This is a genomic window from Natrinema pallidum, assembly GCF_005890195.1.
GTDB lineage: Archaea > Halobacteriota > Halobacteria > Halobacteriales > Natrialbaceae > Natrinema > Natrinema pallidum.
Map to the genome: position 1 here is coordinate 3,082,570 of NZ_CP040637.1, position 55,483 is coordinate 3,138,052.

At 62.9% G+C, this 55,483-nt stretch carries 54 protein-coding genes, 7 tRNA genes, 4 rRNA genes, 1 other RNA gene and 2 pseudogenes (1 of these 68 cut by a window edge); 25 read left to right on the forward strand and 43 right to left on the reverse strand.

The features are described from left to right. The 3 genes in view from FGF80_RS15295 to FGF80_RS15305 are tightly spaced (at most 14 nt apart) and all read right to left on the reverse strand, a layout consistent with a single transcriptional unit that may run on beyond the window. On the reverse strand, positions 1-2,413 hold the 5' portion of the coding sequence (locus FGF80_RS15295; RefSeq protein WP_138654971.1) for a heavy metal translocating P-type ATPase. It extends 35 nt beyond the left edge of the window; 2,413 of the gene's 2,448 nt are visible here — the first part of the coding sequence; the start codon lies at positions 2,411-2,413; the stop codon falls past the left edge of the window. A 1-nt stretch (position 2,414) separates the two neighbouring features. Beyond that, positions 2,415-3,263 (reverse strand): sulfite exporter TauE/SafE family protein, encoded by an 849-nt coding sequence (locus FGF80_RS15300; RefSeq protein WP_138654973.1) that lies wholly within the window; start codon positions 3,261-3,263, stop codon positions 2,415-2,417. 14 nt (positions 3,264-3,277) lie between these two features. Beyond that, a complete protein-coding gene (locus FGF80_RS15305; protein WP_006187216.1) occupies positions 3,278-3,493 on the reverse strand; it encodes a hypothetical protein in 216 nt (71 codons plus the stop codon). Between the two features lie 100 nt (positions 3,494-3,593). On the opposite strand from FGF80_RS15305, the gene FGF80_RS15310 reads away from it, so the two are divergent. Genes FGF80_RS15310 through FGF80_RS15325 form a run of 4 tightly spaced genes read left to right on the forward strand, consistent with a single transcriptional unit; the run spans position 3,594 to position 6,533 of the window. Next, entirely contained in the window at positions 3,594-3,797 is a 204-nt protein-coding gene (locus FGF80_RS15310) for a hypothetical protein (RefSeq protein ID WP_006187215.1), read from the forward strand. Beyond that, on the forward strand, positions 3,794-4,585 hold the full coding sequence (locus FGF80_RS15315) for a cytochrome c oxidase subunit II (protein ID WP_006187214.1): 792 nt from the start codon (positions 3,794-3,796) through the stop codon (positions 4,583-4,585). The genes FGF80_RS15310 and FGF80_RS15315 overlap by 4 nt, the downstream gene beginning before the upstream one ends. Beyond that, positions 4,578-6,323, forward strand: coding sequence for a b(o/a)3-type cytochrome-c oxidase subunit 1 (locus FGF80_RS15320; protein WP_138654975.1), 1,746 nt, complete (start codon positions 4,578-4,580; stop codon positions 6,321-6,323). Before FGF80_RS15315 ends, FGF80_RS15320 begins: the two co-directional genes overlap by 8 nt. Beyond that, a complete protein-coding gene (locus FGF80_RS15325; protein ID WP_006187212.1) occupies positions 6,324-6,533 on the forward strand; it encodes a hypothetical protein in 210 nt (69 codons plus the stop codon). Between the two features lie 89 nt (positions 6,534-6,622). On the opposite strand, the gene FGF80_RS15330 is transcribed toward FGF80_RS15325, so the two are convergent. Next, positions 6,623-6,934, reverse strand: coding sequence for a DUF7091 family protein (locus FGF80_RS15330; protein WP_006187211.1), 312 nt, complete (start codon positions 6,932-6,934; stop codon positions 6,623-6,625). Positions 6,935-7,185: 251 nt separating this feature from the next. Here FGF80_RS15330 and FGF80_RS15335 point away from each other — a divergent pair, with 251 nt between their 5' ends. The 3 genes from FGF80_RS15335 (at position 7,186) to FGF80_RS15345 (ending at position 9,322) form a co-directional block, all read left to right on the forward strand. Continuing rightward, on the forward strand, positions 7,186-8,115 hold the full coding sequence (locus FGF80_RS15335) for a hypothetical protein (protein WP_006187210.1): 930 nt from the start codon (positions 7,186-7,188) through the stop codon (positions 8,113-8,115). A 1-nt stretch (position 8,116) separates the two neighbouring features. Then, entirely contained in the window at positions 8,117-8,767 is a 651-nt protein-coding gene (locus FGF80_RS15340) for an RPA family protein (RefSeq protein ID WP_006187209.1), read from the forward strand. Between the two features lie 141 nt (positions 8,768-8,908). After that, complete coding sequence (locus FGF80_RS15345) at positions 8,909-9,322, forward strand: ribbon-helix-helix protein, CopG family (protein ID WP_006187208.1); 414 nt, start codon at positions 8,909-8,911, stop codon at positions 9,320-9,322. Positions 9,323-9,657: 335 nt separating this feature from the next. On the opposite strand, the gene FGF80_RS15355 is transcribed toward FGF80_RS15345, so the two are convergent. Further along, the gene (locus tag FGF80_RS15355; protein ID WP_006187206.1) at positions 9,658-10,113 is read right to left on the reverse strand and encodes a DUF5814 domain-containing protein; all 456 of its coding nucleotides are present in this window, start codon (positions 10,111-10,113) and stop codon (positions 9,658-9,660) included. A 177-nt stretch (positions 10,114-10,290) separates the two neighbouring features. On the opposite strand from FGF80_RS15355, the gene FGF80_RS15360 reads away from it, so the two are divergent. After that, positions 10,291-10,362, forward strand: a tRNA-His gene (locus FGF80_RS15360). A gap of 207 nt (positions 10,363-10,569) precedes the next feature. Continuing rightward, the gene (locus tag FGF80_RS15365; protein ID WP_006187205.1) at positions 10,570-10,923 is read left to right on the forward strand and encodes a hypothetical protein; all 354 of its coding nucleotides are present in this window, start codon (positions 10,570-10,572) and stop codon (positions 10,921-10,923) included. 32 nt (positions 10,924-10,955) lie between these two features. On the opposite strand, the pseudogene FGF80_RS15370 reads toward FGF80_RS15365, so the two are convergent. Further along, positions 10,956-11,803 (reverse strand): annotated as a pseudogene (locus FGF80_RS15370) (alpha/beta fold hydrolase). 207 nt (positions 11,804-12,010) lie between these two features. Here FGF80_RS15370 and FGF80_RS15375 point away from each other — a divergent pair. After that, the gene (locus FGF80_RS15375; protein WP_138654979.1) at positions 12,011-13,294 is read left to right on the forward strand and encodes a hypothetical protein; all 1,284 of its coding nucleotides are present in this window, start codon (positions 12,011-12,013) and stop codon (positions 13,292-13,294) included. Between the two features lie 36 nt (positions 13,295-13,330). On the opposite strand, the gene FGF80_RS15380 is transcribed toward FGF80_RS15375, so the two are convergent. The 6 genes from FGF80_RS15380 to FGF80_RS15405 form a co-directional block, all read right to left on the reverse strand. Beyond that, positions 13,331-14,191 (reverse strand): aldo/keto reductase, encoded by an 861-nt coding sequence (locus tag FGF80_RS15380; protein ID WP_138654982.1) that lies wholly within the window; start codon positions 14,189-14,191, stop codon positions 13,331-13,333. 150 nt (positions 14,192-14,341) lie between these two features. Beyond that, positions 14,342-15,322, reverse strand: coding sequence for an aldo/keto reductase (locus FGF80_RS15385; protein ID WP_138654984.1), 981 nt, complete (start codon positions 15,320-15,322; stop codon positions 14,342-14,344). A 116-nt stretch (positions 15,323-15,438) separates the two neighbouring features. Next, positions 15,439-16,122: a helix-turn-helix domain-containing protein gene (locus tag FGF80_RS15390; RefSeq protein WP_138654986.1), complete on the reverse strand. Its 684-nt coding sequence runs from the start codon at positions 16,120-16,122 to the stop codon at positions 15,439-15,441. A gap of 208 nt (positions 16,123-16,330) precedes the next feature. Beyond that, entirely contained in the window at positions 16,331-17,095 is a 765-nt protein-coding gene (locus FGF80_RS15395) for an SDR family oxidoreductase (RefSeq protein ID WP_138654988.1), read from the reverse strand. Positions 17,096-17,332: 237 nt separating this feature from the next. After that, complete coding sequence (locus FGF80_RS15400) at positions 17,333-18,010, reverse strand: helix-turn-helix domain-containing protein (protein WP_175417045.1); 678 nt, start codon at positions 18,008-18,010, stop codon at positions 17,333-17,335. Positions 18,011-18,223: 213 nt separating this feature from the next. Continuing rightward, a tRNA-Phe gene (locus FGF80_RS15405) sits at positions 18,224-18,297 on the reverse strand. 220 nt (positions 18,298-18,517) lie between these two features. Between FGF80_RS15405 and FGF80_RS15410 the strand changes: the two genes are divergently transcribed. Next, positions 18,518-18,964 carry a DUF7344 domain-containing protein gene (locus FGF80_RS15410; RefSeq protein WP_006187195.1) on the forward strand — a complete coding sequence of 149 codons (447 nt, stop codon included), beginning with the start codon at positions 18,518-18,520 and terminating at the stop codon, positions 18,962-18,964. Positions 18,965-19,157: 193 nt separating this feature from the next. Here the strand turns inward: FGF80_RS15410 and FGF80_RS15415 are convergent. Next, positions 19,158-19,231, reverse strand: a tRNA-Val gene (locus FGF80_RS15415). Positions 19,232-19,293: 62 nt separating this feature from the next. Between FGF80_RS15415 and FGF80_RS15420 the strand changes: the two genes are divergently transcribed. Next, complete coding sequence (locus tag FGF80_RS15420) at positions 19,294-19,938, forward strand: DUF192 domain-containing protein (protein WP_138654990.1); 645 nt, start codon at positions 19,294-19,296, stop codon at positions 19,936-19,938. Positions 19,939-19,970: 32 nt separating this feature from the next. Continuing rightward, a complete protein-coding gene (locus FGF80_RS15425) occupies positions 19,971-21,968 on the forward strand; it encodes an ABC transporter ATP-binding protein (RefSeq protein WP_138654992.1) in 1,998 nt (665 codons plus the stop codon). Between the two features lie 45 nt (positions 21,969-22,013). On the opposite strand, the gene FGF80_RS15430 is transcribed toward FGF80_RS15425, so the two are convergent. Together FGF80_RS15430 and FGF80_RS15435 are read right to left on the reverse strand one after the other, a co-directional pair. Further along, positions 22,014-22,358, reverse strand: a complete 345-nt coding sequence (locus FGF80_RS15430) for a DUF5789 family protein (RefSeq protein WP_006187192.1) — start codon at positions 22,356-22,358, stop codon at positions 22,014-22,016. Then, positions 22,345-23,367 (reverse strand): phosphatase PAP2 family protein, encoded by a 1,023-nt coding sequence (locus FGF80_RS15435; protein WP_138654994.1) that lies wholly within the window; start codon positions 23,365-23,367, stop codon positions 22,345-22,347. Before FGF80_RS15435 ends, FGF80_RS15430 begins: the two co-directional genes overlap by 14 nt. Positions 23,368-23,497: 130 nt before the next feature. Between FGF80_RS15435 and FGF80_RS15440 the strand changes: the two genes are divergently transcribed. Continuing rightward, on the forward strand, positions 23,498-24,235 hold the full coding sequence (locus FGF80_RS15440; RefSeq protein ID WP_006187190.1) for a creatininase family protein: 738 nt from the start codon (positions 23,498-23,500) through the stop codon (positions 24,233-24,235). 38 nt (positions 24,236-24,273) lie between these two features. Here FGF80_RS15440 and FGF80_RS15445 read toward each other — a convergent pair whose 3' ends face one another. The 7 genes from FGF80_RS15445 to FGF80_RS15475 form a co-directional block, all read right to left on the reverse strand. Continuing rightward, the gene (locus FGF80_RS15445; RefSeq protein WP_006187189.1) at positions 24,274-24,726 is read right to left on the reverse strand and encodes a DUF5790 family protein; all 453 of its coding nucleotides are present in this window, start codon (positions 24,724-24,726) and stop codon (positions 24,274-24,276) included. A gap of 349 nt (positions 24,727-25,075) precedes the next feature. Beyond that, positions 25,076-25,441, reverse strand: coding sequence for a dihydroneopterin aldolase family protein (locus tag FGF80_RS15450; RefSeq protein WP_006187188.1), 366 nt, complete (start codon positions 25,439-25,441; stop codon positions 25,076-25,078). Positions 25,442-25,557: 116 nt separating this feature from the next. Beyond that, positions 25,558-26,529: an aldo/keto reductase gene (locus tag FGF80_RS15455; protein WP_138654996.1), complete on the reverse strand. Its 972-nt coding sequence runs from the start codon at positions 26,527-26,529 to the stop codon at positions 25,558-25,560. Positions 26,530-26,628: 99 nt separating this feature from the next. Beyond that, positions 26,629-27,402 (reverse strand): NAD-dependent glucose-6-phosphate dehydrogenase Azf, encoded by a 774-nt coding sequence (gene azf / locus FGF80_RS15460; protein ID WP_138654998.1) that lies wholly within the window; start codon positions 27,400-27,402, stop codon positions 26,629-26,631. 97 nt (positions 27,403-27,499) lie between these two features. Next, positions 27,500-28,114, reverse strand: coding sequence for a DUF309 domain-containing protein (locus tag FGF80_RS15465; RefSeq protein WP_049908260.1), 615 nt, complete (start codon positions 28,112-28,114; stop codon positions 27,500-27,502). Between the two features lie 160 nt (positions 28,115-28,274). Beyond that, positions 28,275-29,372: an aminopeptidase gene (locus FGF80_RS15470; RefSeq protein WP_006187184.1), complete on the reverse strand. Its 1,098-nt coding sequence runs from the start codon at positions 29,370-29,372 to the stop codon at positions 28,275-28,277. Positions 29,373-29,465: 93 nt separating this feature from the next. Continuing rightward, positions 29,466-30,191 (reverse strand): queuosine precursor transporter, encoded by a 726-nt coding sequence (locus FGF80_RS15475; RefSeq protein WP_006187183.1) that lies wholly within the window; start codon positions 30,189-30,191, stop codon positions 29,466-29,468. A 431-nt stretch (positions 30,192-30,622) separates the two neighbouring features. On the opposite strand from FGF80_RS15475, the gene FGF80_RS15480 reads away from it, so the two are divergent. From FGF80_RS15480 to FGF80_RS15490, 3 genes are all read left to right on the forward strand, one after another. Next, the gene (locus tag FGF80_RS15480) at positions 30,623-30,817 is read left to right on the forward strand and encodes a cold-shock protein (protein ID WP_006187181.1); all 195 of its coding nucleotides are present in this window, start codon (positions 30,623-30,625) and stop codon (positions 30,815-30,817) included. A 445-nt stretch (positions 30,818-31,262) separates the two neighbouring features. Then, entirely contained in the window at positions 31,263-31,538 is a 276-nt protein-coding gene (locus FGF80_RS15485) for a helix-turn-helix transcriptional regulator (protein WP_006187179.1), read from the forward strand. Positions 31,539-32,077: 539 nt separating this feature from the next. Further along, complete coding sequence (locus tag FGF80_RS15490) at positions 32,078-33,424, forward strand: RNase J family beta-CASP ribonuclease (RefSeq protein ID WP_006187178.1); 1,347 nt, start codon at positions 32,078-32,080, stop codon at positions 33,422-33,424. A gap of 114 nt (positions 33,425-33,538) precedes the next feature. Here the strand turns inward: FGF80_RS15490 and rrf (FGF80_RS15495) are convergent. The 8 genes and pseudogenes from rrf (FGF80_RS15495) to FGF80_RS15530 form a co-directional block, all read right to left on the reverse strand. After that, positions 33,539-33,660: ribosomal RNA gene (gene rrf, locus FGF80_RS15495) — 5S ribosomal RNA — on the reverse strand. A 71-nt stretch (positions 33,661-33,731) separates the two neighbouring features. Beyond that, a 5S ribosomal RNA gene (rrf, locus tag FGF80_RS15500) occupies positions 33,732-33,853 on the reverse strand. 130 nt (positions 33,854-33,983) lie between these two features. Further along, positions 33,984-36,904 (reverse strand): 23S ribosomal RNA (locus tag FGF80_RS15505). Between the two features lie 228 nt (positions 36,905-37,132). Next, a tRNA-Ala gene (locus FGF80_RS15510) sits at positions 37,133-37,204 on the reverse strand. 135 nt (positions 37,205-37,339) lie between these two features. Beyond that, positions 37,340-38,813 (reverse strand): 16S ribosomal RNA (locus FGF80_RS15515). Together the 16S, 23S and 5S rRNA genes with 1 tRNA gene alongside form the textbook arrangement of a ribosomal RNA operon. 625 nt (positions 38,814-39,438) lie before the next feature. Next, positions 39,439-40,476, reverse strand: a pseudogene (locus tag FGF80_RS15520) (tyrosine-type recombinase/integrase). Further along, positions 40,469-40,807, reverse strand: coding sequence for a hypothetical protein (locus tag FGF80_RS15525; protein WP_138655000.1), 339 nt, complete (start codon positions 40,805-40,807; stop codon positions 40,469-40,471). Before FGF80_RS15525 ends, FGF80_RS15520 begins: the two are co-directional and overlap by 8 nt. Next, on the reverse strand, positions 40,797-41,150 hold the full coding sequence (locus tag FGF80_RS15530; protein ID WP_138655001.1) for a PadR family transcriptional regulator: 354 nt from the start codon (positions 41,148-41,150) through the stop codon (positions 40,797-40,799). The genes FGF80_RS15525 and FGF80_RS15530 overlap by 11 nt, the downstream gene beginning before the upstream one ends. 309 nt (positions 41,151-41,459) lie before the next feature. On the opposite strand from FGF80_RS15530, the gene FGF80_RS15535 reads away from it, so the two are divergent. From FGF80_RS15535 to FGF80_RS15545, 3 genes are all read left to right on the forward strand, one after another. Continuing rightward, positions 41,460-41,726, forward strand: a complete 267-nt coding sequence (locus tag FGF80_RS15535) for a winged helix-turn-helix domain-containing protein (protein WP_138655003.1) — start codon at positions 41,460-41,462, stop codon at positions 41,724-41,726. Between the two features lie 66 nt (positions 41,727-41,792). Beyond that, a complete protein-coding gene (locus tag FGF80_RS15540; RefSeq protein ID WP_138655005.1) occupies positions 41,793-42,050 on the forward strand; it encodes a type II toxin-antitoxin system HicB family antitoxin in 258 nt (85 codons plus the stop codon). Further along, entirely contained in the window at positions 42,051-42,302 is a 252-nt protein-coding gene (locus tag FGF80_RS15545) for a type II toxin-antitoxin system HicA family toxin (protein WP_138655007.1), read from the forward strand. Between the two features lie 2 nt (positions 42,303-42,304). Here the strand turns inward: FGF80_RS15545 and FGF80_RS15550 are convergent, their stop codons facing one another. The 5 genes from FGF80_RS15550 to FGF80_RS15570 all read right to left on the reverse strand — a co-directional run bounded on the left by FGF80_RS15550 (position 42,305) and on the right by FGF80_RS15570 (position 45,453). After that, entirely contained in the window at positions 42,305-42,544 is a 240-nt protein-coding gene (locus FGF80_RS15550) for a hypothetical protein (protein WP_138655009.1), read from the reverse strand. Between the two features lie 287 nt (positions 42,545-42,831). After that, positions 42,832-43,356: a hypothetical protein gene (locus FGF80_RS15555; RefSeq protein WP_138655011.1), complete on the reverse strand. Its 525-nt coding sequence runs from the start codon at positions 43,354-43,356 to the stop codon at positions 42,832-42,834. Further along, on the reverse strand, positions 43,356-44,756 hold the full coding sequence (locus FGF80_RS15560; RefSeq protein WP_138655013.1) for a hypothetical protein: 1,401 nt from the start codon (positions 44,754-44,756) through the stop codon (positions 43,356-43,358). Before FGF80_RS15560 ends, FGF80_RS15555 begins: the two co-directional genes overlap by 1 nt. Before the next feature lie 273 nt (positions 44,757-45,029). Further along, a complete protein-coding gene (locus FGF80_RS19650; protein ID WP_238705303.1) occupies positions 45,030-45,236 on the reverse strand; it encodes a hypothetical protein in 207 nt (68 codons plus the stop codon). A 110-nt stretch (positions 45,237-45,346) separates the two neighbouring features. Then, a tRNA-Ile gene (locus FGF80_RS15570) sits at positions 45,347-45,453 on the reverse strand. Positions 45,454-45,773: 320 nt separating this feature from the next. Between FGF80_RS15570 and FGF80_RS15575 the strand changes: the two genes are divergently transcribed. Next, entirely contained in the window at positions 45,774-46,061 is a 288-nt protein-coding gene (locus FGF80_RS15575) for a hypothetical protein (RefSeq protein ID WP_138655015.1), read from the forward strand. 231 nt (positions 46,062-46,292) lie between these two features. Here FGF80_RS15575 and FGF80_RS15580 read toward each other — a convergent pair whose 3' ends face one another. Together FGF80_RS15580 and FGF80_RS15585 are read right to left on the reverse strand one after the other, a co-directional pair. Then, positions 46,293-46,880: a MogA/MoaB family molybdenum cofactor biosynthesis protein gene (locus FGF80_RS15580; protein WP_138655017.1), complete on the reverse strand. Its 588-nt coding sequence runs from the start codon at positions 46,878-46,880 to the stop codon at positions 46,293-46,295. A 142-nt stretch (positions 46,881-47,022) separates the two neighbouring features. Continuing rightward, positions 47,023-47,095 (reverse strand) — tRNA-Asn (locus FGF80_RS15585). A 95-nt stretch (positions 47,096-47,190) separates the two neighbouring features. Here FGF80_RS15585 and cca point away from each other — a divergent pair. Then, positions 47,191-48,636 carry a CCA tRNA nucleotidyltransferase gene (gene cca, locus FGF80_RS15590; RefSeq protein WP_138655019.1) on the forward strand — a complete coding sequence of 482 codons (1,446 nt, stop codon included), beginning with the start codon at positions 47,191-47,193 and terminating at the stop codon, positions 48,634-48,636. Positions 48,637-48,642: 6 nt separating this feature from the next. Here the strand turns inward: cca and FGF80_RS15595 are convergent, their stop codons facing one another. The 3 genes from FGF80_RS15595 to FGF80_RS15605 form a co-directional block, all read right to left on the reverse strand. After that, positions 48,643-49,674, reverse strand: coding sequence for a histone deacetylase family protein (locus tag FGF80_RS15595; protein WP_006183664.1), 1,032 nt, complete (start codon positions 49,672-49,674; stop codon positions 48,643-48,645). Between the two features lie 4 nt (positions 49,675-49,678). Continuing rightward, the gene (locus FGF80_RS15600; RefSeq protein ID WP_138655021.1) at positions 49,679-50,110 is read right to left on the reverse strand and encodes a histone; all 432 of its coding nucleotides are present in this window, start codon (positions 50,108-50,110) and stop codon (positions 49,679-49,681) included. 66 nt (positions 50,111-50,176) lie between these two features. Continuing rightward, positions 50,177-51,643, reverse strand: coding sequence for a single-stranded DNA binding protein (locus FGF80_RS15605; protein ID WP_138655023.1), 1,467 nt, complete (start codon positions 51,641-51,643; stop codon positions 50,177-50,179). A gap of 461 nt (positions 51,644-52,104) precedes the next feature. Here FGF80_RS15605 and FGF80_RS15610 point away from each other — a divergent pair. Next, a tRNA-Arg gene (locus FGF80_RS15610) sits at positions 52,105-52,177 on the forward strand. 222 nt (positions 52,178-52,399) lie between these two features. Here the strand turns inward: FGF80_RS15610 and FGF80_RS15615 are convergent. Then, positions 52,400-52,795: a hypothetical protein gene (locus tag FGF80_RS15615; protein WP_006183661.1), complete on the reverse strand. Its 396-nt coding sequence runs from the start codon at positions 52,793-52,795 to the stop codon at positions 52,400-52,402. Positions 52,796-52,879: 84 nt separating this feature from the next. Then, an RNA gene (rnpB, locus tag FGF80_RS15620) (RNase P RNA component) lies at positions 52,880-53,351 on the reverse strand. Positions 53,352-53,604: 253 nt separating this feature from the next. On the opposite strand from rnpB, the gene FGF80_RS15625 reads away from it, so the two are divergent. After that, positions 53,605-54,393 carry an esterase/lipase family protein gene (locus FGF80_RS15625; RefSeq protein ID WP_238705304.1) on the forward strand — a complete coding sequence of 263 codons (789 nt, stop codon included), beginning with the start codon at positions 53,605-53,607 and terminating at the stop codon, positions 54,391-54,393. 139 nt (positions 54,394-54,532) lie between these two features. Continuing rightward, entirely contained in the window at positions 54,533-55,132 is a 600-nt protein-coding gene (locus FGF80_RS15630) for a TIGR00296 family protein (protein WP_006183876.1), read from the forward strand. Positions 55,133-55,202: 70 nt separating this feature from the next. Here the strand turns inward: FGF80_RS15630 and FGF80_RS15635 are convergent, their stop codons facing one another. Then, positions 55,203-55,463: a hypothetical protein gene (locus FGF80_RS15635; RefSeq protein ID WP_138655027.1), complete on the reverse strand. Its 261-nt coding sequence runs from the start codon at positions 55,461-55,463 to the stop codon at positions 55,203-55,205. Between the last annotated feature and the right edge of the window lie 20 nt (positions 55,464-55,483).

Sequence of the window (55,483 nt, forward strand, 5' to 3'; positions counted from 1 at the left end):
CGCTGCTCGCTGCCATCGCGACGGCGGCGAACAGCGGGTTCAGCAGCCCGGCGACCGCGAGCGGAATCGCGACCGCGTTGTAGGCGAACGCCCAGCCGAGGTTCTGTCGGATCCGTCGATGCGTCCGCGTCGCGACGGTGAACGTCTCGGCGACGGCCTCGAGATCGTCGTCGACGATCACCGCGTCGGCCGCGTCGGTCGCGAGTTTCGTCCCGCCGCCCATCGCGATCCCCACATCGGCGGCGGCCAACGCGGGCGCGTCGTTGCTCCCGTCGCCGACCATCGCGACCGTCCCGCGTCCCCGGAGCCGATCGACGGTTTCGGCCTTCGCTTCCGGCGGGACGCCGGCGAAGACCTCGTCGACGCCGTCCAACTCGCGGAGCCCCGCCGCCGCCGGCCCCTCGTCGCCGGTGAGGACGACGACCTCACGACCCGCGGCGACCGCCTCGAGCGCGTCGTCCAGTTCCGCACGCGGCGAGTCGCCGACGGCGATCACACCGCGGACCCGGCCATCCCAGCCGACGGCGACGGGCACGTGGCCGACTTCGCGAGCGTCGGTGACGCGCGACGCGAGCACATCGGGGATGTCTAGGCCGCGCTCGCGGAGGAACTCGGGATGGCCGACCGTGATGTGCTCGCCCTCGACACGCCCGGCGACGCCGCGGTCCGCCCGCTCGAACGCCGCGACCGCGTCCCCGGCAGTGGCGTCGCCGGTCGCGGCGTTCGGTGCGGCGTCGGCGACGGCGGCGGCGATCGGGTGTTCGGAAAGCGCCTCGAGCGTCCCGGCGCGCCGGAGCAGGTCGTCCGGCGCGATCGAGTCGGCGGTGTGGACCCGTTCGACTGTCATCGTGCCGGTCGTGAGCGTGCCCGTCTTATCGAGGACGACGACATCGACGGCCGGAGCGTCCTCGAAGATCGTCTCCGTGGCGACGACGATGCCGCGCTCGGCGGCGGCTTGAACGCCCGCGGCGATTGCGAGCGGCGTCGCGAGCCCGAGCGCGCACGGGCAGGAGACGATCACGACGGTAAGCCCGAGCAACAACGCCTCCGACGGGCTCGAGCCGGTCGCGAGCGAGATGACCGCCGCACCGACGGCGAGGACGACGACCAGCGGGACGAAGATCGTCGCGAGTTTATCCGCGAGCCGCTGGACGCCCGGCCGGGCGCTCTGAATCGACCAGAGCAGGGAAACGAGTCGATCGAGCGTGCTTTCGGCCTCGTCGCCGACCGTGAGGACGATCGGCGCGTCCGTGACCACCGTCCCGCCGCGGACGAAATCCCCTGGCGCTTTTTCGACGGGCAGGGACTCGCCGGTCACCAGCGACTCGTCGATCGCGGCGGTTCCAGACGCGATCTCGCCGTCCAGTGGTACACGCTCGCCCGGCCGGACGAGAAGACGGTCGCCGGGCTCGACGGCCTCGAGCGGCACCGTCTCGCCGCTCTCGAGGCGAGCGTCGTCGACCTGGCGTTCGGTCAGTTCGGAGAGGAGGCCGGTCGCGCGGCGCTTGACCGTCTGCTCGTAACGGGTGCCCGCGGTGACGACGAGGACGATCGCGACGGTGACGTCGAAGTAGAGGTGGGTCCGTCCGAGCAGCGTCGCGACCGCGCTAAAGGTGTACGACCCCACCGCGGCCGTCGCGACGAGCAGGTCCATGTTCGGCCGGCCCGCGCGGAGACTGACGTACGCTCCGCGAAGGATGGGATAGCCGGTGTAAAAGAGGATGAACGAGGTGAACACCCAGATATTCGACGCCAGAAAGGAGCCGGCGTAACCGCCGAAGTCGGCGACCGGTTCGTAGCCGAAGTAGGTGGGATAGAGGAAGAGGACGTACCACACCATGACCATCATCCCGAAGAAGCCACCCAGCAAGAGCGGGGCGAGCCCGTCGTCGGGGTCCGTCTCCGCGCCCGCGGCCGCTCGGTCGGACGCGGTGTAGCCGTGGCCGGAGACCAGTTCCGGCAGTTCGTCGGCCGAAATCCGATCGGGATCGTAGACGAGCCGGATCGTATCCGTCGCGTAGCTGGCCGTCGCCCCGAGGACGCCCTCCGTTCGCTCCGCGGTCGTCTCGAGGAAGGCCTCGCAGGTCGAACAATGCATGCCGTCGACGGCGAGGAAGGCGTCTTCCCCGTCGAGATCGTCGAGTCCGCCCTCGTCTTGCGACTCGTCCAGGCGCGATTTGACGGCCGACTCGTCGGGCGCGTCGTCGGCCCGGTCGAGCGTTCGGGAGACCTCGAGACAGCCCCGACAACAGAACGTGCCGTCACCGTCCGGCCCGGTAAGCGGGTCAGCGGGGGTCGGAAGGCCACAGAGGTCACAGGTCGCAGTGTCGCTGGCCGGCCGCGTCGAACGCGCGCTCGAGGGGCCGGCTTCCGGTGCGGACGGGTCCGTTGACGGTCGTGATTCGTACCCCATGTTAGAACGGTTGTGCAAACGGGAGCGGCGGATGTGGGAGGTGGATGCCGTACAGCATGAGTCCGTGCGAGAGCGGGATGTAGCCGAGGAGAACGAACGCCGCGCCCAGCCCGCGGTGAAGCCGAACGCGTGTGTCCGCCTGGATCGTGGTCAACAGGGTGCCGTAGAGGAACAGCGTCGGAATCGTTCCCACCCCGAGCGCCGCCAAGGACAGTGCCCCCCGCGCTGGCGACCCCAGTGCGAACGCATAGAGGTAGGCCGGATAGATAATCGGACAGGGCATCAGTCCGTGGACCGCCCCGAGCCCGACGATCCCCGGCGACGTGGCGAGCCGATCGATCCGGCTCGAGAGCAGCCCCGACAGCCGTCGGAACAGCGAGCCGAGGACCGGCAGATCGTGACCGGGAACGGCTGTTTTCCCCCGGAGGTAGTACAGGCCGCTCCCGACAATTGCGATGCCGACGAGAATGCCGGTCGCGCCCCTGACGGAATCGCCGATGGCTGCGACGGCCTCGCTCGAGGCGATCGTCACCGCCCCCAGAAGCCCGAACAGACCGCCGATGGCCGCGTAGCTCGCCGTTCGGCCGAGGTTGAACAACGCGTGCTGGCGCACCTCGAAGGCGGTCAACGTGTCGTCGCGACGCGTGTCGCTCGCGGACCCGATCCGGTCCGCGTAGGTCGTCACCAGCGGGCCACACATTCCCAGACAGTGTGCGCCCGCGAGGAGTCCGACGACGACGAGAACGAGCAGGTCGACGTGCTCGGCACCCGAGCGCAGGGAGACGGCGCTCTCGAGGGGGATCGCAAGCGGAGGCGAGACCGGGTCCGACAGGAGCGACCCTGAAAGCATGAGAAGGACGGGGCTCAGCTTGCGGTACCGCTTGCGTCACCGGCGTGGTCGTGCCCGTGTCCACCGTCGACCGGCGACATGGCGATATACAGCGAGCTGAAGATGATGACGAGGTTGACAGTAGTAACGCCGCTGGCGAACAGCGAGTGGGTCACCCCGTAGACGATCACCGGGATGAACGCGAGTAATCCCGTAGTCGCCGCCTGTCGCGGCGTGGCGGTCTCGAACATATCCGTCAATGAGTTCGTAGACGAGTTAAAACCACGAGACGTTCCCACGGAGTGGGAAGCACGGCCGGTGGTAAGTCATCCCCCTCACCTACCACTCCGTATGGCTTCAGCAACGGAACAGAGCGAGACCGATCAGGTTCGGGAGATCGGTCACGAGGAGTACGATCCGATCGGGACGGCGATCCTGATCGGGATCTACTTCCTGATACTGGTACTGCTGTGGCTATTCATGTACTTCGTCGAGTTCCTCGGCAACGGGCCGACCGTCGTCGGGGCGCTTCTGACGGTGGTGGGACTGGCATGAATATCCACACCTACGAAAAGGCCTGGCTGGTCGCAGCCATGGTATTGATCGTCGGGTTTATCGCGACGATTACCTACGGGGCGGTCGGCCCCGGAATCGCGATGATCGACGACGACGCCGGATCGATCGATCCCAACGAGATCTCCGATCACGAGCGGTTCGGCGAGACCGGCGTCGAACACCTCGGCGGGAACGAGTACGAAGTCAACGTCGTCGCCCAGGCGTGGTCGTACTCGCCGAGCGAGATCGAGGTGCCGGCCGGCAGCGAAGTGACGTTCTACGTGACGAGTCGCGACGTGACCCACAGCTTCACCGTGGTCGGAACGAACGTCAACACGATGGTCGTTCCCGGTCAGATATCGGAGATGACCGTCCAATTCGACGAGCCGGGCGAGTACGGCATCCTCTGTAACGAGTACTGCGGGGAAGGCCACCACACGATGGAAGGCCTGCTGACCGTCGTCCCCGAGGACGAGTTCGATCTGACCGAACTCTCGACCGACGCGCCACGCGAAGTCGAGGCAGGCAACGAGACGACGATCAACGCCACCGTGAGCAACGGGATGCAGGACGGACTCGAGACGACCGCGACCCTCGAGATCGGTGAGCAGCAGTACGAACGGGACGTGACCATCGACGGCGAAGGCAGCGCGGAGCTCACGTTCGACGTCGATACTGACGCGCTCGGAGAGGGCGAGCACGACTGGACGCTCACGGTCGACGACCACGAGGAAAGCGGGACGCTTTCGGTCGTCAGCGGGACGGATGGAGGTGACACGAATGAGTAGCACTGCGAGTCGGACCTATCTCGATCAGTTCCCGGCAGAGGCGAAGGTAATCAAGGCGGCCTTCTGGAGCTCGTTCATGGCGCTGGCGATCGGCGGCCTGCTCGGGCTCGTACAGGCGCTCCACCGGACGGACGTCCTCCGGTTCATCGATCCGGCGGACTACTACACCGTCCTCACCGCCCACGGCGTACTGCTGGCGATCACCTTCACGATTTTCTTCCTCGTAGGGATCTTTACCTGGGCAGTGACGACGAGTCTCGATCGCGGCGTCGTCGATATCCGCTTTACCTGGGCCTGGTACATCATGATGGTCGTCGGAACGATACTGGTCGGCGTCTCGATCCTCGGCGGGGTCGTCGACGCGATTCCGACGTACGCCGACGTTCTCTTTACGTTCTACGCGCCGTTGCAGGCCCATCCCGCGTTCTACGTGGGACTGGTGCTGTTCGTCGTCGGCTCGTGGCTCGCCGGTGCTGACTGGTTCCGGACCTGGTGGGCCTGGCGGAAAGAGAACCCCGACGAGCGGATTCCGCTGCCGACGTTCATGGCGCTGACGACGACGCTGTTCTGGTATCTCTGTACGCTCGGCGTCGCGCTGTCGATTCTCGTCTTCCTCCTGCCGTGGTCGCTGGGGATCGTCGACTCCGTCAACCCGCTGTTGACCAGAACGCTGTTCTGGTACTTCGGTCACGCCGTCGTCTACTTCTGGCTGATGCCGGCGTACATGATGTGGTATATCATGCTGCCGAAACTCTCCGGCGGCAAGCTGTTCAGCGACCCGCTTGCGCGCGTGGTCTTCGTCCTCTTCCTGCTGCTGTCGACGCCGGTCGGGATCCACCACCAGTATCTGGATCCCGGCATCGCGGAGGGGTACAAGTTCATCGCGATGACGAACACGATGTTCCTGCTGTTGCCCAGCCTGCTGACGGCCTTTACCGTCGTTGCCAGCATGGAACACGGCGCACGACAGCGCGGGGGGACGGGCTATCTCGGCTGGCTCAAGGCCCTCCCGTGGCGCGACCCGGTGTTTACCGGGATGGCGCTTGCGGGCCTGATGTTCGCCGCCGCCGGCTTCTCGGGCATGATCAACGCTGGGATGAACATCAACTACCTCGTCCACAACTCCTGGTGGGTCGTCGGTCACTTCCACCTCACCGTCGGGACCGCCGTCGCCCTGACGTTCATGGCGGCCGCCTACTGGTTCATCCCACAGGTTACCGGCAAGGAGCTGTGGAGTCGCCAGCTCGCACTCGGGCAGGTCCTCCTCTGGTTCGTCGGCATGACGTTCATGTCGAACGCGATGCACCGTTCCGGGCTGTTCGGGATGCCACGCCGAACCGCCGAACCGCAGTACCAGGGCTTCAACTTCGAACCGGCCGTCGGGACCGTCGGCGAGATCAACGCCCAGGTGGCACTCGGCGCAGTGCTCCTGACCGTCGCGCTGGCCATGTTCCTGCTGAACATGGTCCTCACCTCGTTCAACGACGATAGCGACTCGCTGCCCGCAAACACCTACGCCGGCACGCTCTCGGGTCCCGAAGATTCGCCGGCCGTCCTCGACAATCTCAAGCTCTGGACCGCGATCGCCGTCGTGCTCGTGATCGTCGGCTACACGCTGCCGCTCGCGAGTATCGTCGACTCCGGCGGCCTGTTCGGTCCCGATATCAGTGGCTTCCAACTCGCCATCGAAACCGATCCCGCACTCGTTCTCGAGTCGGTCCGCGAGGTGATGCCGTAGATGCGCATCTCGAAGGGCGCACTGCTGGTCGTCATCGCCGTCCTCGTCCCGTTCGTGGTCGAGTTCCGGACGGCGCTCTCGTGGTTCGGGATCGAACTCTCGGTTCTCGAGTCGCTCGTCCTCGGTGGCGCGGTCGTCCTCGCGATCGTGCTCTGGGCGGTGTGGCCCCCGAACGGAAACGCCGAAGCCGAGCTATCGGGCCCGAACTAAGCCACGGAATCGATTTTTGAAGGGTGCGACGGTGGGCGACCACGTCGCGGACGCGCTGGAGCAGTTCGGCGACGACGGGTCGAGCCGGGTTACCAGGTTTCGATCCGGCCGGCCCGGACGTCCTCCGCACACCCTTCGCAGTCGGGGTGGTCCGCCTCGTAACAGGCCGGTCGATACTCCGCGTCGAGCTTCGCCGCCCGCTGTTCGGCGTAGCGCCGACAGACGATCTTTGCCCGGCCCGCATCGTCGGCCGGCAACCCGCGAGCGTTCTTCGCGACCTCGTAGGAGTCCCGGGCCTCCCCGAGTTGCTCGTCGGTCGATTTCCGGAACTCCTCGAACTGCTCGCCCGCCTCCTGAAGCGTCGAGCGGAGGAACCGCTCGAGCTGACGCCGATCCGGCATTGGCACACCGTTCGACCGCAGGACACATAGGCCCGTCGGCGGTGGGTGACGATCGACACGACGGCCGGCGGGAGCGACCAGATCAGCCGGATGACAGCGACACCGGACGACATACTGAACACGACCCCTCGACGCCGTCTGGCGGTTTCTTTCGCCGACGTTCACTTTCGCTCCGGTGGCGGTACTTTAAATACTATCGGGCGCGAACGGGCGTATGCCTCCCAGTGAAACCAAAGAGGAGGCGAGACACAATGAGCGACGTACGACAACACGCGGACGACATCCACGAGCAGTTTTCGGACCACCTCGACGTCGACGTCGAGGACGTCGAAGAGCGCCTGACCACGCTCGTCGACGAGTACAAAGTGCCGATGGACGAGGCACGGCGAAGCGTCACCAACCACTATCTCGAGGAGGCCGGTCTCGAGCGTGAGGACATCTCGAGCGGCGACAGCGAGGCGGTCACCATCGAGGACGTCGACGAACCCGAGGAGTGGATCGACCTCACCGCGAAGGTCATCGAACTCTGGGACCCCCGCAGCGACTCGGTCGCACAGGTCGGCCTGCTGGGCGATCCGACGGGGACGATCAAGTTCACCAAGTGGGCCAAATCGGAACTGCCCGCGCTCGAGGAAGGGGGCGTCTACGAACTTCGCAACGTCGTCACCGACGAGTATCAGGGCCGATACTCGGTCAAACTCAACTCGACGACGGTAATCGAGGAACTCGACGAGGACCTCGAGGTCGGTAACGACACCAGCGAAATCGAGGGGGCACTGGTCGACATGCAAAGCGGCAGCGGGCTAATCAAGCGCTGTCCGGAGGAGGACTGTACCCGCGTCCTCCAGAACGGGCGCTGTAACGAACACGGGGAGGGCGACGGCGAGTTCGACCTCCGCATCAAGGCCGTCGTCGACGACGGTATCGACGCCCACGAGGTCATCTTCGACAAGGACGCGACCGAGGACCTGACGGGACTGAGCCTCGAAGAGGCCAAGGACATGGCGATGGACGCGCTCGATACGACCGTCGTCGCCGACGAGATCAGAGCGGATATCGTCGGCACCTACTACCGCATCGAGGGGCCCACCTTCGGCCGGTACGTCCTGGCCGACGACGTCGAGGAACTCGACGGGCCGGCGGATGCCGAGGAACTGCTGATCAAAGCGAGGTCGATGTAACATGAGCCAGTCCGAACTCACGCGCGAAGTCGCCCGCCGCGTCTTCGCCTCCGAATTCAACGATTCGACGTACGCATTCAAAGAGAGCGACGACGAGCGAGCGCCCAACTACGCCTTGCTCCCGACGGGCGACCGCGCGAACCGCGTGTTCGTGGTCGGAACCCTCACCGAGACCGAGGACGTCGGCGACGACAGCGAGTACTGGCGCGGCCGCGTTGTCGGTCCGACGGGAACGTTCTTCGTCTACGCCGGGCAGTACCAGCCCGAGGCCGCATCGGTACTCCGTGATACGGAGCCGCCGGAATACGTCTCCATCGTCGGCAAACCGCGAACCTACGAGACCGACGACGGAACCGTCAACGTCTCCTTGCGACCGGAATCCATCGCGGTCGTCGACGACGAGACCCGCGACCGCTGGGTCGTCGAGACGGCTGAGCGAACCCTCGATCGCATCGAGGCATTCGAGGCCTGGGAAGCCGAGCAGGAAGCGCCCGAAAGCGGCTCGACGGCACCGACCAACGAGTACGCCGAAATGGCCCGCGAACGGTACGACTCCCCCGTCGTCAACTACCGCAACGACGTAATTCAGGCGCTCGAGAGCCTCGAAAACGTCGGGGACGCGGACGACGCGGACGCGGAAGCGACGGGCTGAACGCGACTCTCGAACGGGTCTGTTTCGGCGCACTCGAGCGGACGGCGGGCACGCTCGAGCACCGGACGAACGGCCCAGTCGTCGCTCGCACCGGTCGTCTGACAAATGATTAAGTGTCGTGACCGACGACTACGGGTAGCAATGGGGAACAAGAACAAGACGATCTCGTTCCGGGTCAACGAGGACGCGTTCGAGGCGCTACAGGCGATCGCCGAGGAACGTGACATCTCGCTGTCCGCCGTCTTCCGGGATTACGTCGACCGCCTCGTCGAACACGACGGCCAGGTCGAAGTCGTCCCCGAGGACGAACTCGAGGCCCGCACCGGCGGAGCGGGAGCCGACGAGGAGATCTCGTTCCCGCCGACCGTCGAAGTCCCGAAGCGCTTCATCCGCGAACACGAACGGCTCGAACTCGAGGCCGAGCACCTCCGTGAACAACTCGACGAGTACAAAGGGTACGTCAACGACCTGCAAGACCGACTCGAGGACGAGGAAGACGAGGTACTGTTGCTCGACGAGTTAGACGACGAAGACGAATCGTACCAGCTACGGTAGTAACGGCGACAGGAGACGCGGGTCCGAAACGATTCAGATCACTGGTTAGAGAGAGGAATTGAAGGCCTGGCGCTAAATAGCCGAGTCGCTCGAGGTTCGCACGCGTCGCATCGTCGAGATCGAACTCCCCCACCGCGTCGCGTCCCGCCTCGTTTCGCTCGTGTAGCAAGCGGAGGGGTTGTCGGAACGTCCGGAGCGTGAAACGGAGTTCCGGGTTCGTCGACCGCCGACTGAACGCTCGTAAGCATCGTATCAATAGGCTCGAAAGCCGTCCGAGACATCGCTTGTAGGTAGCCGGCCGCAGTAGTGCCTCGCCCGAACGCCTCGAGACGGACCTATCGCTCGAGTTCCCGTTTCGCCTGCCGAATCTGATCGTACTTCTCGTCCGCTCCTTCGACGCGAGCGAGCCCCTCGGCGGCCTCGAGCGTGCGGACGCCGTTGTCGAGGAAGGACAGCACGTCGCCGGGGTAGGCATAGACCATGTAGTCGTCGGTCATCACGTCGACGATCGCGTCCGGCCCCAGCCCCTGGGCGCGCAACTCGAGGAGGTACTGGATGAACTTCCGCTCCGGACAGCCACAGTAGGGATTGTTGTCGCAGTTGCAGTCGAGGAAGTCCTGCGTGAAATCGAGCACCCGGTCGCGGGTCGCGTCGTCTAACTTCTCGAGGCCGTCGCCCTGAAAGAGCATGTCGAGCGTCGCGCCCTTGAACGCTCCCTTGGGAATGTTCGTCTCGAGTTGGGAGCTGAGCTGCCGGTGGTTCTTGATGTAGATCTTGTCGGTGATGGCCACGCTTGTGGGCGCTACCCGCCGTACGCCGAAAAGCGTCCCGGTCACGAGCGGGGCAGATGTCCCGCACGACCGTCGCGCAGTCACGGGACGGAAATCGCGCGGTACGGAGACCCACACCGCGTCGGAGAGTCGTAACGTATTTTAGTCCAACCGGCTGTAGGATAACGTGTACACGTGTCCGGGTTGGGGTAGTGGTTATCCTTCAGCCTTGTGGAGGCTGAGACGCGGGTTCGATTCTCGCACCCGGACTTCCTTTTCCCGACGCCGTCACGAACGAGGTGAGCGACGGGTCGGAGCGGCATCGCCGCTCCGTTGACCGGGGAGAGACGTGGACAAGCCGAAAAGCGAGATCGAACCACGCGAGACGAGTGATACGGCGAGCGGGCAAGACCAGGGAGACGCGAGTCCGGGCGCTGACGCGCAACTTTTTGTCGCGGCGTTCCAACAGTAGCTGCCATGACCAATGGACTGGAGCCGACCGAGGAGTACGACGGCTCCATCGTCGTCCGTCTCCTGGACGATCAGTCGGGGCGAAAGGAGATCCGGTGTCCGTCCTACGAGGACGCGATCGCCGTCGTCAAAGAGAACCACCGCTCAGTCACCGTCGCGAAGATCCTGGATCGAGACGGCGCGGTCGTCTTCACGTCGTCCGAGATGGACATCGACGACTGGGAGACCGAATGGGAGCGCGCAAAGCGCCGTCTGTCCGTCGAGATCGACGAATACGAGTGCCCGTACGACGATATCGCCTGTTTCGCCGACGATCTCTGTGTCCGGTGTCAGATCGACCGCGTTCGAGACCAGTACTGACCTCGAGCCACCCGGTTCGCGTCCGTGGCAGTTCACGCCGCGTCCGCGAGAAAGTCGGTCAGGCGTTCGACGAAGTACGCCGGCCGTTCCTCGGGTATCCAGTGACCGGCGCGGTCGACGACCTCGCCCTCGACATCGGTCGCGACCGCTGTCATGTCCCCGAACGGGAGGTCCCCGAAGGACGCCGCGCCGCCGAGGGCGAGCACGGGCATCTCGAGTGGTCCTCGGCGTGGTCTCGATTGCGCTCGGCATCGGTCTCGTAGGCGCGGTAGTACTCGAAGCCACCCCGCAACCCGCCGGCCTGCGAGTAACAGCGGACGTACTCCTCACGGGCGTCGTCGTCGATCGCCGAGGGGTCGTACGCGCCTTCCTTGTAGAACCAGTCGAGATAGAGTCGCTCTCGGCCGGCGACCAACTGCTCCGGGAGGTCGCGTACACTGTGAAAGCGGGTGTGCCAAAGCTGGCGTTTCTCGTCCTCGTTGATCCCCGGTAGCCCGGCCTCGAGCACGCAGAGTGCACGGACATGGTCGCGGTACTGGGCGGCATAGGCGTACGCGGTCGGCATTCCCCAGTCGTGGCCGACGAGCACGATCGGGTCGTCGCCGTGTCCGAGGTGGTCGAGGAGGGCCCGAACGTCGGTCGCGACGGTGTCCTTGTCGTACCCCGAAACGGGGGTTTCGGAGTCGCCCAGTCCGCGAAGATCGGGCGCGATAACGGTGTACTCGTCGGCGAGGTGTGGAATGACATTCCGCCATTCGTACCAGGTCTGTGGCCAGCCATGGAGCAATACCAGGGGCGGTCCGTCGCCAGCGGTCACGTAGTGCAGTTTGACGCCGTTGACGCGGGCCTGTCCGTGCTCGAGGTCGTCGTGTGCGACCATACGACAACGTTCGGAAGCTGAAATATCAGTCTTCGGTACGGAGCGAGCGGTTCCAGCGTGGTTCCTTCGGGGACCGCCGGAGCACGACTAAAGACGGTCGGCGGCGAGTAAATCGAGCGCGACACGACGGTCCCGGCCGACGTACACCGGTCGTTCGGTGGCTCTCGCATGCTCTCGCGTTTAGGAGCGTCGTCGCGTAGGGAGCGTATGGCGGACGGTCGATTCGACGGGCGGGTCGACAAAACGCGGCGAAACGCGGCGCTCGCCTGGCTGGTCACGGCCGCACTCGTCGCCCTCGCGATCGCCCACGGACTCTTCGACGCCTACCGCTGGTTCGTGTTTACCGCGTTCGCGGTCGCGATCGTCTTACTGCCGGCCGCCGCGTTCCGAAATCCGCTCGTGATGCCACCCTGGGAACTACTGTGTCTGGTCTTGCTCCCCGTCATCGATGCGGCGATATCCGGTGTATCGTTCCTGACGTCGATCGCCGTGTACGTCGCCGTCGCTGCGGTCGCGCTCGTCGTGTGCGTCGAGATCGACCGCTTCACCGCGGTACGAATGAACCACGCCTTCGCGGTGGTACTCGTCGTACTGACGACCCTTGCCGTCGCCGGGGCATGGCACGTCGCCCAGTGGCTCGCCGACGTGACCCTCGAGACCGACTACATTCTAGACGGCCGCTCACAGGATGCCGCCAATCGTGCATTGATGTACAACTTCGCCTACGCGGCGGTCGCCGGCCTGCTCGCGGGTGCCGTCTTCGGGCGCTACTTCCAGTCCTACGGCGCGGACGATAACGAGGCCAGAGGCTCACCGACGCCGCGGAAGACGTCGCCCGACGGGGAACCTGCCCCCGTCCCGTCCCTGATCCGTGATCTCCTGGACGTCCCCGACGGGACCGTCAGACGGCTCTCGCGCCTCATGCAGGCGGCCCTCGCCGTCCTCCTGCTGTATGGCATCGCCGGCCGCGACCTGACGACGGTTTCGAACGCCGCCATCGCGCTCGCGATCACGTTCCTCCCGGCCGTCCTCGAGCGAGACGCCAAACTGCCACTCGAGCCGGGGCTCGTGTTCTGGCTCACGGCGGCCGTGTTTCTCCACGTCCTCGGTTCGGCCGGCTTGTACGCCCAGATCGGCCCGTGGGACAGCCTGACGCATACGATCTCGGCGTCGATCGTCGCTGCGGCGGGCTACGCGGTCGTCCGGGCGATCGACCTCCACACCGACGAGATCTACATCCCGCCCGCGATGCTGTTCGCGTTCATCCTCGTGTTCGTCCTGGCATTCGGCGTCATCTGGGAACTCATGGAGTTCGGGATCGACCGAAGCGCACAACGGGTCGGGCTCGACGCGGTCCTCGCCCAGCACGGGCTCACCGACACGATCGTCGATCTCGTCTACGACGTCGTCGGGGCCGTCATCGCCGCGATCTGGGGCTCGTTCTACCTTACGGCGCTCTCCCGGCGCATCGCCGGCCGACTCGAGGGGTGACCGGTCGCTCGGGGGACACCCGTCGAACGTCGACCTTCAGTCGGCGGCCGCGGTCAGTCGGCGGACCTCGTCGTCACCGAGCGAGAGTTGCGAGGCCGCGAGGTTGGATTCGAGGTGGGCGGGATCGGACGTGCCCGGAATCGGGAGCATGACGGCGGACCGCTCGAGGAGCCAGGCCAGCGCGACCTGTCGTCGTGTCGCGTCGTGGCGTTCGGCGATCTCGTCGAGGAGGTCGCCGTGTTCGGCCAGATCGTCGCCGTCGATCGGGGCCCACGGGATGAAGCCGATCCCCGCCTCGGCACAGATCTCGAGCACCTCCCGGCTGCCGCGGTCGTTCAGGTTGTACCGGTTCTGGACGGTCTCGATCTCGACCTGCTCGCGGGCTCGATCGAGGAGTTCCGCGGAGACGTTACTGACGCCGACCGCGTCGACGAGGCCCTCGTCTTTGAGTTCCGCGAAGGTCGCGACGGAGTCCTCGAAAGGCGTGTCGTCGTCCGGCCGATGGAACTGATAGAGATCGATCGTGTCCGTCCGGAGCCGGTCGAGGGACGTGAGGACCTGATTACGGATGTAGTCCGGGTCGCCGTGGGCGAGCCACTCGCCCTCGCTGTTGCGCAGCAGACCGGCCTTGGTCGCGATCAGGACGTCGTCGGGGTCGCCGATCGCCTCGCCGATGAGGCGCTCGCTCACCGCGGGACCGTAGGAGTCCGCCGTATCGATGAGATCGACGCCGCAGTCGACCGCGTGCTGGACGACCTCGCGTGCGGACGCCTCGTCCTCCGGTGCACCGATGATGTCCTCGCCGGTGATCCGCATCGCGCCGAACCCCAGTCGACGAACGGTCGAACCGCCGATCTCGAACGTGTCGCTCTCGTTTGTGATCGAGTTACTGCTCACGAACGGAACAACAGCCTCGTCCCCCTTGAGGGGTTGGCTTCCCCGGCTAGAACACCGGTTACCGAACGGGATGGCCGTCGCTCGACTCCAGTGACGGTATCGGACCCTCCCCCCTCGAGCCGATCGCGTGATCGTCCGGACGGCGCGCGGCTACTCGTGTCCGGCGACCGGCAGCGGCTCGTAGGGTTCCTCGAGGTAGTCGATATCCGAGTCCGACAGATCGATTTCCAGCGCCTCGACGGCGTCCTCAAGGTGTTCGACACTGGTCGTCCCGACGATCGGGGTCGTGACCCACTCCTTGTGAAGAAGCCACGCGAGCGCGATCTGTGCCATCGTGACACCGTGATCGTCGGCGAGTTCTGCGACGCGCTCGTTGACCGCGGGACCGCCACCATCCCGATACGGGAGCTGATCGATGTACTTGTCCGTCTCGCCGCGCGTCGTCGCCTCGAGTTCGTCGTGAGGACGGGTGAGGTAGCCGCCAGCGAGCGGCGACCACGGCATCACGCCGATCCCCTCCCGTTCTGCGAACGGGAGCATCTCGCGCTCCTCCTCGCGGTAGACGAGGTTGTAGTGGTTCTGCATCGTCGCGAACCGCTCGAGGTCGAGACGGTCGCTGGTGTGGAGCGCATCCGCGAACTGATACGTCCACATCGAGGAGGCACCGATATAGCGGGTCTGCCCGCGGCGAACGGCGTCGTCGAGTGCCCGCAGCGTCTCCTCGATGGGGGTCTCGTAGTCCCAGCGGTGAATCTGGTAGAGATCGACCGTCTCCATGCCGAGCCGATCGAGCGAGTTCGCTAGTTCCTGTTCGATGGTTTTCCGGGAAAGCCCCGTCGCGTTCGGATGCGGGTCCTCCTCGGGGGGCAGGAATGCTTTCGTCGCGACGACCTGTTCGTCACGATCGTACTCCGCGAGAACGTTCCCAAGGATTTCCTCGGACTTGCCCGACGAGTAGACGTTCGCGGTGTCGAAGAAGTTGATGCCGAGGTCGATCGCCCGTTCGATGATCTCCCGTGACTCCTCCTCGTCGAGGACCCACGGTTGCCACTCGCTCGATCCGAAACTCATGCAGCCGAGACAGAGCGAACTGACCTCCATCCCGGTCGATCCAAGGGTCGTGTAGTCCATGGTTGAGACAACCCATAGTTGGGGGTCGTCTCTCATGGACTCGATGCTGTTCAGAAAGCATGTTTAAGTGCCCCACCGAGCGGGAGACGGACGAGTCGAGTTCGTCCCGGTGACCGTCACTCCCTGCCGGACCGAATCCGCCCTTCTTTCCGAGAGTCGAGTACGGACGAGAAGAGTTGTCGTTCACCGCGGCGAAGGAGACTCGACATCGACGGCTGCGAAATGCCGAGTTCGTGGGCGAGGTCTTCGGTCGACGTTCGACGCGGACTGTCGTAGTAGCCACGAGCGAGCGCAAGCGTGAGCGCCTCGTGTTGACGGTCCGTTAATCCGTGCCGTGAGGGGCCCTCGATCGCGGACGGATCGGGGCTGACCGAAACGAGTTCGAGTTCGATGTCACGCTCCTGACAGCAGGCTCGATAGTCGTTGAACTCCGCGTAGCTCTTGAATAGTTTGTGCTCGTACCAGCCCTTCGGCGAAATCGTGGGCGGTTCGACTGGTGCGATATCGAACCGTTCGGGATCGAAGAGGCGTGTGAGTCGGTCCTCGAGTTCGACGGTGATCTTGTAAATCGCTTCGTCGCTCGTGTGTCCGACCAGCGTCGCCGCCCTCACGTTCTCGAGCGTTGTGAGTTCCGTTTCGGAGACGTCGTCCGTGCTGTCGATCTGGACGAGGAACAACTGGACGCCGTCTTGGAGTTGGAGCCCGTGAACGCACGTTAGTTCCGTACTCCGAACCGATTCGGCGACATCGAGCAGCGGAAGCGAGGGTGACTCGAGACGGAATTCAGTCGTGATCGTCATCGGATGGGGTTTGCCTCCGTTATCGCGCGTCTCACAGGGGTAATGGCCGTCATGATCGTCGTTTCTATCACGGATTACGTCTCCGGACAGGAGTATCTTGATTTACAAGACGATGCGCATCCCCGAGGCGGCCGTCGTCTCGGACACCGACCGTCACTGGCGCTGTCCGATACCGATGCCGGCCGAGTTTGCTGCCCTCGGCTGTGCGCTACGGTTGAACCTGATCCGTCGGCCGGATCAGGACTTCGTTGATATCTACGTGGTCTGGCTGTGTCACGACGAACGTGATCGTCCGCGCGATATCAGCGGGCTCGAGCTGTCGCATCGATTGGTTGTAGTCCTCGACGTACGACTTGACCTCGTCGTCGGGGATGTCCTCGGTGAGCGCCGTGTTGACTGCCCCCGGTTCGATAGTCGAAACGCGGATTCCCTCTTGGGCGACGTCGCGTCGAAGCGCCCGGCCGAAGCCGGTCACGCCGGCTTTCGCCGCCATATAATGCGAACTGTTCTCCATCGCAAACCGTCCGGCAACCGAGGAGAGATTCACGACGTGTCCGCGTTCTTGCTCGATCATCGTGGGAACGACGGCGTGGGTGAGCGTGAGCAGCCCGTCGAGATTGACATCGATGGTCGTCGTGAGGGTTTCCCGATCCGCATCCGCAATGTGTGCGAGCGGCATGTAGCCCGCGTTGTTCACGAGGATATCGATCCGACCGTATTCGTCAGTCGTCGTCTCGACCAGTTCATCGATGTCGTCGTCGTCCGTGATATCGGTCGGAACGACGAGCGCCTCCCCGTCTTCGTCCTCGATCCGGGCGGCGACTTCCTCGAGTGCGTCCTCGCGTCGGGCGGCGAGAACGACGCTCGCACCGCGCGATGCCAGCGCGGTAGCCGTTGCTTCGCCGATGCCCGAAGACGCTCCCGTAACGATCGCGACCTGCCCGTCCAGTTCAGAACCGAATGCTGTTGTCATCACCCGAACCGAGGGTCGCGACCGGTTTGGGACTGCTGTTATATGGAAAGGGTGTTTAAGTGGTCCAGTGGGCCGGACCGAGACTCTCGGGCGCGTACTCGCGTCCGGAACCGGCTCGTCAAGCAGCGATCCCCGAAGTCCGTCGGTGATCCGAACTCGATCGCCGACGAATTCCTTGTCAGCGGCTCGAGACTGGTCCCATCGTCAGTATCCGGATACGGGCACATGCAGGCGATGTTAGCTGGAGACCGTCTCGACGTGTTTCCGTGCGTCGAGCGCGGACGTGAGGACCTGCCGCTCCGCACGACGGAGCAGGGTCGATAGCGCGGGTTGTGAAATGCCCAACTCTTCGGCAAGCGCCTCCATCGAGGTTCGGCGTGGGCTGTCGTAGTAGCCGCGAGCGATCGCGAGCGTGAGCGCCTCGTGTTGGCGGTCGGTTAATCCGTGCCGTGACGAGTCAGCAGTTGATGAGGCGTCAGCGGTGATCGAGACGAGTTCGATGGGGATACCGTGCTCCTCACAACTTGTTCGGAACTCGGCGAACGTCTCGTAGTCTTTGAACACCTTCTTCTCGTACCAGCCCTCCGGCGTGATGGTCGTCGGCTCCAGTTGCGCCCCGTCGAACCGGTCGGGGTCGAACGCCTCCGAGATGGCGTCCGCGAGTTCGACGGTGAGTTGGTACATCCGTTTCCCGTTCGTGCGTCCGAGCGCCGTCACCTCCACGACTTCCTCGAGCGCCGCGAGGTCGTCGTCGGAGACATCGTCCGTCGAATCGATCCGGACGGTAAATATCCGAACGTCCGACTGTAGACAGAGTGCGTGTACGCACTCGACCTCGTCGGGTTGCAGTGACGCCGTAAGCTCCACAAGCGGCAGCGAGGCTGATCGGAGCCGTAATTCAGTCGTAACCGTCATTGTGGAGCGGAACGCTCCACGTACAGTTAATATTCTGGATCGGCACGCGGGCACTAGGGACTACGGCTTCGCCCACGGTGTTTTCGTGAATAACGAAACGCCCGACGGCGATGGGGACGTTCGTGAGCCGGTTCAAATCTCGCCGGAAATCGCGGGGGAAACACTGCCGAAATCCACCGCTGTACGGCCAATCTGCAACGAATCGCAAAAGGATGCCGCCTCCCGGATTTGAACCGGGGACAGCTCGATCTTCAGTCGAGTGCTCTCCCAGTCTGAGCTAAGGCGGCCTACTCCATTCTCCGTCCAGGGTATAAAAAAGGATTTCGAATCGGAATCGGTGTTCCACGCCACTTACAGGAGACCCGATACCGGTTCGACGGTCCGAGTAAGTGTCGGGAAACCGAGTAACGTGAACGATACGGGATTTCTATACGTGATTACCCGCCGTCTGTTGGAATTTCGGATATTCAAGACACCCTTTTCAGCACTGGGGAGTAATATCGTGTTATGGCAGCCCTTACCTCGAGTCAGGAGGCCCGAGAACTCGACGCCAACACCATCCTCGAGCTGTTGGCGAACCGCCGCCGTCGCTACCTCCTCTATGCGTTGCGCGGACACGACGAGCCGATCGAACTCTCGACGCTGGCGGAGACGGTCGCGGGTTGGGAACACGACGTGCCGCCCGACGAAGTCGCGAAGAACGAATACAAGAGCGTCTACGTCTCATCGGTCCAGTGTCACGTCCCGAAACTGGACGATGCAGGCGTCGTCGACCACGACGAGGACAACCATACCGTCGTCCTCGCGGACAACTTCGAACAGCTCGAGCCGTACCTCCGGATCGTCGTCGAGGACGAGCCGGAGAACTCGACGCTGCACGCCGCGCTCCAGACCGAATCCGGGGATGGCCTCCTCGGCCAGATCCGCGAAAACGTCGCGCGACTCAAGCAGTGACCGGTCCGGGTTGATCTCGGGTCGAGAGGGACATGGATTCGGCCGACTCGAGGGGACTACCGCGGTCGTTCGTCGGACTGAGGCGACGACATCCTGCCGGTTCGAACCACGGTCACAGCGAAGCGGTTCCCTGATTCGGACCGTCTTTTCGTCACACTGCCGGCGCTCACGAAATCGTTCGCGCCAGCAATAGTGGGCTCGGGCGGGTTCGAACCACCGACCTCGGCCTTGTAAAGGCCGCGTCATGACCAGCTAGACCACGAGCCCGCATCCGCAACGAGTGGGTCCGTCCGAATAACCTTTACTCTCTCGTCGTGCAGGACATCTGCATGGCAGTCGAGTACGTATTGCGGGGTCTACTCGTGATCGCCGGTCTTTCTCTCGTCGGCCTGCTTCTCGTTCAGGTGGGGCTCGTCTCGGCTCCGTGGGCACCTGACAGAGGTGAGATCCGTGTTTTCGATGGCGGGGGCGACGAGAAGGCGACTGCGGACGGTGACGGTAACCGCACCCCCAAAGCCGTCGTCGACGTGGCGGTCGCGGACTCCGGTGTCGAGCGGTACACCGGGTTGAGCGACCACGACTCCCTCGAGTCGGGTAATGGCATGTTGTTCGTCCACGACGAGGAACGGGAACAGACCTACGTGATGCGCGGGATGGACTTCGATATCGACATCGTCTTCATCGACGCGGACCGCGAGATCACGACGATTCACCACGCCCGTGCGCCCGGTCCCGACGAGGACGGGGAGGAGCTCAGATACACCGGGCGCGGGAAGTGGGTCCTCGAAGTGCCACGCGGCTACGCGAACGAGACCGGCATCGAAGTCGGGGACGAGGTCGACATTGACCTCGAGAATCGGGGCGGTATTATCGGGAGCGGCTCCGAGACGCTCACGCAGGCCGTCACGAGGGCGGAACACGAGCCGATCGTGCCGGTAGCGGTCGCCGCCGAGCATGGGTCGGTGCATCGATAATCCTTATTGCCGGCGACCCCTGAGCACGGCCAATGAATAGCGCCGAGCCGGACGCGGACGATCCGTTCGAGGAACAGCGCGAAGAGGTCGAGAATCCGATGAAGCGGCTGTTCCTCGAGTACGGGTCGAACTACACGGGTGCTGCAGTTATCGGCATCATCGCGAGTTTCTTCGCACGGATTCTGGACCTGCTCCCGGCGCTCATGTTGGGGGTCGCGATCGACGCCGTGATCCGTCAGGAGATCCCGTACGCGGAGGCGTTCCCAGTCGGCGGGGGGCTCGTCGCGTCCGCCGTCCCCGAGGGACGGCTGGCGCAGTTCTGGCTGACGATCGGGATCATCGCGAGTGCCTTCCTTCTCTCGGCGGGTTTTCACTGGACCCGAAACTGGGGGTTCAACACCTTCGCACAGAACGTCCAACACGACATCCGGACCGATACCTACGACGAGATGCAGCGCCTCGATATGGGCTTTTTCGCCGACAAGCAGACCGGCGAGATGATGTCGATCCTCTCGAACGACGTCAACCGCCTCGAGAAGTTCCTCAACGACGGGCTGAACTCCCTGTTCCGGCTGCTCGTGATGGTGCTCGGTATCGGCGGGCTGCTGGTCGCGATCAACTGGCAACTCGCGCTGGTCGCCCTGCTCCCGGTGCCGTTAATCGCCGCCTTCACGTACCTGTTCATCCGGACGATCCAACCTAAGTACGCACAGGTCCGCTCAACCGTCGGTAAGGTCAACTCCCGACTCGAGAACAACCTCGGCGGGATTCAGGTCATCAAGTCCAGTACGACCGAAGCATACGAGTCCGACCGCGTCGAAGCCGTCTCCAAGGAGTACTTCGACGCCAACTGGGGGGCCATTCGGACGCGAATCAAGTTCTTCCCCGGCCTGCGCGTGCTCGCGGGGATCGGCTTCGTCGTTACCTTCCTCGTCGGCGGGCTCTGGGTCATCGAGGGGCCACCGGGCCCGTTCTCGGGCGACCTCAGCACCGGCATGTTCGTCGTCTTCATCCTCTACACCCAGCGATTCATCTGGCCCATGGCGCAGTTCGGCCAGATCATCAATATGTACCAGCGGGCTCGCGCCTCGAGCGCCCGCATCTTCGGGCTGATGGACGAGCCCAACCGGGTCGGCGAGGAGCCTGACGCCCCCGATCTCGAGGTGACCGAGGGCCGCGTCGAGTACGACGACGTGTCCTTCGGGTACGGCGAGGGGGAGACCCGGCGCGCCGCCGCTCAGTCGGACGGCGACCGCCGTGAGTCGGGAGACGGCGAGACGATCCTCGAGAATATCGATTTCACCGTGGAGGGCGGCGAAACGCTCGCGCTGGTCGGCCCCACCGGGGCCGGCAAGTCGACGGTCCTCAAACTCCTCTTGCGGATGTACGACGTCGACAAGGGGGAGATCCGGGTCGACGGCCAACGGATTCGGGACGTGACCCTCGAGAGCCTGCGCGAATCGTTGGGCTACGTCAGCCAGGACACGTTCCTCTTCTACGGGAGCGTCGAGGAGAACATCACGTACGGGGCCTTCGACGCGGACCGCGAGGACGTGATCGAGGCCGCGAAGATGGCCGAGGCCCACGAGTTCATCCGAAACCTCCCCGAGGGTTACGACACCGAAGTCGGCGAACGGGGCGTCAAGCTCTCGGGCGGCCAGCGCCAGCGGATCTCCATCGCCCGCGCGATCCTCAAAGATCCCGACATCCTCGTCTTGGACGAGGCCACCAGCGACGTCGATACCGAGACGGAAATGCTCATCCAGCGCTCGATCGACGACCTCGCCGAGGATCGAACCACGTTCGCCATCGCCCACCGGCTCTCGACGATCAAGGACGCCGATCAGGTCCTCGTTCTCGAGGGCGGCGAGATCGTCGAGCGGGGGACCCACGACGAACTGCTCGCGAACGGCGGACTCTACTCGCATCTCTGGGGCGTGCAGGCCGGCGAGATCGACGAGCTTCCCGCGGAGTTCATCGAGCGCGCCCAGCGCAGGCAGGCGCGGACCGAAGTCGGCGACGACGACTGACGAGTGCTGCGATCGACGCCGCGGTCGATGTCTCCGACCAGCGGCCTAAAACGATTCCTGCTCTCCTTGGTCGTCTTGCCCCGGTCCGCCCTCGTCCTGCCGCTCTTCGCCCGCTGCGGGCGGCGTGCGGTCGCTGTAGTTCTTCCGTCCGATCGCCTCGTCGCCGACCATATTCATGATCGCCTGCTCGACCGCACCGTAATCCCGATACTCGTCTTCGCCCAGCGGCCCGATGAGATCCGCGAGCGTCGTGGTATTGCCGCTCATCTCGACCGTTTCGTCGCCGTGTTTCTCGAGCAACTCGTCGTGGCCGATGGGATACTCCTCGCGCTCCAGCGTCTCCCGTAGCTCGCCGAGTTCGACGCCGCGTTCGCGGCTATCGTCGGACATACGTACGCGAAGGGGTCGGCGACGCAAACGGGTTCGGCCTGCGTTCGCCGTGACACCGCTGCAAGCGGCGCTGGACGACCATTCGCACGCGCGACAAGGCGAGTGCCGGCAGTGTCGACAGGAAGCCGAGAAGGGCAGCCGAAACGAGCAGTTTCGACGGCCCGCTCGAGACGCCGATCCCGACGACGGCGGCGATGGAAACGACCGCGACCAGCAGCGCCACCGGCTTTAGTCGGCGTCGGTCGACGGCCGTCGACCCGAGCGGTGGTGTCGACTGCTCGAGGGTCCAGCCCGCGAGCGCGCCGGCCGCGAGCGCCGCGTACGCGACGGCACTGTCCGCACGGCCGCTGGCGACCATCGCCGCGCCGGCGAGTCCCAATGCGAGTGCGAACGCGGTTGCCGTTCGATCGAACGGCGACCGCTCGAGGAGCCACCGCACGCCGGCGAGATAACACCACCCGACGACGACGCCTGCGACCACATCGAGCGGGTAGTGGACGCCGAGCACGAGCCGCGTGAGACAGACGGCGGTGACGATCACACCGGCCCCCGCGAGACGGAGGCGTCGCGTCCCCGCCTCGAACACCATCGCGAACAGCCCGTAGGTGACGGTCGCACCGACCGCGTGACCGCTCGGGAAGCCGTAGCCGCCGGCGCTCGCGCTCGAGCGGGACACCGAGCGGATCGGCGACGGAAAGACGGTCGACTCGACCGTCGCGAGTTCGGGACGCGGTAAGGAAAAGAGGTGCTTCAGCGCCGTCATCGTCGCCAGGCCGCCGACGATAACGGCGAGGAACCAGGGTCCGTCGGGCCGTCGAGAGGGCCGGCCGGTCCCGAACTGCCGGCCGCGCTGCCCCGTCCGTCGCCACGCGATCGCCCACGACGCGCCGATGCCGAGCGCGAGCAACAGCAGGCCGTCGCCGAGTCGAGTGACGGCCGCGGCAACGGCCACACCCCACTGCGGGACGAAGTCGCGAATCGACTCGAGAAGGGCAGCGCCGCGGTTCATACGGCCCCTCTTCGACGGTAGCGTGGATAACGCTCGGGCGGGAACATGCAGGGTCCGTGGGTCCGGGGAGCGAGACCGGGGCGTGTCGACCACCGCGGGTTTCATGCCGACACGGTCGGCATACTCCGGTATGGACCTCACAACGGCGACGTGGACGGACGTTCGGGACCTCGAGACGGACCTTGCGGTCGTCCCCGTCGGAAGCACGGAACAACACGGCCCCCACGCGCCTCTCGGGACGGACGTGCTGACCGCCGAAGCGATCGCCGACGCCGGGATCGAGCGGGTCGACCGGGAGGTCGTGCGTGCGCCGGCGATTCCGGTCGGGATCGCCGAGGAGCACCGGCAGTTCCCCGGAACGATGTGGGTCTCCGAGGATACGTTCCGCGACTACGTCGGCGAGGCCGTCGACAGCCTCGCTCACCACGGGTTCGATCGGGTCGTCCTCGTCAACGGCCACGGCGGCAACGTCGATGCCCTCCGTGAGGTGGGCGGCCGGCTCACGCGAGCCGGCGACGCGTACGCCGTCCCCTTCACCTGGTTCGAAGCCGTCGGCGAGCACAGCGACGAGATGGGCCACGGCGGCCCCCTCGAGACGGGACTCCTGCGACACCTCGAGCCGGCATTGATCCGCGAGGACCGGATCGAAGCGGCTCGAGCCGGCGGAGCCGACGGCTGGGGCGACTGGACGAGCTACGTCAACATGGCCTACGACGCGGCGGAGTTTACGGAAAACGGAGTCGTCGGCGATCCGGACGACGGTGACGCCAAGCGGGGTGCAGAACTGTTCGAGTTAGCGGCGGACGCGCTGGCTCGGCTGCTCGAGGCGGTCGCCGAGCGCGATGTCTCGCGGCCCGAGCGCCGGTAGGGGGTGCAGGCGAGCGGTCCGTCGGCGGCGGGAAGCGGTTACTCCTCGTCTTCGTCCGCATCCGTGTCGGCGTCCGCTGGCTCGTCGTCGGTCGCCGCGGGACCGGCATCCTGCAGCGTTCCGCGAAGGGCCGGAACCGTCGACGTGAGTTCGCCGACCTGGTCGCCGGCCGCGGAAATATCCGTGACGGCTGCTTCGAGGGCTTCGATTTCCGCCTCGAGATCGGCGGCGTCGTCGAAGGCGTCGGCGCGTTGGCCCATGGTGAACCACTTCTTCGCATCGCGGAGGTTCTCCTCGGCGTCGCCCGCCTCGAGCGCCGAGTTGAGTCCGTTGAGCACACCCAGCACGTTGTCGGCGTCGGTCTCCCAGATATCGTCGGCGTCGGGCAGCGCCGCCCAGGCCGCCTCGAGCGAGGTTTCGACGTCCTCGCGCATCTCGTTGGCCGCTTCGCCGAACAGTTCCTCGTCGTCGCCGAGCGTGGCTTGGCTCATGTCATCGTCTTTGCGGGCACTATGGTTAAAAGATAGCCCGAAAGTGAAAGTGAAATCGGTCGGAAGCGGACCGATATCGGCCAAACGGTAGTGGCGTTTCGAAAGGAACGACCTCGAACAGAATGGTCTTATTCCTGCCAGGTCCGTCCGCTGTTAGCATGCGTCGGACCGGTAACGAGGTGCTACAACGCAGTTACGGATCGGACCCGATCTCCCGATACTGGTCTCGAGTGACGGTATACCGGTGTCTGTCGGCGTGGTCGATCGCCGCGACCTCGAGATCGATCACGGTCAAGCAGAGCCTCGTGACTGCTCGAAGGCTCGAGTTCGATTCCGGTAAGAGCGAAGCTTACTCCCGACTCCGAACCGACTCGAGTCGCATCAACGGATAGCCGTCCTCCATTTCCATCCGGGTGACGACCTCACAGCCCTCGTAGTCGACGACGATCTCGACCTCGAGAAAGCGGCCCGTCAGTTCGGTGTAGTCGGCCGTCGACTCGGCGAGCGCGGCCTCGAGTTCGTCGGTACGGACGTCGACGGTGACCTCGCGACAGTGGGGCTGATTCTCGATCGAGTCCGCCATCGCCGCCGCGAGACTCGGCGCAGTATCGGGCGAGACCGGTGTGCCGGCGAACTGGTGGTAGAGCGAGCCGAACTTGATGCCGGCCTCGAAACAGGCGGCCTCGGCATCCGTTGGTGCCGTGTCCGTGGACATGGACGGACACTCGAGTGCGGCGTGCAAGGGGATTGCGATGGCCGTCGGCCTCTCGGAGCGTCAGCTACGGCTACAGTTTCGAGGATGGACGCCGTTCCCGGCGCGGAAGACGATCCTTATTCGTGGCCCGCGACCGGCAGCGGCTCGTAGGGCTCCTCGAGATACTCCATGTCGGAACTCGAGAGGTCGATCTCGAGGGCTTCGACGGCATCCTCTAAGTGTTCGACGCTGGTCGTCCCGACGATGGGGGCGTCGACCCAGTCCTTGTGGAGGAGCCAGGCGAGGGAGAGTTGCCCCATCGAGACGCCCTTGTCAGCGGCGAGTTCCTGAATCCGTTCGTTGATCTCCGTGCCGCCACCCTGCAGGTACGACATCTGTTCGAGGTACTGGTCGGTTCGGCCGCGCGTCGTGGCTTCGATCTCCTCGTGGGGCCGGGTTGCGACGCCGCGGGCCAGCGGCGACCACGGGATGACACCGATGTCTTCCCGCTCGCACAGGGGTAACATCTCCCGCTCTTCCTCCCGGTAGAAGAGGTTGTAGTGGTTTTGCATCGTCACGAACCGCTCGAGGCCCAGCGCGTCGCTGGTGTGGAGCGCATCTGCGAACTGGTGAGCCCACATCGACGACGTGCCGACGTACCGCACCTGTCCGCGACGGACCGCATCGTCGAGCGCGCGAAGGGTCTCGTCGATCGGCGTGTCGTAGTCCCAGCGGTGTGTCTGATAGAGATCGATCGTGTCCATGCCCAGCCGGTCGAGGCTCGCCTCGAGTTCCTGCTCGATGGCTTTACGGGAGAGCCCGCTCGCGTTCGGATTCTCCGGGTTCATGTCACCGAAGACCTTCGTCGCGACGACATGCGAATCGCGGTCGTAGCCGTCGAGAGCCTCGCCCAGGATCGCTTCGGATTCGCCCGTCGAGTAAACGTTCGCAGTGTCGAAGAAATTGATCCCGAGATCGATCGCGCGCTCGATGAGTGCTTTGCTTTCCTCGGGCTCGAGCATCCATTCCTGGCCGGTCCCGAAACTCATACCGCCGAGACAAATCCGGCTGACAGTCATCCCAGTCGATCCGAGCGTGGTGTACTCCATGGCTGGGAATGTGACCGCCGACGACAAAACGTCGTGGCTCGTCGGAATCGGTTGCCGGCTCTCGAGGGGAACACGGGAACGAGGTCCGATCGCGACCGATCAGGCGTCCGGTTCGGCGACCCGCTCCTCGCCGTCGTAGTACGCGGAGTTGTCCTCCGGGTCGTAGCCCAGGGCCTCGCGGGCGCGCTCTATCGAGTAGTACTTCCGGTCGTTGTCGGAGATGCCGTAAACGATCTCGTACCCGTAATCGGCGCGGATACAGCGATCGAACAGGTGCGCACAGTCCCGGTATGAGAGCCACATCGCTTGCCCGCGCTCGTAGTCGATCGGCGGATGGCCTTCGGTGAGGTTGCCGATGCGGACGCAGGCGACCGAGAGGTCGTGTTCGTCGTGATAGTACCGGCCGAGGGTCTCGCCGGCGGCCTTCGAGACCCCGTAGAGGTTGCTCGGGCGGGGGAGTTCGGTGCCGTCGAGCAGATAGTCGTCGTGCTCGCGGTACAGCTCGGGCGTGCGCGCGTCGGTCTCGTAGTTGCCGACGGCGTGGTTCGACGAGGCGAAGACGACGCTCTCGACGCCCGCGTCGACGGCCGCCTCGAAAACGGTCTGTGTGCCGTCGATGTTGTTGGTCAGCACGCTATCCCACGGCGCTTCGGGGCGCGGGTCGCCCGCGAGATGGATCACGACATCGATCCCGTCCATCGCCTCGCGGACGGCATCGTCGTCGGTGATGTCCGCGACGACGAACTCGCCCGGCTGGTCGTCGGTCGGCGGATTTCGATCCAGTAATCGCCACTCGTGGTCATCAGCGAGGCCGCCGAGGATGGCCTCTCCGACCCGCCCCGCAGCCCCCGTAAGCAGGACTGACTGTGCCATTCGTTCGGTGGAAGGGAAAGCGTCGATAAGTACCATGCGGTTCGGCGGACGTACGGCCAACCGTGGCACTCGTCGCTCGAGACCCGTGGAAACCCGTTCAGAACAGTCCCTTCACGTCCTCCTCGCGCGCCCGCCGCCTGCCGACGTGATCGGTGAGCCGCTGATAGACGATCCCGCGATTCTCGTCCTCGCGGACGAAATCGAACAGCAGCGTGATGAACGTGCTGTCGTCCGCGCCGGCCTCGAGATCCTGGCGTGCGTACGTGCGCGCTCGGTCGACCGGCTCCTCGTCGTAGCCGAACGCCTCGGCGAGCACGACGGCGGCGAGCGCCGTCGGCTCGAACCCGAGCGTCGACAGCGTCGGGAGCGTGCCTTCGTGTTCGATTCGAACTGGCACCCTGCGTTCGAGGATCTCGGGATCGGCCGCAAGCCGTGCGAGAAACGAACGAACCGGCGCGAGTCGGAGATCGCGATAGTCAGCCGGTAGATTCGCGAGGTACCCGCCGCCGCTCGCCGCGAGCCCGACGGCCCCCTCCCAGTTCCCCTCCCGGGCGTGATAGACCGCGCCGCTGTACTGAATCAGGCCGTGGAGCAGTCGCTCGTCGTCGCTCCCCGACTCGAGATCGAGCCAGCGGTCCTCCCAAGCGTCGTGGGCGGCGTGGTAGTGGCCGTCGTTGAAGACGGCAACGCCGGCCCGGAGCCGATCGCGCATAGTCGTCGTTAGGGCTCGAGACTGGAGAACGTGACGGAGACGGAGACTGCCGACAGGACCCTCGGCCGTCGCGGTCGGAGCCACACCGAGCCCACCCCGGCCGCTGCCGATCGACGGGGGGTCCGCCTCCGGCATGGGGGACGGACGATGCGCGGCGGAACTACGCGTCGAACCCGTCCTCGAATCGGAAGACGCCGTTTCGCTGGAGTACCTCCCCGTCGACCTCGAGGACGGACTCCTCGCTTACGTCAGTGATCAGATCGACGTGAACGGCCGACTCGTTGCCCGACTCGCCGTCGGGGAGACAGGCGTCGTAGGCTCGCCCGAGCGCCAGATGAACGGTCTCGCCCATCTTCTCGTCGAAGAGGATATTGTCCGTGTAGCGGTCGATTCCGCGATTCATTCCGATGCCGACCTCACCCAGTCGACGTGCACCCGCGTCGGTCTCGAGGATGTCGTCGATGACATCTCCACCCTGCGCGGCGTCGTAGTCGACGACCTCGCCGTCGTCGAACTCGAGGCGGACGTTCCTGACGGACTCGCCCCGGATCGTCATCGGCACGTCGAAGGTCACCTCGCCCTCGGTCGCGTCGGGCGCGGTGAAGACCTCGCCGCTGGGGAGATTGTGCGAGTCGTACGCCACCGACGCGGCGCTGTTGACCGCCGTCCGCCCTTCGATGTTCATGGTGAGATCGGTGCCCCTCGAGACCAGCCGCAGTTCGGAGCCGGCATCGAGGGCCTCCTTCAACTGGGCCATCTCGTCGGCCAGCGACTCCCAGTCCCGCAGGATCGCCTCGTAGGCGAAGTCCCGATACTCCTCGTAGGCCATGTTCGCCTGCTGGGCGAGCGATCGCGTCGGATGGACCGTCGAGACCCAGCGGGTCCCCAGTCGCCGCTCACGAATCTCGGTTCGCGCCTCGTTGTAGGCTCGGCGCTGCTCGCCGGGAACGTCGGCCATCGCGCTCGTGTTCCGGCCCCCACCAAGCGAGAGGTAGACGTCGGCGTTCTCGACGACGGCGAGTTCGTGGGCCGGGCTCTCGTCGAAGTCGCCGTCGTGTGCCCGGAGGTAAGCGCGGGTGATCTCGCCCGAGCCGTAGGTCGCGAGGAGGTTCGCCCCCCTATCACCGAGTTTCTCGGCGACGGCGACCGCCAGTTCGTGGGCGGCGGGTCCCACCGAGAGGACCACGTCATCGCCCGCTTCGACTCGAGCGCTCCAGTCGACCAACACGGCGGCGTGTTCGCGCACGCGTTCGTCCATATTCAACCCTCTCGAGCGGGCTACTAAACGCTCCCCGTTCGAACCGAAACCCCCAGGGCGGCTATGCGGAGAGTGGCTGCGAACCGTGGGCGCTTAGGCGGTACTGGCGTCCTCGGCCGATCCCTCCTTGCGCGAGCGCACGAGCGAGACGATAGCGTAGACGATCGGCGTGTCCAGAACGGCGATCGCGAGTTTCAGCAGGTACTGGCCGACGATCAACGAGAGCAAGAGGTCGGGCTCGAGGACCGCACCGACGCCGAGGACAGCGGGTGCGACGGCGAACGCCACCGTGACGAAGATGACGGTGTCGATCGCCTGACTGCTCGCCGTCGAGGCGATGTTACGGAGCCAAAGTTTCTCGGGGCCGGTGGACTCCCGAATGCGGTGGAAGACGATCACGTCCCAGTTCTGGCTGACGACGTACGCGAGCAGGCTCCCGATGACGATGTTCGTCGACGCCCCCAGGGCCGTCTCGAACGCGCCGGGATCGACACTCGTGGGGGCCGCCGGCGCGGCGATCGTCGACCAGACGAGCGCGAGAACGACGAAGTTCAGCACGAAGCCGACGTTGACGACGATCTGTCCCGCACGACGCCCGTAGAGTTCGGTATAACAGTCGCTCGCGAGGAACGTCAGCGCGTACGCGAGCGCGGCACCGGGTAACGCGAGTTGCGCCCCCGTGATCGGCAGCGCAACGGGAAGTTCGAACGCGAGCACCTTCGAGGCGGTCAACTGTGCAGTCACGAGCGCCGTCACGAAGAGACCGATCAGCGCGACCTGTGCGATCGTCGGCCCGTGACGGGTCTGTGTCTGACTCATAGGACGGCGTATCCACCGAATCCACCTAAACGGTGCTATTCACGGAGTACTCGAGTATGGACGGGATCGGATTCGAGTCCGTTCGACCATCCCAGTCGAAAGCCTGCCGAACAGACCACGGTGAGTTCGACCCCGACTCTGGACGAACAGTCGGTTCGGATCGCCCCGGACCGGGCCGGATCGACTGCGTTCGTCGACCCCTTCCGTTAGCAAGTGACCCCATCAGCACGCCCCAGACGACCGTTCCGGCACAGAGCGCCCTCCTACTGACCTTCTCGAGAGTTAACTCATCAGTGGGCAGTGAAAACCGAGGGGCCGGTTCTCGAGCGATATGGCGTCCGATCGTCGTCTTTCGGCACTAATTATTTTTGTTTCGACACACGACCTATAACACAACTGTTATACGTGTCCCGGGCCTCGATTGAATTGCAATGGCGAAAGGAAACGTTGATTTCTTCAACGACACAGGCGGCTACGGTTTCATTGAGACGGACGACGCGGACGATGACGTTTTCTTCCACATGGAAGACGTTGGCGGTCCGGACCTCGAAGAAGGCACAGACATCGAATTCGATATCGAACAGGCCCCCAAAGGCCCCCGCGCCACCAACGTCACCCGCCTGTAATACGGCTTTTTACGTTCGGTAACGGGTTTCACACTTCGAATATCATTCTTCGCAATCCAACTCGACAACCAGCGGACGCTATCGCCGACCGGCCGCTCGGCCCGAACCCGCTGTCCCAGTGAGGGGTCCCACTCGATCGTCGATCACCATCACTGGAGCACAACAACCGGGTTCTAGCAGCGGACGGATGCCGTCGTAGCCTGCTCATCACGGACACCTGCTCGCATGACAGCGCCGTGATCAGCGTGTTGATCGTTTCACCGTCCGAGATTTTCGGCTGTGACACCGGATTGGAACTAAACGGCCGGCTGTAGGACGTGGTTACTAGACGAAAGGACGGACAGTACTACGAATGACTCAGTTAGCTCCGTTGAACGTATTCGAACCGGTTGATACGAAATCGATAACAAATAGTCGGGTTCCCGTCCGTCCACCCGAATACAAAATGGACGATCTGACTGGGTTTCAACGCGACCTGCTGTACGTGATCGCAGGGGCCGATCAACCGTCGGGGCAGGACGTAAAGGACGAGGTCGAAACGTATTACAACAGCGAAATCAACCACGGGCGATTGTACCCCAATCTCGATACGCTCGTCAACAAAGACCTCGTCGAGAAGGGGCAACTCGACCGGCGCACTAACTACTACGAGATCAGTGACCGCGGCCACCAGACCATCGAACAGCGCCGGGAGTGGGAACAACAGTATATCGACAGGTAACTCGGTTTTACCCCATACACACGCGCTCGAACTCACGTACCCGACGGGATCGCGGCTCATCCACCGCCACACAGCCACGCTTCGCCCGCGCCGATCCCAGTCCGACCGGCAGACAGCAACTCAGTCTGGAAACACCACACCGGTCGTCGACGAGACGGCCCGCGGCCACAGCCAGTGCTTCCGAGTCACGTTCTCCTCATCACGACACCGACGGAAACCGGTCTGTCCGTCGCGACTCCAGTGCGGAACGGCGACGCGGCTCGTGTGCTCACCCGATCGAACGCCAGTGTTCCACTCGCGACAGTCGCCTCGAGACCACACCTGCCCCCGAACTCGCCTTGAAACCCAGAACTACTTACGTCGGGAGAGTCGTTGATTCACTAACCGAAACAGGCGCTGTCCCTGGCACAGTTGGGACTGAGCCGTCGATTCGACCCACCGAGGACGTGATCGAAGCCGGCTCACGTTGCAGGACGCAGCTCCCAGTAGCCATTCCGGCTGCACGACTGTCCACAGGACTGCTATGATCGGCCCTACCAATGGACATTGAAATTGCGACAATTGGCGGCTACGAGGAAGTCGGCCGACAGATGACAGCTGTCCGCGCCGGTGACGACATCGTGATCTTCGACATGGGACTCAACCTCTCGAAGGTACTCATTCACGACAACATCCGAACCGAAGGCATGCACAGTCTCGACCTGATCGATATGGGCGCGATCCCCGACGACCGGGTCATGAGCGACCTCGAAGGGGATGTCAAAGCGATCGTCCCCACCCACGGCCACTTGGACCACATCGGTGCGATCAGTAAACTCGCACACCGGTACGACGCACCCATCGTCGCGACACCGTTCACCATCGAACTGGTCAAAGGCGAACTCGAGGAGGAAGGGAAGTTCAACACCGACAACGACCTCGTCAAGATGGAAGCCGGCGAGACGATGTCGATCGGCGACTCCGGCGCGGTCGACCTCGAGTTCGTCAACGTGACGCACTCGATCGTCCAGGCCATCAATCCCGTTCTTCACACCCCCGAAGGCGCAGTTGTCTACGGGCTCGACAAACGGATGGACCACACGCCCGTCATCGGCGATCCGATCGACATGGAGCGGTTCCGCGAGATCGGTCGCGAGGGCAATGGCGTCCTCTGCTACATCGAAGACTGTACCAACGCGAACAAGAAAGGACGCACGCCCTCCGAGACCGTCGCCCGCGAACACCTGCGCGACGCCCTCTACAGCATGGAGGACTACGATGGCGGCATCGTCGCCACGACCTTCTCGAGTCATATCGCACGCGTCAAGTCACTCATCGAGTTCGCCCGCGACATCGGTCGCGAACCGATTCTCCTCGGCCGCTCGATGGAGACCTACTCCGGAACCGCAAAACGGATCGGGATCGACTTCCCCTCCGACGTCGAGATGGTCGGCTATCGCCAATCCATCGAGCAGACCTTCGAGCGAATCATGAACGAGGGGAAAGAGAACTTCCTTCCCGTCGTCACCGGTCATCAAGGTGAACCTCGAGCAACGCTTACGCGAATGGGCCGTGGCGAAACACCGTACCAGCTCGAGGACGGCGACAAAGTCGTCTTCTCCGCGCGGGTCATTCCGGAGCCGACGAACGAAGGCCAGCGCTATCAGGCCGAAAAGCTACTCCGCATGCAGGGTGCACGCATCTATGACGACATTCACGTGTCCGGTCACCTCTGTCAGGAGGGCCACTACGAGATGCTCGATGCACTACAGCCCGAGCACATCATCCCGGCCCACCAGGACATGAGCGGATTCTCGGGGTACGTCGAACTGGCATCCAACCGCGGCTACACGCTCGGCCGCGATCTCCACGTTACCTCGAACGGGAACGTCATCGAACTAGTCTAAGCCGACGCGACTACGGTTTTTTGGCTCGCTCTCGAGTAGCAGGCGATGGTATCGCAGTCGTAAAATAAATACAAAACCCCACACAGCAGGTGCTGTGTGGGGAGGAAATATGAATGGAAGCGGCGAAACGGATTTCCCAGAGGGTCGCCCACTCCAGTACTGACCGTAACGTAGGCGAGCTTATCTTCCGTGTTCGGGATGGGTACGGGAGGCACCTCGCCACTGTGGCCGCTGTAATGCCGATCGGCGGAATCGAACCGCCGCAAGACCACGATCGGTAACCGTCGACCGAATTGGTCGATATGAGTGGTGGCGGCGAAACGAAGTTCCCAGAGGGTCGCCCACTCCAGTACTAACCGTAACGCAGGCGAGCTTATCTTCCGTGTTCGGGATGGGTACGGGAGGCTCCTCGCCGCTATGGCCGCCGTAACGCCAATCAACGGAATCGAACCGTTGCAATGCCAGTATCGGTTGGTGTGTCCAAGACCGTGTGTACGTGTAGTCCAGTTTACGTCCGGACCCGTTCTCGCGTCACGGATCCAATGCGATGTAATGTATGAATGTGTGGCTTGGCCAGTTAGTGCTCGCGGGCTCAACACCTCGTTGCCTTGGTGCGTACACCCCGAGTCTATCGATCTCGTCTTCTACGAGTGGCCTCAATGGTATCTCTTTTCCAGGTGGGTTTCGAGCTTAGATGCGTTCAGCTCTTACCCCGTGGTGCGTCGCTGCCCAGCACGTGCCCTTTCGGACAGCTGGTACACGAGTGGCACCCATTCGTAGTTCCTCTCGTACTATACGAACGTTCCCGTCAGATACCGTAACACCCCCAATAGATAGCAGCCGACCTGTCTCACGACGGTCTAAACCCAGCTCACGACCTCCTTTAATAGGCGAACAACCTCACCCTTGCCCGCTTCTGCACGGGCAGGATGGAGGGAACCGACATCGAGGTAGCAAGCCACCCGGTCGATATGTGCTCTTGCGGGTGACGACTCTGTTATCCCTAAGGTAGCTTTTCTGTCAGCAATTGGCCGCATCAAGCAGCCTAATTGGTTCGCTAGACCACGCTTTCGCGTCAGCGTCCGTCGTTGTGCCGGACACTGTCAGACTTCCTTTTGCTCTTGCGCTCTTCCCCGAGTCTCCGACTCGGGTGAGGAAATCTTGGGGCGCGCCCGATATCTTTTCAGGCGCGTACCGCCCCAGTCAAACTGCCCGGCTACCAGTGTCCTCCGCCAGGAGTGAGAGTCGCAGTCACCATCGGGTAGTATTTCAATGTTGGCTCGGTGGCCCGCTAGCGCGGGTACCTGTGTACTGCCTCCTACCTATGCTGCACAATGGCGACCACGTCTCAGTGACAGCCTGCAGTAAAGCTCTATAGGGTCTTCGCTTCCCCTTGGGGGTCTCCAGACTCCGCACTGGAACGTACAGTTCACCGGGCCCAACGTTGGGACAGTGACGCTCTCGTTGATCCATTCATGCAAGCCGCTACTGAAGCGGCAAGGTACTACGCTACCTTAAGAGGGTCATAGTTACCCCCGCCGTTAACAGGTCCTTCGTCCCCTTGTACGGGGTGTTCAGATACCTGCACTGGGCAGGATTCAGTGACCGTACGAGTCCTTGCGGATTTGCGGTCACCTATGTTGTTACTAGACAGTCGGAGCGTCCGAGTCACTGCGACCTGCCTCTTCGCGAGGCAGGCATCCCTTATTGCGAACGTACGGGACTAACTTGCCGAATTCCCTAACGTCGGTTGATCCCGACAGACCTTGGCTTTCGCCGCCATGAGTACCTGTGTCGGATCTCGGTACGGACAGTGTGCTCGCCTTTTCACGGGCTCTAGGTTGGCCTGACTTGCGCGATCCAGCCATTCGTTCGCTTCGTGCCATTACGGCTTCCACGAATTTCGACTGTTCGACTGGGCGAAAGCCCAGCTCAGGCGGCCCCAAAGCGTCGGCTTTGAGTGCACACTGGCATAGGAATATTAACCTATTTCCCTGTTGTCAGCTTCGACTTACGGGCTGACTTAGGACCGGCTAACCCTCAGCTGATCAGCATTGCTGAGGAACCCTTACTCGTTCGGCCGTCGGGGTTCTAACCCGACTAACGCTGCTACTATGACCAGGATTTTCGTTACTGAACGGTCCACACGAAACCTCTTCCGTGCTTCCACCCGAACAGAACGCCAACCTACGAGATCACCTTGTGAAAGGTGCTGCTAGGTCTCGGTGGTAGACTTGAGCCCCGATCATTTTGGGCGCCTCAAACCTCGGCCGGTAAGCTGTTACGCTTTTCTTAGAGGGTAGCTGCTTCTAAGCTCACCTCCCGGCTGTCTAGGGCTTGAGACCACCTTCGATCGCACTTAGTCTACACTTGGGGACCTTAACCCAGCTCTGGGTTGTCTCCCTCACGGTACACAGGCTTACCCCGTGCACCGGACTCCCTGCGTCGAGCGGCGTTTGTAGGTTCGGAGTTGGACAGGGGGGCGCACTCCTCTCGGAGTGCGGTCCCCCAATCCGTCGCTCTACCCCACAAACTACCTCGGCAGAGGTCATGCTTCGACATGTTTCGGTTGGAACCAGCTGTTTCCGGACTCGATGGGCCTTTCACCCCTAGACGTAGGTCACGAGAGGGTATTGTAGGACACCAACTCTAACAGACTTCCACGTGCCTTTCGGCACGCTTCATCTTGCCCACGCCTAGATCGTCCGGTTTCGGGTCGTGCCCGTTTGACTCCCCGCGCTTGAACACGGCGGCCCTCGTGCAAAGCACTGCGGCCATGTCGGTTTCCCTTCGCCTTCCTCGATAATCGAGTTAGACTCGTCAAACAGGCACACTCCCTGGTTCGTTTTTCAAAACGTACGACAGAACACCGGCTTCCCAAACTTCCTACTACAGGTTCGCACCTGATTCGTTTTGTCCGGGACCTTGTGTGCCCTGTCGCTCCATCGCCAACTGATTTCACGCCCTATTGCACCTCCCTTCGTGGGGTGCTTTTCAGCGTTCGCTCACGCTACTTGTTCGCTATCGGTCTTGAGGAGTGTTTAGTCTTCGCGGTCGATGCCCGCGATATTCACGAGGGATATCCAACCCCCGATACTCTGGGACTGACGCACAGCATACTTGTCAACGGTACGGGACTGTCACCCTGTATCGTGCTCTATTCCAAGAGACTTCGCCTCGCCGTTCTGCTGCTGAGAGTCAGCCCGAACACCACATTGCCCGTAAGGGCTTCGGTTTGGACTGTGTCGCGTTTATTCGCCATTACTAACGACATCGCGTTTGCTTTCTTTTCCTGTCGATACTAAGATGTTTCAATTCTCGACGTTCCCCATTGCGCGAAGCAATTGCGGTGGGGATTCCCATTCGGAGATCCTGAGTTCTTCGCCTCCGTGCGGCTCCCTCAGGCTTATCGCAGCTTGGCACGTCCTTCATCAGCTCTCAAGCCGAGCGATCCACCAGCTGGCACAGTAGCCACGTTCATCGGATCGGCGATCGCACAGAGTGCGATCACGTAGTGACCCGGGAACGGGTCCAGTGGACGCCTGGACTACACGTACACACGGTCTCATTTGCACGCCGGTAGACGGCCGGCCTGCATTAACCCTTCCCACCCGCGTTTACACGGGGTGGTGCATCGGTTCGTTGTTCGGATTAGATCGAAGTTCCGTCTCCCACTTAAGGGACACGGTTCGATCGTCCTCCGAGACATGGACCCACAGGGATTCGAACCCTGGGCATCCTCCTTGCAAAGGAGGCACTCTACCACTGAGCTATGGGCCCACGTCCGCCCACAAGGGGCGGACAGGGAGTGACACGTTAGCCTTGGTAGTTCAAAGGTGCCCGATCGGCCAGACGTTGGTCGATCGAACGTGAACTGCAAAGGTGGGCCAGGCGCGGCGGCCTGGTCCCGGTCTGTGGAGGTGATCCAGCCGCAGATTCCCCTACGGCTACCTTGTTACGACTTAAGCCCCCTTGCGGAGCCCAGATTCGACCGACGTTGCGTCGGCCTCATCCGGACCCCACTCGGGTGCTTTGACGGGCGGTGTGTGCAAGGAGCAGGGACGTATTCACCGCGCCCTTCTGAGGCGCGATTACTACCGAATCCAGCTTCATGAGGGCGAGTTTCAGCCCTCAATCCGAACTACGACCGAGTTTCGGAGATTAGCGTCCTCTTTCGGGGTTGCATCCCACTGTCTCGGCCATTGTAGCCCGCGTGTCGCCCAGCACATTCGGGGCATACTGACCTACCGTTGCCCGTTCCTTCCTCCAGTTTGGCACTGGCAGTCCTCCTAATGTACCCAACCACCGCAAGGGTGTTGCTGGCAATTAGGAGTGCGGGTCTCGCTCGTTGCCTGACTTAACAGGACGCCTCACGGTACGAGCTGACGGCGGCCATGCACCTCCTCTCAATGGCTCCAGTAAGGTCATCAACCTGACTTTCACTGCACATTGTCGATGCTGGTGAGATGTCCGGCGTTGAGTCCAATTAAACCGCAGGCTCCTCCGGTTGTAGTGCTCCCCCGCCAATTCCTTTAAGTTTCATCCTTGCGGACGTACTTCCCAGGCGGTCTGCTTCACGGCTTCCCTACGGCACAGCACAGGCTCGTAGCCTGTGCCACACCTAGCAGACATCGTTTACAGCTCGGACTACCCGGGTATCTAATCCGGTTCGTGACCCGAGCTTTCGTCCCTCACCGTCGGATCCGTCTTCCAGAGGCGCTTTCGCCACCGGTGGTCCGTCCAGGATTACGGGATTTCACTCCTACCCCGGACGTACCCCTCTGGTCTTCCGGTCCCAAGCCACGCAGTTTCCACCGGACGCCCGCGCGTTAAGCGCGCGGATTTCCCGATAGACTTGCGTGGCCAGCTACGGACGCTTTAGGCCCAATAATAGCGGTCATCACTCGTGCTGCCGGTATTACCGCGGCGGCTGGCACCGGTCTTGCCCAGCACTTATTCTACGACCACCTTACGGTCGTGAAAAGCGAGGACTATATGCCCTCGCACTCGGAGTCCCCTTATCGCACTCGCGTGCAGTGTAAAGGTTTCGCGCCTGCTGCGCCCCGTAGGGCCCGGTATCTTGTCTCAGATACCGTCTCCGGGCTCTTGCTCTCACAACCCGTACCGATTATGGGCACGGTGGGCCGTTACCCCACCGTCTACCTAATCGGCCGCAGCCACATCCTATGGCGCCGTAACGTTTCGCGTTCGTGCCACTCCAGGCGATGAACGCTATTCCACATTAGCCTCAGTTTCCCGAGGTTATTTGGATCCATAGGGTAGTTTGGCCACGTGTTACTGAGCTATCTGCTACGAGTCTAAACTCGTGCAACTAGCATGGCTAAATCGGACTCCAATAGCAATGACCTCCGGCAGGATCAACCGGAATGCTATCTGTACTCTCCCGTGGTGGGAGAGGGTCTGTTGGCGGTGAATGTTGGTACACACTCACACAATGGTCCACGTTCGATGACACACGGATCGTCGACCGATCGAGCGTCACCGAACTACCAAGGCTAACATCAGATCCCATCTGTACGGCGGACCGCAGGGGTGGAATCCTCATCTCGTGCGGATGTATTCGTAGGTCGTCTGGGGTACATAACCCCTTCGGACTGAACCCATCCAAAGCAGCGGAGTGCACCACGCACGCCGCCTCTTTCTTCGTATATAATCACAATCGCTGGTTACTACTTAAGGCCTACGAACCATAGGTCCAGAGATAGATAGTAACACACACCGAGCGAACGACTTACTGTTCCACCGATACCGACGTTGGCTGGATCGCTATCGGATAGCTGGCCGGTTGATAAACACAATTGAGGTACTGCAGTCGAATCGAGAACACTGTGTCGGATCGAGTGATGGTCCGGTTCGTCTGTTTCATACCAGTCGCTAGCGGTCAAATGGCCCTGCAAGTGGAACGTTTCTCGAAAAGGGAAATTACCTTCCGTGGGCCCTGACGGGACTGGACTCTGCGGTTACTGCTACGTTCGTGATCTCGTGGAACATGGTTACAAATCCGGAAGGTAATCGCGGCGCTGTTCTGCCTTCTCACGGGCGTTTCGGCGGTCATAGTGCCGGTCAAGGATGTCGTCACTTGCGTCGAGACGATCACCGACAACACGGCGCGGGACATCCTCGCGGCGGTACGCGGTTACCCGGCCGCTTCGGACATCGTGGGGCGACCTCGAGGACGGACACGTGCTCGCCTTCGCGGAGTACGTTGCCTCGCATTCCTCCGGGTCACGATCGTGCGGGCACTCGGCACCGCGCCAGCACGGACGGGTGAGTCCGTACATCGTATCGCGAATCGTCGAGACAGTCGGCCGGCCCGATCTCGTCGTCAGCAACGGCGCTCGACCGTGGTCGTCGGTCACGTTATCCCGCGGTCCGTCGACATAGTCCTGGAGGACGCCGGCGACATGACCGCTGATACTGTTCCACCGCTCGCCCTTCTCGCCTTTCTTGAGCGGTGTGTCGGTCTCGGGCCGATGGACGAACTGCAGACCGGGCGACTCACCTTCGAACTCACAGTCGCGGAGATCGACCCCTCAGATACCTCCCGCACGCGCGCCCGTGTGCCAGAGCAGCAGTAACGTGACGTGTTTTCTCGAGGCGTACTCGTACCGCTGGAGGTAGTCGAGAATCTCGACGGCTCGGTCGGGCTCGAGCGTGGTGTCGCTCACGCCCTCGCTGGCCGAAACCGTCGGGAGCGGAACCTTGCTGAAAAGATCCTCCGGAACAGCGTCGATATCGGAACAGAACCGGAGGAATGCCCGGAGGGTCGCGAGTTGCCCACGGAGGGTGATCGTCGTCACTTCCTCGCGGCCCTCGCCGTTCCCTTCCCGTCGCCAGACGCGGTAGGCGTAGAGATCGCGTCCCGTGATCTCGTTCAGGTTGTCGATGCCTTCCTCGGCGCACCACTGCGTGAACGCTTCGAGACGGTAGACGTGCGACGGAAGCGTTTGGTCGCTCAGTTCGTCCCGCCGACCTTCGATATACATCTCGACGGCTTGCTCGGGGGAGATCGGCTCGAGATCGTCACTCATCCCGATCGCCTCCGTTCCAGTTCTCCGGACTGCCCCACCGGAACTCGGGGCCGTCGTCCTCGAGCTGGTCACGCTCGAACAGGCGATCGTGAATCCACGTCTGGAGTGCGGGGCCGGACCGATCGTGCGGCGGATGGTCCGGCATGTGATGCTCGTCGACGCGAGCCGAGAGATCATCGAGACAGGCGGTCATCTCACAGAGGACCGCGTTCTGGTACCGCATCTCCGTCGCGATCGCTTCCATCGCCGCCGTCTGTCGCTCGGCCGCGTCGGCCTGGCGCTCGAGCGCCTCGAGCTGTGCCTCCAAGGCGAGGAACTCGTCACTCCCCATCGTGATCACCATCCCCAGAACCGTCGGTCGCGGCAATCTCGAGTTCACACGCGTCCGCGAGTCGCTCGAGGCGCTGGCGGAGCAGCCCGCGCCCATCGTCGGTGAGGGCGTATTGGTTCGTCCGCTTGTCGAGCGTGGACTTCTCGACGAGCCCGCGCTCGACGAGCGTATCGAGGTTCGGGTACAGCCGCCCGTGATTCACGTCGCCGTACTGGGGCTCGAGCCGGTGTTTGATCGCGAGCCCGTAACAGGTCTCATCGGCGCGCTCGAGAAGAGCGATTGACTCCAGGGCGTCGCGCTGGAATCCAGTGAGATTTCCCCACGTCGTGCCGCCGTCGGCCACGAGTCGCTGGTCAGAAAGGGTCGATGCGTCTGTCGTGTCGGGGCTTTCAAGGCCCTACGAAGTGTCGTCGTACATGGCTTGCGTACCACATCTACGCGAGCCGCGCGGACCCGGTGTCACCAGCACCGGCCCGCATTTTCCGAACGAACCCAACGGACAGTCGGGTCCACGTGAAACTCGCGTTATCGAACCAATCACTACTCTATGGTAATAAAACCATTCACTGAACAGTTTCACTTTTGAGTGTGATAGGAAGAGGGAACAACGCACACCGAGGCATGTAAAGGATAAGTCCTCGATTCGCCAGTAATGAGATACCGGGGGGAGTGGATGCAGTTGCCAACCGATGACTACATCCTTGAGGCTCTCAACTCCGGGCTCGGACTCACTCCCGCAGTAATTGCTTGGAACATCGATAAAGGAAGAACGACAGTCCAAAAGCGACTCAACCCGCTCGCTTCTGCAGGGCTTATCGAACGAGTTGACGAGAAGGGTTACTATAGAATCACCGACGACGGTCGTACTTATTTCGAGGGGGATCTCGACGCGGACGACCTCAAGCCGGATACCGAGTGATCGGTGTCCGAGTCTCGTCGGTGCGGAGCGAACGCTTATCAGCGTTTTTCTCCTACGTGGCGGTATATGGCGAGTGCGAAACGACGTGACCGAAACGAGGGCGTCGAGTTCGTCCACGAAGACGACGGGAGTATTACCGCCGTCGACCTCGAGACCGGCGTTGCATCGTTCGGCGACTCCAAGGCCGAAGCGCTGTTGATGCTTGCAGAAGCCCTCGAACTCCACGAGGACGGCGGTGAGCCGGTCACAGACGCGGATCTCGAAGAGTGGGGCCTCGATCCCGACGCGCGGGGCGACAAGGAACTCCCTGATTTCATGCAATAGATGTCCCGGACGTCGTTTTCCGGCAGGGAGATCGCGAAAGTTCTTCAGGACCACGACTTCCAGCCCGTCGACCGAACGGGCAGTCATCTGAAACTCCGTTACGAGAACCCCGAGACCAACGAGGTTCGAATCGTCACAGTCCCGATGCACTCCGAGGACAAGATCCCGACCGGGACGATGCGGTCGATCGCCGAGCAATGTAGTGTGGAGGACTTCCACGCCTGGTGCGAATGGATCGACAATAACCGGTAGGCTCATTTCTCGACCCCCTCGAGTCCGATCCGTCGGAGTAGCGGCTCGAGCCAGCTGGGAATTTCGTCATCGACACGCTGACCACCTGCGTTCAGCGTCATGATCAGGCCAACAGTCTGATTCTGGATGACAAATACCAAGTGCCGTCCACGCTCAACGCGAACATCGATTCGCTTCTTGTTCTCCGGTGATCCAGTAATCTCGGCGCCGACGGATCTGCCGTCCTCGAGTTTCCTCGTCAATCTAGATTTACTCGATCTCGAATTATCTGTTTGGACAGACGTAGATGAGTTATTGTCATGAATACTGATAAGACAAGAGCGGAGATGAACGGAAAATCGACGAAAACGGCTCTCAAGGCTACTACCAGACAGTAAAGCGCCTCTACCCCGGTGAGCGGAAAACGGCCAGACTGAACGGAAAGCTCAAAACACGGTGACAGCGCAGACTTCCCCCTTCCCACTTCCGTTCGATTCGATTCGATCACTCCGTACTTCTCCTCGAGGTTCACTATATTATATGGTCGAGGTCACTCATTGTACGAGACGGATGAGGTAATCGCGATCGTGTACTCATCGAACGCAATACACGGTGCTATTGGACGTTTGGGGACTCCCCTGTACGTTTTCGGGAGTGATTCAAGGGTCGTCTGGATCGAATCGGACCGGTCGCTTTCCAGTGGCATCCCTAACGTCTCTGAGGAGCCTGGCCACTCGTCCGGTGGTGTTTCTTTTAGTTCTTCGCGGATGAGTTTGAGGAGGGTGGTGTCCCGGAGGGAATCCTCGTCAGGGGACAGACAGCCACCTGTTTCCGGGTCATCGTCCACGCGATGGAGGTGTATCTCGAGTATCCCGTCCTCGTCATCCTTACGTTCGCCGGCCGCAACGTGCTTATCATCCTTACGTTCGCCGGCCGCAACGTCTTTATCATCGTCGGTAGTCTCGCTCTCAGAGGCACCAGAGTCTGTCTCGAGGCATCCCGAAACTGGCAGTAGGGCCAGCAAATAGAGCATGCGACGTTTATCGAGTTTCGGGTCTGGCTGTTCTGCCGGCATCAGGTCACCTGAACGTTGAGTTTGTCTTCAATGTCACCAATATATATGCCTTCCCCGACGTTGATCTCGGGTTTCGATCCGTTTGCTCGAGCGGATTGAGGATGAGGAGGATGTGGCAGGCCCGGCAACTCGTGAGTCCTCGTATCCCCATGTTGATGTATTCCAGCAATGAGCAGGTCATCGGAGTCGTCGTCCTCAATGAGGTACGGTCCTCCAGAGTTTCCGCCACCATCCTCGTTGGGCCGTGATAGTACGATTTCGTCACCGTCGGAGTCCTCATTCACTTCGTATAATTCACGCCTGCAGCGACCGGTCCGAGCTCCTTGTTGGATGAACTCCTTATCAGCCTCAAAGTCACGTAGTCGATCCCGGCCGAGAATTGACCCTAGCTTATACTGTCGATCTGCGCCGTTGGTGCCCTGCTCGGCCAATTTGGAAAACGGGTAGTACTCGTCGTTGTCAAGTTCAATGTACATCATGTCCTCCGGGTAGCCGACCGAGTCCTGCCTCTGGTAATTTCGTATGGAACGAACTGTTCCGATCGGTTCGTTGTGCGGTTGTGCGACCTTCCGACCAAGCCCAGCGTTCGGATCATCATCATCTTCATCGTATGCGGAGTGCGCCGTCGATACGAATCCAAACGAGTTATGTTGTTTGCTGTACACTCGTGCGCCCAGCGTCGAGACACCATTCCAACTGCCGCTCCGTTCCACGCTCATATAAGTCCCGGATGGGATCCGGGTCGTTGCGCTCTCAATTCGATACTGGCGTTCGTAGAAATCACAGCAATCGTTATGTGATTTACAGTCATCCTCGGGAGACGAATTCCCGACTGCGTACTCCACGGGCACCTCCTCGACGGCAAACCGAGAGGCATCTTGGACCTGGCTAGCTTCGACGACGGCCGATTCGCTGTTTCCGTCCGGCTGCCCGTAGAGGGTATCTGGGAGGACGCCTTTGAGTTGTTCGACCGCATCGACGGAGGATGACAATACGGAGTGTCGGTTCGGATCACCAGACTGGTCGACAGTGACTCGTACCGTGTACTTCGTCGATTGACCTCGCGTCGTCAACCCCACACCGGTTTTGATCCGCTCCGGTCTATCGAGCTCGCGATCGATTTTCCGCCGAGCTCGGTTGGCTGCATCGTACGCTGACTTCATCCGGACCCATCGATCACGTGACACAGTGTAATACTTGACTTCCCGTTCGACCGGCTCGTTTGGGAATGGGGGTTCCTTGTACCGTTTGGGGTTTTCTGCCCTGAGTGAATGAACCATCGGAACCTCGTCTGTTGGATCACCGGTCAACTTCTGCAACCGCTCCTGTGTCATCCCCTGAACGGCCTGTGATGACAGGCCGAGTGCTGCAAGCGTTTCGATAAACCGCCGTCGACCCATTCGACCCAATTGGTTGATCTTTCAACCATTGTAACCAAATAACCTCACCAATTTATTGAAGAACTTTTTCATATATCCATGAGTTATAAGTTAAAGTTAGACACTAACAACGCCTCTACTCCAGTGAGCAGCAAACGGCCAGAATAAACGAAAAGCTCAAAACTCGGGGACGGCGTAGACCTTTCCCTTTCCGTTTCCGTTCGGTTCGATCAGCCCATATTTTTCCTCAAGGTTCGCAAGGTACCGCCGTCGAGTGCTTTTTGCCTTCGGATTCTACGCTCGTTGCTCGTAGGCATCATGCAACTCCGTACTGGGAACCCCGCCCGAGGCCTCAATAATATCGTAGAGCAACCGTTTGTGGGTCCCAAGATCCTCGACTCGCTCGAGATGGATCTCCTCAAGCGCTGCCGAACGAACTTCGTTGACGACATCAGTTGTGATCTGCGATCGGTCGTTATCCCTCGAGACGGACCGTGCCACACTCCAGAGGATTCCAAGGTGGTCTCGAAGTGGAAAACGTGCGGTTCGACCCATTCAGGGCCCGCTGTGCAGCCGAATCGGAATCGGCTACGCTTCGGGTTTGTTGCGAATGGGCCCTGACGGATTCGAACCATCGACCACTCGGTGTCTCACACGACCTCACACAGTCAGGTCGCGTTATGAGCCGAGCGCTCTAACCAGACTGAGCTAAGGGCCCTTGCGCTTGAAGGAAACCGTGGAATATAGTTAACCCTTACTCTCTGTCGCGCTCGAGTCGCTCAACTCGAGCGATCGCACCGCGGGGTGACGGAGCAGGTAGCCGGAGTCGGTGGTGAGGCTGCACTTCGACGCGCGCGGTGCGAGCCGGGAAGCGGTGAATCACTGTCGGTGGCAGCGGAAAGGAGCGAATCGAGACCGAGACGAGGGCTGAATCAACGGCCGTCGCGGCTGGGAGCGTCCCTCAGTAACTCGCAGCGGTCGTCCCGTGAGTCCGATTCCGGATACGCGAGCCCGATCGCTGCCGCGAGGAGTCGCTTCGTGTACGCGCGCTCGGGATTTGTACAACTCTGCGGTACCCGACTCCACGAGTCGACCGTCACGTATCACGGCGATGCGATCGGCGAGGTGGCGGACAAGGCCGAGATCGTGGCTGACGAGGACGAACGCACAGTCAAATCGCGCCCGGAGGTCGAGAAGCAGGTTTCACACCTGCGCACGAACGGGAACGTCGAGCGCGGCCGTCGGTTCGTCGAGGACGATCAGCGACGGCTCGATGCGCGATCGCACGCGCAAGCGCGACCCGCTCGGCCCACGGAGAGTTGGTGAGGGCGGCACTGGGCGTGGCGCTCGTCGAGTCCGACGAGGGAGAGGAGCGACTCGATCCGTTGGCGTCGCCGCTTCCGACGCGCTCCGATTGTAAAGGTGTACTTGGACAAGTAAAATATTATTTTGAGATTAGTTCGGATCGGTGACACGCGCTGCTCGGCATCGATCGAGCGTGTGACGGCGCGGACGGCTACTACCCGCCACGGCCAAAATGGGGGACGGGACGGTCGTTCAGTCTTCGATCCCGTACTCGACCAGCGACTGATCGGTCCCGCCCGTGCGATGTCGCGTCGCTAACCCGGCGAGATGTGGGGCTTCGGGAACGATCAGTTCCTTACAGGCGGTTTCGCAGGCGCTTTGGCTACCCGGGAGACAGAAGACCGGCGTCTCGACCGCGAGTCCGGCCGTCGCACGCGAAGCCATCGCTCGAGTACCGACCTCGTCCCACGAGAGGGACCGGAACAGTTCGCCAAAGCCCGGCAGTTCGCGCTCGAACAGGGACGAGACCGCCTCCGGCGAGACGTCGTCGGCGGTGACCCCTGTCCCGCCGGTGGTACAGACTACGTCGATGTCCCGACGTGCGACCAGTCCGCGGACCGCGGTCCGGATCGCCGAGTAGTCGTCCCGGACCAGCAATCGCTCTCGAACCTCGTGGCCCGCGGCCTCGAAACAGTCACGGATGGTATCTCCACCCGGATCGGCCGGGTTCTCGTCGCCCGCCCGCGAACTCGAGACCGTGACGATCCCGACGTACAGCGGATCGATGATGTCGTGGCCGTGGTCGTCGGTACTCCGTCGGTCGTCAGTATCGCTAGTCATATATCCATAACGCCGGCGGAGGGGGATAATCTCTCCCCCGATGGCCGCGACGGCCGCGATCGACCGCGGACGGGTTCACTGCTCGATCGGGACGGGAATCCAAGCCGTCGGAACGATCGACGGCCGGTAAATCGGGAAGAAGCGCCGAAGCCAGGACTCGAACCTGGGACAACCTCGTTAACAGCGAGGTGCTCTACCATCTGAGCTACTTCGGCCTATCATCGGATAGTCGGGTGTATTTAATAGGGCTTTCGTTTTCCCCGCATCGGGTTCGATACCCTTTCACGCACTGCTCGAGTACGCACGCCCAATGAGCGAGGAGGACGGCGACGGCGTCGATCACGGTCCCACGAGCAGCCACTGCGGCGACCACACTGGTGGCGAGACCGACGATCGGGACGGTACTCGCGATCTCGAGCAGGTCGTGGCGGCGGTTCGCGATCGAGTCGATCCGGACGAAGACGAACGGACGCGGCTTCGCGACGTCGCCGATCGGCTCATGGAGCGGGCCGAAACGGCGGCGGCGGAACTGTGTGCCGACACCGACGTCCTACAAGTCGGCTCGACCGCCCGCAACACCTGGATCAGCGGCGACCGCGACATCGATATTTTCGTCCGCTTTCCACCGTCGCTCGATCGAGAGACGTTAGCGGACTATGGTCTCGAGGTCGGCCACGCCACCATCCCCGACGGCCACGAGGAGTACGCCGAACATCCCTACGTCAAAGGGACCGTCGAGGGGTTCGAGATCGACGTCGTCCCCTGTTTTCGCCTCGAGTCGGCGAGCGAGATTCGCTCGGCGGTCGACCGAACGCCGTTCCACACCAGGTACCTGCAGCAACGGCTGGACGATGAACTGGCCGCCGACGTTCGGCTCACCAAACAGTTCTTGAAAGGCATCGGTGCCTACGGGAGCGACCTTCGGACGCGGGGCTTTAGCGGCTACCTCACCGAACTGCTCGTCGTCGAGTACGGCGGGTTTCGACCGTTGCTCGCCGCCGTCGCCGACTGGCAGCCACCGGTCGAACTCGATCCCGAAGAGCACGGCCGGGAAACGTTCGACGACCCGCTCGTCGTTATCGACCCGACCGACCCCGATCGCAACGTCGCCGCCGTCTGCGCGTCCGACAACGTCGCCCGGTTCCAACACTACGCCCGGTCGTTCCTCGAGCGTCCCCGAATCGACGTGTTCGAACCCGACGACCCGGAGCCGCTGACCGAAGTCGACCTGCGGGACCACCTCGAGCGCCGCGGGACCACGCCCGTCGCCGTCCGGTTCGAGGCCCCGGACCTCGTCGAAGACCAGCTATACCCGCAGCTACAGAAGTCCCTCGACGGTATCACGACCGGCCTCGACGGCCGCGGGTTCGATGTCTTCCGTGCGACGGCAGTCGCCGACGAGACCGCAGCCGTCCTCGTCGAACTCGCCGTCAGCGAGCGACCCGCCGTCGAGCGCCACGAGGGGCCGCCGGTCCACGTCCGCAACCACGCGGAGGGGTTCTACGACGCCTACGCCGACGATCCCGATGCCTACGGCCCCTTTATCCAGGGCGGCCGCTACGTCACCGAGCGCGACCGGGCGTTCACGACTGCTCGCGAGTTCCTCGAGAGCGACCGGCTCTTCGACGTGGGACTGGGCGCACACGTCGAAACGGCGCTCGAAGACGGCTACGAGGTACTGAGCGGCGACGACATCGTGACGCTGCTCGACGAATTCGGATCGGAGCTCGCCGATTACTTCGCACCGCGTCCCTGAAAACGGCTAGAACTCCTCCGGCGTGGTATCGAGGTCGTGGGCGTCGATAACGTCCTCGAGCGCCGATTCCGCTTTGTCGCCTGGTTCGTCGTCGGGTGCTATCGGTTCCCGCCCGTCGAACGTCTCGTGGACGAGTGCGACGCTGTCCGCGAGGACGTCCAGCCCGTACCCGCCCTCGAGAACGAACGCCAGTGCCGCGTCGGTGTCGGCAGCGAGGGATCGAACGCGGTCACTCAGCAGGGCGTAGGCCTCCGTCGAGAGGCGAATCCGCGAGATCGGATCGTGACGGTGGGCGTCGAAGCCGGCGCTGATCAACAGCAGGTCCGGATCGAAGTCGGTGAGCGCGGCGGTGATCGGTCCCTCGAGTGCGGCCAGATAGTCGCGGTCGTCCGTGCCGGCGGGCATCGGGATGTTCATCGTCGTTCCCTCGCCCTCTCCCGTCCCGGTTTCGTCAACGTCGCCGGTGCCCGGATAGAGCCCCTGTTCGTGAAGCGAGACGAAGAAGACATCGCCCCTGTCGTAGAAGATGTCCTGCGTGCCGTTCCCGTGATGGACGTCCCAGTCGATGATCGCGACCCGGTCGACGTCGTACGCATCGTGGTCGAGGGCGTGCTGAGCCGCGACGGCAACGTTGTCGACGAAGCAAAACCCCATCGCGTTGTCGGAGACGGCGTGGTGTCCCGGCGGCCGGCCGATCGAAAACGGCGTGTCGCGACCGGTCGCACCCTCGAGGGCCGCCTCGGCGGCCCAGCAGGCGAGCCCGGCACTGCGGCGGATCGCCTCCCACGTTTCCTCGACGGCGGTCGTGTCGGGATCCCAACTGCCGCCGCCGTCGGCACAGAACTCCCGGACCGACTCGAGGTAGTCGCGTTCGTGGACGGCCGCCATTCGATCGAGGTCGCAGGGGTCGGCCTCGACGTACTCGACGCCGTGTTTCTTCTTCAGCCGCTCTCGGATCGCCCGTAGCCGGTCCGGCGACTCTGGATGGCGCGAACCGGGGTCGTGTGCGAGACAGAGCTCGCTGTAGCCGAACTGCATCTACTCACTCGAACAACGAGAAGTACGTCTCGATGTCGTCGTCGGTGATCGTTCGCCGGTCGGCGTGGTGTGCGAGGACCGCGGCCGCCTGCGCGACGTTGTCCGCGTAGTCCTCGAGAATGTCGGCCAACGCGACGCGGGCGTCCATCGAAACCCGATATCGATCGTCGATCTCCAGCCTGGCGATGCGATCGACCGGAGCGACCGGCAACTCGAGGGCGTCCTTGTCGACGACCGTCTCGACGCCGAAATCCTGGGCCATGAGCGTCTTGCGGCCGTCGGCCGTGGCCTCCCCGGCGGCGTCGATGGCGAGTTCGCTCCCGTGTTCCTGAATCCGCGTTGCGAGTTCCTTCGACGCGTCGGCACTCACCCGAAGATCGCCCGCGTTCCGACGGATGATCGTATCCACCGGGGCGAACGGGAGTTCGACGTTCATATAATCATAGGCGAAGCTGACTCCCTTAACGCTTTTCCTAGGCGGACGATGAGGTTGCTCGCGACCTCAGAATACGTCGTTTGCTTCGAGATGCCCGTCGCGGACGACCCCGCGGGCGGTTACCTCCTCCCCGAGACCGACGTCGGCGTCGGTCGCGACGCTCATCGTCGTCTCGCCGTCGTCGAGAACGACCGGGCTGCCGGCCTGCACGACGACGCCGGTAAACTCGAGTTCCTCGCCGTCGTCGGGATCGTCCGAGCCGGCAGCCGCGCCGGCGGTGTCGGCCGACTCCGTCGCGTCGGTCCGGCCGGTACCGTCCGCCGCCGTCTCCTCGCCCGAGTCGTCCGTGTCGCCGGCGAAGGCCGACAGACCGGCGTTTTCGTCGGTCGGGTTGCTCGACCCGTCGTCGGCAGTGCCGGAGCCGGACGACTCGGACTCGAGAACCGTGATCGTCGACTGCCAGCCCGCCGAGGCCTCGAGATCGTCCTGCCAGCCGTCCTGAATTTCGACGTCGCCGAGTGCGACCTCGTCCCCCGGCCCCACATCGAGGTCGGCCTTGTCGCCCCAGAGGGCGACGCGGATGTCGTCGGTCGCGTCTTGGACACGGATGTTGCGGACCTGTCCCTCCGAACCGTCATCGCGGTCGAACGTCCGCTTCGGGTCGGCCGACCGGACGACGCCCGCGATGTCGACCACGTGATCGATTTCGACGTCTTCGATCGGCGTGTTCTCGGGAACGTACTCGACCGTCGCGTCGATTTCCTCGACGGCACCGCGGTTGCCGACGTGGAGTTCGAGGCTGCCGTCGCGGTCCTTGACGTAGCCGTCGATCACCTCGACGGTGGTCCCGGCCTCGAGCTCCGTGGCGAGGTCCGCTTGCTCGTCCCAGAGCGTGACGCGAACGCGGCCGGTCGAATCCCCGAGGACGAGGTTCGAGACTTTCCCCTCGGAGCCGTCGTCGCGGTCGAACGTGCGGACGCTGTCGGTATCTAGAAGCACGCCGACGAGGTTGACGTTCGAGAGGCCAAGCGAGAGGTCCTCGACGGTGTACGTATCGGAGACCTGCACGTCGATTTCGGTATCCGGGTCCGGTTCGACGTTATCCACGCTGATCTCGACGCCGGAAAAGCCCTCCTTCGGGCGGCCCGCGATCCGCAGGACCTGTCCCTCCTCGAGTTCGTCGATGGCTGCTTCGGCGTGGTCGTCCCAGAAGGCCGCTCGAACGGAGCCGGTCTCGTCCGCGACCTCGACGTTGACGACCTGCCCGTCCTCGTCTTCGCCGTCGCGCTCGAAGGTCCGTTTCTCGCCGATCGAGAGCACTTTCGCGACGAACTTCGCCTCTTCCATCCCGGGTTCGATATCGGCGATGCCGCCGACCTCGCTCTCGCCGACTTCGTGAGCGACGAGCATCGCCGCCGTCTCCTCGTCCGCGAGTCCACCCATCTGCTCGACTTTCGCCTCGACGGCCTCGCGAAACTCCTCGAGAGAAACGTCGGCCTCGAGGTCCTCATATACGCCCTCGATGTCGCTCATTCTATGCTCGTGCATGGTCAGCCCGCGCATAAGCGTTATCCATTGGGTGTCCCAGCACCCGGTCGTGATCGGCCGACAGGAGCCGTATGCGTGCCGTGTTGGCTCGGTTCAGCCCTGCGGAGATTGACCGTCTCGGCAGCGCTTCGGCGGGGAACGAGCGGAAAGTCATACGCCACGCTGGCCGCCTCATCGTATATAAACGTCCGGCGGCGATCGGTATGCTCCTCGCCTTCCGGGCGCGATCATCGCGGTCCCGATTCTCGTCGACTCGTCGCATATGCCGGTTCGGAGCCCCTCCATCGAATCCGTTCCACGCACTCGGCACTCGGACCGCGTGTCACGTCGCTCGAGCCAGGCCCCGACACTCGAACCACGGACCTGTCGGGGAGTTGCACCGAACCCCCGTGCCGGCGGGCGTCTTTCGAAAGGGCTTTAATGTTCACCGGGGTATGAAGAGATGAGTCCTGATAGGGTAGTGGACTATCCTCTTGGCTTGCGGAGCCAGGGACCGGAGTTCAAATCTCCGTCAGGACGCTCACTTATCGCGGGCGCTTCGCATTGCTCAGCGCCCGCTCTTGGGTTCGGTCCTGACGTGCCCAACGCTCGCTAGCGCTCGCGTTGGACTCCGTCAGGACGCATCTACCGACACCAGACCGAGAGCGATGCGTGGCGCATTAGCGCCACGGAAAGCAAACAGCGAAGCCGTGAGCAGCGAGCGGCTGATGTCGATGAAACTTGTCCGCGGAAATTGGCGAATCAACTCGAGCGAACCGTCCGATAGCCGTCGACGGCTTCAGTCAGGACGTAGCCGACGATCGTCACGCCGATAACGGCCCGTCCGATCGTCCTGAGTTCGATCGTTGCGATGGTCTGCTCACCGGTAACGGCGAGTACAGCACCTGTGACGAGGAGGATGATGAGAACCGCGAGATATCGCCATCGTGCGGACGGTGGCACGTCGCTGCCCTCGTTTCGGAGCGCGAGGTACAGATGGCCGCCGCCGAGTGCGATCCCGTAGAATACGAGCACCATTGCGATTTCCACCATGTCTGAGTTGAAACCGAGGACATACGCCACAAAACCAGCCACGGGTACCCCCACGAACGCCAGCAGTATGGCCCCGAGATAGACGACGACTTCGCGGCTGTTCATATCAGAACGAAGCGTGACAGCGAATAAATAACTTCTGTCGGAGTTTCTGCGAGGATAGCGACCGCTCGAGGGCGAAAACTGGGTGAGAGGAGTAAGCCCCCTTCTGTTCGACCCGGCATTCGGCTGAGCGTCCGCGCCGTCCGCGGCGAAGCCGCGGTGCGTTCGGGCTACCACGGCGCGGACTTGCACCGGTGAGGGTTCGCCGTTCCATCGATCCTCGGCCGTCCGTGTGCGGTCGGTCGTGACAGTGCGTGCGACGGCTCGCGCCATCTCACGGCTCGCGGTTCTCGTGCTCGAGGCACGCCGAACCGCGTCCACGACCTGTGGGTTCGAACCACAGCTCCGCGACCGCCATCCTCTGCGGGTCAACTCCCCTTCCTCTCGGTCGGGTTCGCGCGCATCATCGGTCGGGCCGAGACGTGTCGTTTCTGTTCCAGAGCCAGCGGTCTCCCGCTCCGGGCTTGCGCCCGGTCACCTGCCCGAACAGGTGGGGGGACTTTCCTCGCATGCGTGATACATCCTGATGGGACGAATCACGTGTCGCCTGACACGACTCGAGGAGTCGCGCCGGGCTGTGGTGATGCCGACGTTACCGGTGGCACCATCGCGGCAGCCAGGCTCTCTCTCCCGGTCTTCGTAGGGGCCTCTGTGGAATAAGTTCCTCGGTCGTCCGTCCAAAGTTATTTACCGAATATTAGTTTTGGGATGGACACCACATGAGTAAACATACCAAGGGGAGAAACGGCACGGAAAGCGATACTCGTTCGAACGAGCCGACGCGCCGACGGCTACTCCGAGCGACATCGACTGTGGCAGCCAGTGTGACCGGACTGACCGCGATCAGTACCTCGGCGGTTGGTGGCGAACTCAAGGACTGTACGAACTGGCCGACTGCACCGGTGGAGTTCCCCACGGTTGATCTGACACAGGAGGTCCCCCGTGTCGGGGGGCCAAGCGCGGACGAATTCTGTCTGTTCGTTCACGGCTGGAAAGGGAGAGCCCGAAGCGACGACCAGACGTACGCGCTCGGGCAGGCGCTTCAGAACGCAGGCTACCGCGCGCCGGTGATCGCCGCGTCGTGGGCCTCGGATACACTGAACTTCTGGGCAGCGGAAGACAGGGCGGACGACGCCGGCGTCCGGCTGGGTCGATGGTTCCGCGAGGAGTTCCAACGGGACTCGGGGACGACGATTCGCGTCGTCGGTCACTCGCTGGGAGCCCGCGTGATATTCGGGGCCCTCGCCGAACTCGATGGTGACGTCGTCCTCGATACCGTCGCGCTGCTCGGGGCTGCTATCGAGGACGATTCGGTCTGTGACAGTGGCCGATACGCCGCCGGAATTCGAACGTCCGCCACGGCAGTGTATAGTTACCGCTCCGAGGACGACGGGACAATCTGTACGATTTACGACGTGACCACGATCGAGGACGGACTGGGCTGTAGCGGTGCGGACTGCGGGGGCTGGTGGGACGACGGCTCGACGCCGAGCAACTACCGCGATGTCGACGTCACGGGGTCTGTGCCCGGGCACTGTACGTACTTCGAGCCGGATCGACCGATCGGCTGTATGGACCGGGTAGTCAGCGACTTTCGCTGATCGACCCGCACTCGGGAGTCGACCGTCCGCATCCAATTCTCGGGCTCACGGCTGGCGAATGTATCGCCCGTTTCGCGTGGTTCCGTCGTCCCGAGACGAATGGAAGCGTTTTAGGACGACTATCCCCTTGTCCATCTGTATGTCCCAGCGACAGGGCGCTGACCTCTCCTACGAAGACGGGGCTCGCGCGGTCGAACTCGCGCGCGAATCCGTCGAATCTTACGTACAACACGGGCAACGAGAACAACCGGGTAGCATGCGCGAAGCCTTCTACGAGCGAACCGGGGCGTTCGTCCGCCTCGAGTCGACCCGCGGTCGGGGGAGCCTACGGGGCTGTGCAGGTGGCTACCGCTCGGACGACCAACTCGGCCACGTCATCGTCGACGCGGCGATCGAGGCCGCCAGCGAGGACTCCTGTGGCTCGGAAGTGAGCCCGTCGGAACTGCCGAACCTCACGGTCTCGGTCTGTACCGTCAAGAACGTCCTCCTGACGGACGATCCGCTGGCCGACCTCGAGCTCGGTACCCACGGCGTCGCCATCGACGGTGGCGAGGGTGGCTGGCTCTACCCGACGGTACCGGTCCAAAACGACTGGAGCGCGCGTGAATACCTCGATCGAACCTGCCGGAAAGCGAAACTCGCGCCGGGGGCCTGGCAGGACGACGACATCGTCGTGACCCTGTTCGAGGGGCAGGTGTTCCGCGAACGCGACGCCGACGGGAGCATCGAGGAAGTATAGGAGTACCCGACGGCCGTCGATCGACGGTCGCCAAACGACGAGCGGCGCGATTTCTACCAGAGACACTGATTCAGTCGCCCGATCGTGACGGTCGATTCAGATCGGCGAGTTTGACCTCGAGCAGATCGTTCAGGGCCGCGAACACGTAGTGGACGGAAACCCAGAGGGCGATCAGGTCGACGACGAGGACGAGCGGTACCGACAGGGCGGACGGCCACGGGAGCAGGACCCAGGTACAGAATCCGGCGACCGCGAAGACGAGGACGAGACGGATCGCCAGCTGCGTGGCGATTTCGGAGTGACCGTCGTCGGACCGCGTCTGCACGCTCATTACGCGGCTATTCGTTCCGA

Bases quoted from the DNA above. Each gene is read 5' to 3' on its own strand.
- FGF80_RS15300 (WP_138654973.1), bottom strand. From the start codon at position 3,263: ATGCTTTCAGGGTCGCTCCTGTCGGACCCGGTCTCGCCTCCGCTTGCG.
- FGF80_RS15305 (WP_006187216.1), bottom strand. From the start codon at position 3,493: ATGTTCGAGACCGCCACGCCGCGACAGGCGGCGACTACGGGATTACTC.
- FGF80_RS15310 (WP_006187215.1), top strand. From the start codon at position 3,594: ATGGCTTCAGCAACGGAACAGAGCGAGACCGATCAGGTTCGGGAGATC.
- FGF80_RS15315 (WP_006187214.1), top strand. From the start codon at position 3,794: ATGAATATCCACACCTACGAAAAGGCCTGGCTGGTCGCAGCCATGGTA.
- FGF80_RS15320 (WP_138654975.1), top strand. From the start codon at position 4,578: ATGAGTAGCACTGCGAGTCGGACCTATCTCGATCAGTTCCCGGCAGAG.
- FGF80_RS15325 (WP_006187212.1), top strand. From the start codon at position 6,324: ATGCGCATCTCGAAGGGCGCACTGCTGGTCGTCATCGCCGTCCTCGTC.
- FGF80_RS15330 (WP_006187211.1), bottom strand. From the start codon at position 6,934: ATGCCGGATCGGCGTCAGCTCGAGCGGTTCCTCCGCTCGACGCTTCAG.
- FGF80_RS15335 (WP_006187210.1), top strand. From the start codon at position 7,186: ATGAGCGACGTACGACAACACGCGGACGACATCCACGAGCAGTTTTCG.
- FGF80_RS15340 (WP_006187209.1), top strand. From the start codon at position 8,117: ATGAGCCAGTCCGAACTCACGCGCGAAGTCGCCCGCCGCGTCTTCGCC.
- FGF80_RS15345 (WP_006187208.1), top strand. From the start codon at position 8,909: ATGGGGAACAAGAACAAGACGATCTCGTTCCGGGTCAACGAGGACGCG.
- FGF80_RS15365 (WP_006187205.1), top strand. From the start codon at position 10,570: ATGACCAATGGACTGGAGCCGACCGAGGAGTACGACGGCTCCATCGTC.
- FGF80_RS15375 (WP_138654979.1), top strand. From the start codon at position 12,011: ATGGCGGACGGTCGATTCGACGGGCGGGTCGACAAAACGCGGCGAAAC.
- FGF80_RS15385 (WP_138654984.1), bottom strand. From the start codon at position 15,322: ATGGACTACACGACCCTTGGATCGACCGGGATGGAGGTCAGTTCGCTC.
- FGF80_RS15390 (WP_138654986.1), bottom strand. From the start codon at position 16,122: ATGACGATCACGACTGAATTCCGTCTCGAGTCACCCTCGCTTCCGCTG.
- FGF80_RS15395 (WP_138654988.1), bottom strand. From the start codon at position 17,095: ATGACAACAGCATTCGGTTCTGAACTGGACGGGCAGGTCGCGATCGTT.
- FGF80_RS15400 (WP_175417045.1), bottom strand. From the start codon at position 18,010: ATGACGGTTACGACTGAATTACGGCTCCGATCAGCCTCGCTGCCGCTT.
- FGF80_RS15410 (WP_006187195.1), top strand. From the start codon at position 18,518: ATGGCAGCCCTTACCTCGAGTCAGGAGGCCCGAGAACTCGACGCCAAC.
- FGF80_RS15420 (WP_138654990.1), top strand. From the start codon at position 19,294: ATGGCAGTCGAGTACGTATTGCGGGGTCTACTCGTGATCGCCGGTCTT.
- FGF80_RS15425 (WP_138654992.1), top strand. From the start codon at position 19,971: ATGAATAGCGCCGAGCCGGACGCGGACGATCCGTTCGAGGAACAGCGC.
- FGF80_RS15430 (WP_006187192.1), bottom strand. From the start codon at position 22,358: ATGTCCGACGATAGCCGCGAACGCGGCGTCGAACTCGGCGAGCTACGG.
- FGF80_RS15435 (WP_138654994.1), bottom strand. From the start codon at position 23,367: ATGAACCGCGGCGCTGCCCTTCTCGAGTCGATTCGCGACTTCGTCCCG.
- FGF80_RS15440 (WP_006187190.1), top strand. From the start codon at position 23,498: ATGGACCTCACAACGGCGACGTGGACGGACGTTCGGGACCTCGAGACG.
- FGF80_RS15445 (WP_006187189.1), bottom strand. From the start codon at position 24,726: ATGAGCCAAGCCACGCTCGGCGACGACGAGGAACTGTTCGGCGAAGCG.
- FGF80_RS15450 (WP_006187188.1), bottom strand. From the start codon at position 25,441: ATGTCCACGGACACGGCACCAACGGATGCCGAGGCCGCCTGTTTCGAG.
- FGF80_RS15455 (WP_138654996.1), bottom strand. From the start codon at position 26,529: ATGGAGTACACCACGCTCGGATCGACTGGGATGACTGTCAGCCGGATT.
- azf (WP_138654998.1), bottom strand. From the start codon at position 27,402: ATGGCACAGTCAGTCCTGCTTACGGGGGCTGCGGGGCGGGTCGGAGAG.
- FGF80_RS15465 (WP_049908260.1), bottom strand. From the start codon at position 28,114: ATGCGCGATCGGCTCCGGGCCGGCGTTGCCGTCTTCAACGACGGCCAC.
- FGF80_RS15470 (WP_006187184.1), bottom strand. From the start codon at position 29,372: ATGGACGAACGCGTGCGCGAACACGCCGCCGTGTTGGTCGACTGGAGC.
- FGF80_RS15475 (WP_006187183.1), bottom strand. From the start codon at position 30,191: ATGAGTCAGACACAGACCCGTCACGGGCCGACGATCGCACAGGTCGCG.
- FGF80_RS15480 (WP_006187181.1), top strand. From the start codon at position 30,623: ATGGCGAAAGGAAACGTTGATTTCTTCAACGACACAGGCGGCTACGGT.
- FGF80_RS15485 (WP_006187179.1), top strand. From the start codon at position 31,263: ATGGACGATCTGACTGGGTTTCAACGCGACCTGCTGTACGTGATCGCA.
- FGF80_RS15490 (WP_006187178.1), top strand. From the start codon at position 32,078: ATGGACATTGAAATTGCGACAATTGGCGGCTACGAGGAAGTCGGCCGA.
- FGF80_RS15525 (WP_138655000.1), bottom strand. From the start codon at position 40,807: ATGGGGAGTGACGAGTTCCTCGCCTTGGAGGCACAGCTCGAGGCGCTC.
- FGF80_RS15535 (WP_138655003.1), top strand. From the start codon at position 41,460: ATGAGATACCGGGGGGAGTGGATGCAGTTGCCAACCGATGACTACATC.
- FGF80_RS15540 (WP_138655005.1), top strand. From the start codon at position 41,793: ATGGCGAGTGCGAAACGACGTGACCGAAACGAGGGCGTCGAGTTCGTC.
- FGF80_RS15545 (WP_138655007.1), top strand. From the start codon at position 42,051: ATGTCCCGGACGTCGTTTTCCGGCAGGGAGATCGCGAAAGTTCTTCAG.
- FGF80_RS15555 (WP_138655011.1), bottom strand. From the start codon at position 43,356: ATGCCGGCAGAACAGCCAGACCCGAAACTCGATAAACGTCGCATGCTC.
- FGF80_RS15560 (WP_138655013.1), bottom strand. From the start codon at position 44,756: ATGGGTCGACGGCGGTTTATCGAAACGCTTGCAGCACTCGGCCTGTCA.
- FGF80_RS15580 (WP_138655017.1), bottom strand. From the start codon at position 46,880: ATGACTAGCGATACTGACGACCGACGGAGTACCGACGACCACGGCCAC.
- cca (WP_138655019.1), top strand. From the start codon at position 47,191: ATGAGCGAGGAGGACGGCGACGGCGTCGATCACGGTCCCACGAGCAGC.
- FGF80_RS15595 (WP_006183664.1), bottom strand. From the start codon at position 49,674: ATGCAGTTCGGCTACAGCGAGCTCTGTCTCGCACACGACCCCGGTTCG.
- FGF80_RS15600 (WP_138655021.1), bottom strand. From the start codon at position 50,110: ATGAACGTCGAACTCCCGTTCGCCCCGGTGGATACGATCATCCGTCGG.
- FGF80_RS15605 (WP_138655023.1), bottom strand. From the start codon at position 51,643: ATGAGCGACATCGAGGGCGTATATGAGGACCTCGAGGCCGACGTTTCT.
- FGF80_RS15615 (WP_006183661.1), bottom strand. From the start codon at position 52,795: ATGAACAGCCGCGAAGTCGTCGTCTATCTCGGGGCCATACTGCTGGCG.
- FGF80_RS15630 (WP_006183876.1), top strand. From the start codon at position 54,533: ATGTCCCAGCGACAGGGCGCTGACCTCTCCTACGAAGACGGGGCTCGC.
- FGF80_RS15635 (WP_138655027.1), bottom strand. From the start codon at position 55,463: ATGAGCGTGCAGACGCGGTCCGACGACGGTCACTCCGAAATCGCCACG.